Origin of the sequence: Streptomyces sp. HP-A2021, assembly GCF_022807935.1 — a bacterium.
Lineage (GTDB): Bacteria > Actinomycetota > Actinomycetes > Streptomycetales > Streptomycetaceae > Streptomyces > Streptomyces afghaniensis.
Window position 1 is genome coordinate 451767 of record NZ_CP094344.1, and the last position, 57671, is coordinate 509437.

Here is a 57671-nt window from a genome sequence, read left to right on the forward strand (position 1 = left end):
CGGACGGAGAGGCTGCGGCATCTGATCCGGGTGGGTGCACCTTCGCCGGGAGCCGCCGAGGTGCCCTGTGTGGAGTTCGCCCATGTGGACACCGCGGGGTCGCCCGAGCGCGGCTTCCCGGCCCGCTCGCCCGATGACCAGTTCATCATCTACACCGGCGGTACGACCGGCATGCCCAAGGGGGTGATGTGGCGGCAGGAGGATCTGTTCTTCGCGGGGCTCGGCGGGGGCGCTCCGACCGGTGAACCGGTGAAGAAGCCGGAGGAGCTCGCCGAGCGGGTCGCGGCCGGCGGCGCGGGGATCACCTTCTTCCCCACGGCGCCGCTGATGCACGGCACCTCCACCCTCACGGCGTTCATCGGCTTCAACTTCGGGCAGCGGGTGGTGATCCACCGCAAGTTCGTGCCGGAGGAGGTGCTGCGGACCGTGGAGAAGGAGAAGGTCAGCAGCATCTCGCTGGTGGGGGACGCGATGCTGAGGCCGCTCATCGACGCGCTGAGGGGGCCGCTGCGGGACATCGACCGCTCGTCGCTGTTCAGTGTGTCGTCGTCCGGCGCGATCATGTCGGACACGGTGCGGCGGCAGTTCCGGGAACTGGTGCCGAACGCCATGCTGCTGAACAACTTCGGCTCGTCGGAGTCCGGTTTCAACGGGACGGCGACCGAGGACTCGGGGCCCGAGCGGGGCTTCCGGGTGCGGGTCAACGCCCGTACGCAGGTGGTGGACCCGGTCACGTACGAACCGGTGGCGCCCGGCGAGGTGGGCAGGGTCGCCCAGTGCGGACACGTACCGCTCGGCTACTACAACGACCCGGCCAAGACCGCCGCCACCTTCTTCGAGAAGGACGGCGAGCGCTGGGTCCTGCTCGGCGACATGGCCACCGTCGACGAGGAGGGCGTGGTCACCGTCCTCGGCCGCGGCTCGCAGTGCATCAACACCGGCGGCGAGAAGGTGTACCCGGAGGAGGTCGAGCAGGCCCTCAAGTCCCACCCGGACGTCTACGACGCGCTGGTGGCCGGGGTGCCTGACCCTCAGTGGGGCCACCATGTGGCAGCGGTGGTGCAGGTGCGGGAGGGCGCAGCGCGCCCGTCGCTGGAGGAGATCCAGAGCCACTGCCGGGACCGGCTGGCCGGATACAAGATCCCGCGGCAACTGGTGATAGCGCAGGCCATCCAGCGGTCGCCGAGCGGCAAGGCGGACTACCGGTGGGCGCGGGAGGTGGCGGTCGCCGCGGACCGCTGAACCATGGCGGCATGGGCCCCCTGCCCCGGGGAACATTGGCAGATCAAGTGCCTGACGGGCGACGCCCGATTCTGCGATGATTTCCCTCGGCGCTCAGCCATCGGGCGATCGGTACGCATCTCGGGGGAAATGTGTCGGATCCAGTGACACTGGCCATCGCGACCACTCTGGCGGCCAGAGGGGCCGAGGCACTGGCCGGCGGGATCCAGAGCGCGTGGGGCAGTCTGTCGCAGATGGTCCGCGCCCGCTTCCGGGGAGACACCGAGGCGCAGGCCGCTCTGCAGGAAGCGGAGGAATCGCCCGAGAACGCGGGCGCTCTCGAACGACTCGCCCGCGTGCTGGAGACGACTGCCGAGGACGACCCCGACTTCGGCATGCGGCTGCGCTCCACCTGGGTGGCGGCACATCATCAGGCCGTCGCCCGCGAGGACGGCGTGGTCGGTCAGTCTTCCGGGAACTCCGTCGGCGGACATCTGATCCAGGCCCGCGAAGTGCACCTGGCTCCCGTTCAGAATCCGCTGCCGTCCTATGTCCTGGCGACCTCACGGCTCCCTCCCGACGTGGCGGGATTCACGAACCAGACGGAGAAGATCGAGCAGCTGGACTCACTGCTGCTGCCCGGCGGCAACAGGGCGACCGGCCGGCCTCCCGTGATCATCTCCGCCATCGCCGGGACCGCGGGCGTCGGAAAGACGGCGCTCGCCGTCCACTGGGCACACCGGGTGTCGGAGTACTTTCCCGACGGGCAGTACTACATCAACCTGCGCGGGTACGCCCACGACGCCCCGCCGCTGTCCTCCTCCGAGGTGCTCGGCAAGTTGTTGCGCATCCTGGGCGTGCCGCCGGACCGCATTCCACGCGACGCGGACGAACAGGCGGACATGTTCCGCGGTCTGCTGGCCGGGCGGAAGGTGCTCATACTGCTCGACAACGCGCCGGCGGACGCCGAACAGCTCCGCCCCCTCATCCCCGGCCACACCGGCTCCTGCGTCCTCGTCACCAGCCGCAACGACCTGGCAGGCCTCACCGCGACGCACGGCGCGCGCAGAGTCGCGCTGGACGTGCTGAACCTCGGGCACGCGGTGGACCTGCTGGACGCCGCCGTAGGTGACGCGCGTATCTCCGACGAACCCGAAGCCGCCCGGGAACTGGCGCGGTTGTGCGGTCGCCTGCCCTTGGCGCTGCGGATCGCGGCCGCCTGGCTCGGCAGCCATCCGCAATGGAGCATCGCCGACTACGTCGACGAACTGCGTGAGGGCGACCGGCTGGCCGCGCTCGCCATCGCCGGTGACCATCAGGCCGCGGTGTCGATGGCCTTCGGGCTGTCCTACCGGGCGCTGCCGGACGCGGCGCGCCGGCTCTTCCGCCGGCTGGGCCTGCCGACCGGCACCGATGTGAGCACGCAGGCCGCCGCCCAGCTGTTCTCGGGCTCGGTCGCGCAGACCCGGCGCCTGCTGGACCTGCTGGTCGAGGCCCATCTCATGGAGTGTCCACGCCGAAATCGCTACGGTTTCCACGACCTGCTGCGGTTGTACGCCAAACAGCGCGCCGACGAGGAGGAGCCCCAGGTGGAACGGACCGCCGCACTGCGTCGCATGCTCGACTTCTACGTCTGCCGCACCCACGAAGCCGTCACCCTCGTCGCTCCCCGAGCGCTGCGGCTGGATCTTCCGGAACGCCTGGCGCAGGGCTCGGGCGGCACGGCTGTGCGGCTGACGGACCCAGGCTCCGCGGAGGCCTGGCTGGAGGACGAGCGAAGCAATCTCGTAGCGGCCGTACAGGACGCCGCGGCTCAAGGGGAGCCCGAATCGGCGTGGCTGCTGGCCGACGCCCTGCAGGGGTATTTCGCGGAGCACGGCACCGGTCCCGACTGGCTGGCCACGTCGGAGGCCGGTCTGCGTGCCGCGAAACAGCAGGAGGATCCGCGGGTTCTGGCCGCACTGCACATCGGCCTTTGCGCGGCGCACGTCAAGTTCGGCCGGACGGAGACAGCCGTCGAGCAAGGAGAACACGGCCTGGCGGCGGCCCGTGCCGCGGGCTGGAGCGAGGCCGAGGCCGAGGCACACACGCACCTCGCCTACGCGCATCGCCGTGCCGGACAACTGGGAGAGGCGTTCGAGCACCACCAGCAGGCTCTCGACCTGCTGCGCGGCGGCGGTTCCGCCGAGGACGAGGCCCGGTGCCTGAACGACATCGGCAACGTCCTGTGGGATCTCGGCAGGCTCGAGGAGTCGCTCGAGCACTTCCAGCAGTCGCTGGCGATCAACCGCCGTCTGGGGCAGCACCGCTACGAGTCCGTGAACCTCGACAACGTGGGCTCGGTCCTCTGGGCCCTCGGAGACTTGAGGGCGTCCGCGCAGCACCTGACCGCCGCGGTCGACCTGGCACGGCGCAGCGGCACCTCCCCGCACCACCGGGCCGACGCCATCGCGGCCCTCGCGCGCACGCACCGCGATGCCGGACGCTTCGACCAGGCCCTGGAACTGGCCTCGGAGGCGTACGAACTGGTCGGCGGCAGCGGGCACCGCTGGCTGGAGTCGTACGTGCTGGCCATCCTCGGCGGTGTCCACGCCGACACGGGCAACCACGACATCGCGGACGAGTACCTGCACACCGCGCTCAGACTGGCCCGCGAGGCGGGCTTCCAGCGGGGTGAGATCATCGCGGCCAGGGAACTCGCGGCCCTGCACCGTGCCCGTGGCGATCTGGAGCGCGCTCTGGACCTGGCGTCCGAGGCCCGTGCGCTCACGGGCGACAGCGAGTACGCGGTGCTGCGGGGACAGGTGCTGACGGAGATCGCGTCCATCCACCGAGCCCGGGGCGACCAGCAGTCGGCGTCGACCTGGGCCGAGCAGGCCCTGGAGGTCCACCGGTCCACCGGCCACCGCGTCGGTGAGGCGAGGGCGCTCCGCGTTCTGGGCGACAGCCGGTTCATCCTCGAAGGGGCGGACAGCGCGCAGTCCACCTGGCGGCAGGCACTGCACCTGTTCGAGGAGTGCGGAGCCACGGCCGACGCGGAGGAACTGCGCCGCACCGCCGGAACGTTCTGACTGGTCCGGCTTGCGGCGTACTCTTTGCGCGCGGTTGACCTTCGTCGTTGAACAGGCGGTGACGGTCGGCCGTACGGAGCATGACGGACCCGGCCTTACGAACCTGGTCCGCCGCGCCAGCAGCAAGGCCATGTACGGAAGGAACCTCCGCGTGTCGCACCACACGCCGTCTCGTCACCTGCCCGACACCGAAAGGGAAGTCGACACCGCCGCGGCCGACCCGGCGGACGACGGCACCGAGCCCGCGGCCGTCACGGAAGAAGCCGCGTCAGCCGAGACGGAGCCCCGGGACAGCAGCGACACGGCTACGGATGTGGCCGCACCGGCCACCGCCCAGGAACACGACCGATGGCGCGGATGGCGGGCATGGCGTGGTTGGCGGGCAAGGCGTGGTTGGCGGGCAAGGCATCCAGGCGCGGCGCGTGCCTTGAGTGTCGGCGCGACCGTCCTGGCCGGCGCGCTCGTGGTCGTCGCGCTGCTGCTGCCGAACCGGATCGAGCGGATCGAGTTCGCCTCGTTCGTCCGTATCCCCGCCGAGGGTGTGCTGCTCGCGGGTCTGCTGCTCGCCCTGCCGCCGCGGCCCCGGCGGATCATGGCCGTCGTCTCGGGCCTGTTCCTCGGGCTGGTCACGGTGCTGAAGTTCGTCGACATGGGCTTCTACCAGGTGCTGGCCCGGCCCTTCGATCTGGTCCTGGACTGGATTCTGATCGAGAACGCCACGGACTTCCTGAGGGAGACGTTCGGCCGTACCGGACAGGTACTGGCGGTGATCGGCGTGATCGTGCTGTTCGTCGCGGTGCTGGTCCTCACGACCCTCGCCGTGGTGCGGCTGACGAACCTGATGGTCCGGCACCGTCCGGTCGCCGCCCGTACGACGCTGATCCTCGGCACGGCGTGGATCACCTGCATGACCCTGGGCGTGCAGATCGGCACCGTGCCGATCGCCACGAAGGGCAACGCGGAGTTCCTCGGCAACCGCGTGGAGCAGGTGCGCGCGGGTCTGAAGGACGCTCGGGTCTTCCAGAAGCAGGCCGCCGTGGACGCCTTCGCGAAGACGCCGCCGGACCAGTTGCTCACGGGCCTGCGCGGCAAGGACGTCCTGTTCACCTTCATCGAGAGCTACGGCCGCGTCGCGATCGACGACCCGGCGATGGCGAAGCAGACCGACGCCGTGCTGAAGGAGGGCACCGGCCGGTTGAAGGCGGCCGGGTTCGAGTCCCGCAGCGGCTGGTTGCAGTCGCCGGTGACGGGCGCGGGCAGCTGGCTGGCCCACTCGACCTTCCTGTCCGGTCTGTGGATCAAGAACCAGCAGCGGTACCGCAGCCTGACCACCAGCGACCGCATGACGCTGACCAACTACTTCGGCAAGACCGGTGCATGGCGGACCGTCGGCATCGTCCCCGGCGTGCGCCGCGCCTGGCCGGAGGGGAAGTACTTCGGCCTGGACCACATCTACGACTCGGAGCACCTCGGCTACCACGGCCCGTACTTCAGCTGGACGCCCGTGCCCGACCAGTTCAGCATGGAGGCCTTCCAGCGCCTGGAGCACGGCAAGAAGAACCGTGAGCCGATCATGGCGGAGATCATCCTGGCCTCCAGCCACAACCCCTGGTCCCCCATCGCCCACATGATCGACTGGGAGGACCTGGGCGACGGTTCGGTGTTCCACCGGATCAAGAAGGAGGGCACCGACCCCACGGAGGTCTGGAAGGACCCGGAGAAGGTGCGCACCGAGTACCGCAAGGCCATCGAGTACTCGATCCGCAGCCTGACCGAGTGGGTCGAGCGCTACGGCGACGAGGACACGGTGCTCGTCTTCCTCGGCGACCACCAGCCGGTGCCGACGGTCACCGCCGGGGACACCGGCAAGGACGTGCCGGTCACCATCGTCGCCCACGACAAGAAGGTCCTGGACCGGGTCGCCGACTGGGGCTGGAGCGACGGCCTCAAGCCGGCCCCGGACGCGCCCCGGTGGGGCATGGACAAGTTCCGCGACCGTTTCATGACGGCGTACGGTCCACAGGGCTGAGGAACTCCACCACCGCCGCGAGGAACTCCTCGGGCCGTGCCTCGTGCACGAGATGCCCGGCGTCGATGGTGACGCGCCGGGCATCGGGAAGCAGTTCTGCGAGGGCGTCGAGCTGCTCCTGGGGGATCAGGCTGGTCGGCCCGCCACCGATCAGCAGCGTGGGCATGGTGATCCGCCCCATGTGGTCCCACCACACGGGATCCGGGGCGTTGCGCTGTGCGTCGGTGGCGAGGATCATCGCCCAGTCGTACGGCAGGTCCCCGCCCGGAGGTTCGGCGGGTGGGCGCTGCGGGTCCAGCGGGATGGGTGCGGGTACGTCCTCCAGCACCAGCCGCCGTACGAGCCGCGGGCTGTGCTGGGCGAGCAGGCAGGCGACGGCGCCGCCGAGCGAGTGGCCCACGACGTCGGCGCGGGCGATGCCGAGCGCGCCGAGGAAGGCGAGCACGTCGTCGCGCATGGCCTCGTAGGCGTATCCGCCGGGCCAGTCGCTGCGGCCGTGCCCGCGCAGGTCGGGGGCGTACACCCGGCGGGGCCCGGCGGCCAGCGCGGGGGCGGTCTCCGCCCAGTCGGCACCGTCGGCCCCGCGGGCGTGCAGGAGGACGACGGGCGGCGCGTCCTGCGGCCCCCAGACGCGGTAGGCCTGGGTGATGCCGTTCGCCCGTACCGTGCGCGGTTCGAAGTCCATGCCGGGCACGGTAGCGGGGTGTGGGCCGCGGGCCGGACCCGCTCTGCGGACAGCAGAGGAGGTCCGTTACTCCCCCTCGGTGCCCCGTTCTTGGAAGAAGCGTGCGACGCGTCGCACGAACCACTCCGGGTCGTCCAGCCACGGGTAGTGGCCCGCCCCCGGCTGCACCGCGAACTCGGCCGCCGGGAATGCCTCGGCGGCGCGCCGGGCCAGTCCGGGACGCGGGCCGCCGTCGACCTCACCGGCGAGGACGAGCACCGGGGCGGTGACGCGGGCGAGCGCGGTCCGTGTCGCGTCCGGGTCGTAGGCGCCGTCCGCCCCGTAGCGGTCCGCCGCGTCGTCGTTGGTCTCCTGCTCCTCGCGGTCGGCGTGGGCCCGGGCGGCGTCGTCCCAACGGCCGTAGAAGAAAGGCAGGAACACGGGGTCGAAGTCACCGGTACCGGACAGCCAGGCCTCGAACGCCGGGAACGCATCGGCGAACCAGGGTTCCGGCACGCGCAGCCGGGCCGCCGCCAGCCGGTCCTCGGCCGTCGCCGGCATGCCCAGCGCCCACGGGGTGGCGGTGATGAGCGCCAGCCGTCCCAGCCGGTCCGGATACCGGGCCGCGTACAGCAGGGCGAGGCTGCCGCCCGCCGAGTGTGCGAGCACGTCCATCCGCTCCAGGCCCAGGTGGCGGCGCAGCGCCTCGACGTCGTCCACGAGCCGGTCGCAGCGGTAGGTCGCCGGATCCTCGGGCACCGCGGACTGTCCCGTGCCGCGCAGATCGAGGAACACCAGCCGCCGGTGGGCGTCGAGTCCGCCCAGGTTCCCGAGGTACGCGGAAGCGCGCATGGGCCCGCCGGGCAGCACGACCAGCGGCTCCCCCGCACCGCGCAGGTGACAGGCGAGCCGGGTCCCGTCCGGGGCTGTGAAGATCGGCATGGCGTCGATCCTCACGCTCTCCGGGTCTTCGGCACAACAGGTTTCGCCGAGAGGCGGCGAGGGGTCACCCGTCCGAGGCCGCTAGTCCCGGCCCGCCCCCGAGGCTCTTCCTGAGCTCCCGCTTGAGGATCTTCCCGCTGGCGTTGCGCGGGAGGCTCTCCACGAACACCACCCGCTTCGGGGCCTTGAAGTGGGTGAGCTTCTCGCGGGTGTGGGCGATGAGTTCCGCCTCGGTGACCTCGCCGCGCGGGACGACGACGGCCGTGACGGCCTCGATCCAGCGTTCGTCGGGCAGTCCCACGACCGCAACCTCGGCGACTTGGGGATGGGTGTAGAGGGCGTCCTCGACCTGGCGTGAAGCGACCAGTACGCCACCGGAGTTGATGACGTCCTTCACCCGGTCGACGATCGTGTAGTAGCCGTGCGCGTCCCGTACGGCGAGGTCGCCGGAGCGGAACCAGCCGTCGCGGAAGGCCTCGGCGGTCTCCTCGGGCTTGTCCCAGTAGCCCTCGCACAGTTGCGGAGAGCGGTAGACGATCTCGCCGGGGGTGCCGTCCGGTACGTCCTTGCCCTCCTCGTCGACGACCCGCGCGTCGACGAACAGCACCGGACGGCCGCAGGAGTCCATGCGCCCCTTGTGTTCGCCGGGGGCCAGGACGGTGGCCAGGGGGCCGATCTCGCTCTGTCCGAAGCAGTTGTAGAAGGCCAGTCCGGGCAGGCGTTCCTGCAGCCGTTCCAGTACGGGGACCGGCATGATCGACGCCCCGTAGTACGCCTTGCGCAGGCCGCTCAGGTCGCGGGTGGCGAAGTCGGGGCGGTTGGACAGGGCGATCCAGACGGTGGGCGGGGCGAACAGGCTGTCCACGCGGCCCGCTTCGACGAGGTCGAAGAGCCGGTCGCCGTCGGGCGCGTCGAGGATGATGTTCGTCGCGCCGACCGCGAGGTAGGGCAGCAGGAAGACGTGCATCTGCGCCGAGTGGTAGAGGGGCAGCGAGTGCGCGGGACGGTCGCCCGCACTGAGGTCGAGGGCGGTGATCGCGCTCAGGTACTCGTGCACCAGGGCTCGGTGCGTCATCATCGCGCCCTTGGGCAGGGCGGTCGTCCCCGACGTGTACAGCAGTTGCACGAGGTCCTCGGTGCGCGGCTCGGGGCCGTCGTACGGGGGCGCCTCGGCCAGCCGGGCGAGGAGGGAGTCGTCGGCGTCGCGCAGGGGCAACGACCGTACGCCGTCGGGGAGTCGTCCGGTGAGGTCCGGGTCGGCGAGGACCAGGGTGCTGCCGGACTGGCCGACGATGTAGGCGAGGTCGTCGCCGGTCAGGTTCTGGTTGACGGGTACGTGCACCAGGCCCGCGCGGGCGCAGGCCAGGAAGGCGATCAGGTAGGCGTCGGAGTTGTGACCGTAGGCGCCCACCCGGTCGCCCGGGGACAGCCCCTGGCCGAGGAGGACGCTCGCCGCGCGGGAGACGGCTGTGTCCAGTTCGTCGTACGTCCAGGTGCGGTCGCCGTACTCCACCGCGACGCGCGCCGGGGTGCGCCGGGCGCTGCGTCGCAGGACTCCGTCGACCGTGCTGCCGTGTCCAGGCGTCGTCATGACACCTGATCCTCGGTTCACCGCCGGGCCAGGTCAAGGACCGAGCGGCTCAACCCTGCCGCCGCGGGAGGCGTCCGAGGTCATGGGACGGATGTGCGCACGCGGCACGTCCGTTCCCTCAAGTCTCCTTTCCCTCACTGACGTTGGAGGGCACGATGCGCAGCCGCCTGAGACGACTCCTTCTCGGGGCCACGGCCCTGTTCACGGCCGCGTCCGCGTTACCCGCGGCCGCCGCCCCCGGCCCGGGACGGGCCGAGCAGCACTCGTCCCGCGACGGCCTGTCCGCCGTCATCCGCTACACCGAGTACGGCATCCCGCACATCCTCGCGAAGGACTACGCCGGCCTGGGCTTCGGTGCGGGCTGGGCGCAGGCGTCCGACGAGGTCTGCACGCTCGCCGACGGGTTCGTGACCCTGCGGGGCGAGCGCTCCCGGTACTTCGGCGCCGCCGCGGCCGCCGGCGGCGCCCTCTCCGGGGCCAGGACGAATCTCGCCAGTGACCTGTACTTCCGCGGGATCCGTGAGACCCGCACGGTGGAGAAGCTGCTCGCGAAGCCGGCGCCCGTGGGCCCGAGCCGTGAGGTCCGGGACATGATGCGCGGCTGGGCGGCCGGTTACAACGCATGGCTGAAGCAGAAGAAGATCACGGATCCCGCCTGCGCGGGCGCCTCCTGGATCCGTCCGGTCACCGAACTGGACGTGGCGGCCCGTGGTTTCGCCATCGCCTCGATCTCCGGCGAGGGGCGCTTCGTGGACACGATCACAGCCGCGCAGCCACCGAGCGGAGCCGGCACCGCCTCCGGCACCCCGTCCTCCCGGCCCGCCGCCCGCACGCCGGACGCGAAGGCCGTGGCGAAGGCGGCCGACGAGCTGTGGGGCGACCCCGGCATGGGCTCCAACGCGGTCGCCTTCCGCGGCGACACCACGGCGAACGGGAGCGGTCTGCTGCTGGGCAACCCGCATTATCCGTGGCAGGGCGGGCGCCGGTTCTGGCAGTCGCAGCAGACGATCCCCGGCGAGCTGAACGTCTCCGGTGGCTCTCTGCTCGGCACTCCGGCGATGTCCATCGGGTTCAACGCACATGTGGCGTGGAGCCACACCGTCTCGACCGGCATTCCGGCCAACTTCCACCAGCTGTCGCTGGATCCGGCCGATCCCACGGCATACCTCGTGGACGGCGAGCCGGAGCGTATGAGGAAGCGGACCGTGACGGTCGCGGTGAAGGACGGCGCGCCGGTGACCCGCACTCAGTGGTGGACCCGCTACGGCCCTGTCGTCACCTCCCTGAACTCACAGGTCCCCCTGCCGTGGACCGGTACGACGGCCTACGCCCTGCACGACCCGAACGCCGCGAACCTCCGCTTCGCCGACACCTCGCTCGGCCTCAGCAAGGCGCGCAGCACGGATGACGTCCTCGGGTCCCTCGCCCGGCACCAGGGCATCCCCTGGGGGAACACGATCGCCGCCGACCGCGCGGGGCATTCCCTCTTCACCCAGTCCCAGGTACTTCCGCGCATCACCGACGAGTTGGCGCAGCGCTGCTCGACGGCGCTGGGCAGGACCACGTATCCGGCGTCCGGTATCGCGATCCTCGACGGCTCGCGCGGCGAGTGCGCCCTCGGCAGCGATCCTGACGCGGCGGCGCCGGGAATCTTCGGGCCGGCGCGGATGCCGACGCTCAAGGACGCGCCGTACGTGGAGAACTCCAACGGCACCGCGTGGATGACCAACGCGGACCGGCCGATCAGCGGATACGAGCGGGTCTTCGGCACGGTGGGGACGCAGCTCGGCCTGCGCACGCGCGGCGCGCTCGAGGACGTTGCGGCGATGGCGGACCGGGGCCGGCTGACCGTACGGGACCTGCAACGGCAGCAGTTCGCCAACCGGGTGCCGGCGGGTGATCTCACCGCGACGGACGCGGCACGGGCGTGTGCCGCGCTGCCCGGCGGCACGGCGACGGGCGGTGACGGCAAGGCCGTCGACGTGTCGGAGGCCTGTGCCGTGCTGGCGGCGTGGGACCGCACCATGGACACCGGGAGCCGGGGAGCGCTGCTGTTCGACCGGTTCTGGCGGAAGCTGGAGCAAGGGGTGCCGGAGGCCGAGTTGTGGAAGGTGCCCTTCTCGGCGGCGGACCCGGTGCGTACGCCGAACACGCTGAACACGGACGCGCCCGGCTTCGCCGTCGCCCTCGCCGACGCGGTGGCGGAACTGCGCGCCGCGGGCATCGCGCTCGACGCGCCGCTCGGCGCCCACCAGTTCGTCGTCCGGGGCGGTGAGCGCCTTCCGATGCCCGGCGGCTCGGGCAGGCTCGGCGTGTGGAACGTGCTCGAACCGACGTGGAACGCGGCCCGGGGCGGATACACGGAGGTGCCGTTCGGCAGCAGTCACCTCCAGGCGGTGGGCTGGGACGGCGGCCGCTGCCCGGTGGCCCGCACCCTGCTGACGTACTCCCAGTCGTCGAACCCCGATTCGCCGCACTTCGCCGACCAGACCCGGCTGTTCGCCGGTGAGCGGTGGGTGACGTCACGCTTCTGCGAGAAGGACATCCTGTCCTCGCCGAAGCTGAAGGTCGTGCGGGTGCACGAGCGTCGCTGACCGCGGCTGAGGGGTGCCGCTCCCGGTGGGAGCGGCACCCCCGTTCGACGCGTCACGCCCGGCCGGCCCGGGGCCCGTACATCAGCCGTCGCAGCACCGCTTCGGCGGGGCCCCGGCGGCCGGCCCGTTCCAGGGCGTACGCTCCCGCCACCGTGACCAGCCAGACGGCGAACGCGAAGAGCGCCATGGTCGTGCTGCCCAGGTGCGCGCCGAGGCCGAGTCCCCAGGCGGCCAGCACCGGGGCGAAGAGCAGCGAGTGGGCGAGGTAGCAGGACAGGGACCGTTTGCCGACGGACGCCACCGCCGTCACCGCCGTGGCGCCGCGGCGGGGCCCGCGGGTGGTCCACCAGTGCGCGAAGAGGGCGACGGCCGCGACGTAGCCGAGGCCCGCGGCGTTGCCCGTGATGTCGCGGAGGGCAGTGAGCGCCCCGGATTCGCTCTGCATGTCGTCCGGCACGTCCAGGACGCCGAGGTGGGCGAGGGCGGCGGGCAGTGCGCCGAGCCAGCCGGCCGCGATGCCGATGACAGCCGTCCTGCGCAGCAGCCTGCGGTGGCGGCCCGGTTCCTCCAGGATGCGGCGGCGCGCGGCCCAGAAGCCGAGCAGGAAGATGATGTACCCGCCGGCGACGAGGGTCAGCGGGGCGGCGGCGAAGGTGATGAACAGGCCGGTCTGGAGCCGGGTGCCCGCCGCGGTCAGCCAGTTCTCCTCGTCGGATGCGTACGCCTTGAAGCCGGCCTCGGCGTCCGCATCGCCCAGCGTGCCCAGCTCGCCCTGGATCAGCGCGTTGATGACGGGCCCGGCCGTGACGAGGGCCATCAGGGCGACTCCGATCCAGATCCACCACGTCAGGGCGCGTTCGCTCCGCCGCAGGAAGGCCAAACCCAGGACGAGGCTCAGGACTCCGTAGAAGCCGAGGATGTCCCCGGCCATCAGCAGGGTTGCGTGGGCCAGGCCGATGACGATCAGCCAGAGACTGCGCCTGCGCAGGACCTTCGCGGCCTCGCGCCCGTCGGTGCCGGCCGCGGTCTGCCGGAGGTAGAGCTGCATCATGCCGTAGCCGAAGAGGAAGGCGAAGAGCGGGTAGATCCGCAGGTCGAGCACCATGATCATGGTGAACTGCACGGCGTGGTCCAGCCACGAGCCGTCCACGGGCTGCCATCCGGAGGGCCCGCGCCGGGCCGCCCACAGATGGAAGGCCGTGTTGGACAGCACGATGCACAACAGCATGATCCCGCGGGCGAGATCGGGGGCGAGTGCCCGTTCGCCCGGCCGTACGCCCCCACGCCGCAGCGGTCCTTCTTCGGTCGCGATCGTCATGGCTCCACGCTAGGAAGGCGGGGTGCCGCCGGACATCGGCCGGAGGGCGAGCGGGCGCCGACCAAAGGATGACGCCCGGGACCGTCGGCGCGACCAAAGCCGCAGCGCCTCCTCACACCGGCCGGGTCCGGCCCTCCCAGTACGGCTCCCGCAGGCGTCGCTTGTACAGCTTGCCGTTGGGGTCGCGGGGCATCTCGGTGATGAAGTCGACGCTCCTGGGCCGCTTGTAGCCGGCGAGCCGGTGTGCGCAGTGGTCGAGGAGGTCGGCGGCGAGGGCGGGTCCGGGCCGGTGTCCTGGGGCCGGTTCGACGACGGCCTTGACCTCCTCGCCCCAGTCGTCGTGCGGGATGCCGAAGACGGCGGCGTCCGCGACGGCGGGGTGGGCGAGCAGGGCCGACTCGATCTCGGCCGGGTAGATGTTGACGCCGCCGGAGATGATCAGGTCGATCTTGCGGTCGCGCAGGAAGAGGTAGCCGTCCTCGTCGAGGTGGCCGAGGTCGCCGACGGTGAAGAAGTCGCCGATGCGGTTCTTGCGGGTCTTGGCCTCGTCCTTGTGGTACGAGAAGCCGCCCGTGTTCATCTTCATGTAGACGGTGCCGAGTTCGCCGGGCGGCAGCCGGTTGCCGTCGTCGTCGAAGATCCCGAGTTCGCTGATGGGCCAGGCCTTGCCGACGGTGCCGGGTTTCTTCAGCCAGTCCTCGGCGGTGGCGAAGGCGCCGCCGCCCTCGCTGGCCGCGTAGTACTCCTCCACACAGGGGCCCCACCAGTCGAGCATGGCCCGTTTCACGTGGTCGGGGCAGGGGGCGGCGCCGTGGATGGCGTGCCGCATGGACGAGACGTCGTAGCGGTCCTTGACTTCGTCGGGCAGGGCCAGCAGCCGGTGGAACTGGGTGGGGACCATGTGGGTGTGGGTGCAGCGGTGGCGGTCGATGAGGCGGAGCATCTCCTCGGGCGTCCACTTGTCCATCAGGACCAGCCGGTGGCCGATGTGCAGGGACGCGCCCGCGAACTGCAGGACGGCCGTGTGGTAGAGCGGTGAGCACACCAGGTGGACGTTGTCGTCGAACGGCCGGATGCCGAAGACGCCGAGGAAGCCGCCGAGGTAGGCCTCCTCCGGCGGTTTGCCGGGGAGCGGGCGGCGGATGCCGCGGGGGCGGCCGGTGGTGCCCGAGGTGTAGTTCATGACCCAGCCGAGGGTGCGGCCGTCGGGCGCCGACTCGGGTTGGCCGTCGAGGAGTTCGGCGTAGGGGCGGAAGCCCTCGACCGGGCCGACGGCGTACCGGTGGGTGGCCGTCAGACCCGCCTCGTCGGCGGCGTGGCGTGCGGCACCGGCGTAGCGTTCGTGGGCGAGGAGGACCTTGGCGCCGGAGTCGGAGACGATCCAGGCGATCTCCGGTCCGACCAGGTGGTGGTTGACGGGGACGAGGTAGAACCCGGCCTGGCTGGCGGCGAGGTACGCGGTGAGGAACTCGACGCCGTTGGGCAGGACCACCGCGAAGGTGTCGCCCTGTTCCAGCCCGGCTGTGCGCAGTCCGTGGACGAGCCGGTTGGCGGCGGCGTGCAGGCGGCCGGCGGTCCACTCCTCGCCGTCGGGGGCGACCAGGACCGCGCGGTCGGGGTCGGCGGTGGCCTGGGCCCAGAAGCCCGCGGGAACGCTGGTGCTCACTGGCCGCTCCTTCCGGCGATGCGGTTGATGCGGTCCACGGCCTGTTCGAAGCCGCGGGTGAGGTCGTCGAAGACGGCCTGGACGCTGCGTTCGCTGTTCATCCGGCCGACGATCTGCCCGACCGGCGTGCCGAGCAGCGGGTCGACCTCGTACTTCTGGATGCGCGAGACGGCCTCGGCGACCAGCAGGCCCTGCAACGGCATGGGCAGCGGGCCGGGCCCGGCCGGGTCGTCCCAGGCGTCGGTCCACTCGGTGCGCAGCTGGCGTGCGGGCTTGCCGGTCAGCGCGCGGGAGCGGACGGTGTCCCCGGAGCCGGCCGCGAGCAGCTTGCGGGTGAGGGCGGGTGAGTGGAGGTCCGCTTCTGTGGTGGTCAGCCATATGGAGCCCAGCCACACACCTTGGGCGCCGAGGATGAGTGCGGCAGCTACCTGCTGTCCGCTGCCGATGCCGCCGGCGGCCAGCACGGGGAGCGGGGCGACGGCGTCGACGACCTCGGGGGTGAGCACCATGGAGGCGATCTCGCCGGTGTGGCCGCCTGCCTCGTAGCCCTGCGCCACGACGATGTCGATCCCGGCGTCCTGGTGTTTGAGCGCGTGCCGGGCGCTGCCCGCGAGGGCGGCGACGAGGACGTCCTGGTCGTGGGCGCGGGCGATGACGTCGGCGGGCGGGGAGCCGAGGGCGTTGGCGAGGAGCCGGATCGGGTAGTCGAAGGCGACGTCGAGCTGGTTGCGGGCGACCTGTTCCATCCAGCCGGTGATGCGCCAGCCGGACGCCTCGCCCTCGGCGAGCTCGGGAACGCCGTGTTTGGCGAGGGTGTCCCGGACGAACCGCCGGTGCCCCTCGGGGATCATCGCCTCGACATCCGCCTCGGTGACGCCCTCGACCTTCTTGGCCGGCATGACGACGTCCAGACCGTACGGCCGGCCGTCCACATGCGCCTCGATCCAGTCCAGGTCCCGTTTGAGCTCGTCGGGGGCGGTGTAGCGGACCGCGCCGAGCACCCCGAAGCCGCCGGCCCGGCTGATGGCCGCGGCGACGGCGGGGAACGGCGTGAAGCCGAAGACGGCGTGCTCGACTCCCAGTTTCTGGCTCAGCTCCGTCTGCATGGGCGCAGGATGCCGGAGTCCTCCGGAGGACGGAAGAGGTTTTCTGATGCTCCGTCAGATTCATTCGGCCGATTCACGGCGGCGCGCGGCGGACATACTTCCGTGGACATCCGAGGCGGCTGGGACGAAGGGGCGTGCTGTGACCGAGGGAGCGGCGGACAGAGCGGCGAGCGGTCGGCTGACCCGGCGTCAACTGAACCGGGGAGCGATGACACTGGGCGGTGCGCTCGCCCTGGCCTCCTTACCGGCGGCCCCGGCGCGGGCCGTTCCAGCGAGCGGCCCGCGCCCCACGCTGCGGCACGGCTCGGCCGCCCGCGCCGGGCTGCTCCCCTCCCATCTGCGTCAACTCGTCACCGACGCCGAGGCCTTCCTCGGCCCCTCCCCCAAGCACCCCTGGTACGCGGGCGCCGTCCTGCTCGCGGGACGGGGCGGCACCGTCGCCCTGCACCGGCCCATCGGCATGGCGGTGCGCTACCGGGGCTACGACGAGAAGACCGACACCGGCGTCGAGTTCCCGGCCGACGAGCAGATCCCCATGGCCGAGGACACCGTCTTCGACCTGGCGTCGGTGTCGAAGCTGTTCACCTCGATCCTGGCCGTGCAGCAGATGGAGCGGGGCGGGCTGGAGCTGGAGGCGACGGTCGCCTCCTACCTGCCGGACTTCGGACGCGCGGGCAAGCAGGACATCACGATCCGCCAGCTCCTCACGCACACCTCGGGCTTCCGCGCCTGGATCCCGCTGTACAGCGTGCCGACGTACGAGGAGAAGCTCCAGCTCATCTGGAACGAGGCGCCGGTCAGCGCGCCGGGCACGGCCTATCTGTACTCGGACCTGAACCTCATCTCGCTCCAGCTCGTGCTGGAGCGGATCACGGGCCGTTCCCTCGACGTCCTGCTGCGCGAGGAGATCACGGCGCCGCTGGGCCTGCGCCGCACCCGCTACAACCCGCCCGCCTCCTGGCGGCCGAGGATCGCGGCCACGGAGGACGCGCGTGCCCCGTGGTCCGGGCTCGACCGGGGCCTGGTGTGGGGCGAGGTGCACGACGAGAACGCCTTCAGCCTCGGCGGGGTCGCGGGCCACGCGGGCGTGTTCTCCGACGCGTGGGACCTCGCGGTCCTCGGCCGTACGCTGCTCAACGGCGGCGTGTACGGGCGGGCGCGGATCCTGACGCCCGAGTCGGTGGAGCTGATGTTCACCGACTTCAACACCGCGTTCCCCGGCGACGAGCACGGTCTCGGCTTCGAGCTCTACCAGCACTGGTACATGGGCGCGATGGCCACGCCGCGCAGTGCCGGGCACACCGGCTTCACGGGCACCTCGCTGGTGCTCGACCCGACGACCGACTCGTTCCTCGTCGTCCTGGGCAACTCGGTGCATCCGGTGCGGAGTTGGCGATCCGGGTCGGCTCCCCGGGTGGCGGCCGCGAACCAGCTGGCGCGGGCGGTCCCGGTCCGGCCGGTGCGAGGGCGCAGGGCCTGGTTCTCCGGGATGGCGGTCTCCGCCACGGCGACCCTCAGCCTCCCCACGCTCGACACGTCGTCCGGCCGGGCACGGCTGCGCTGCGCGCTGTGGTGGGACACCGAGCCCAAGGCCGACGTCCTGGTCCTGGAGGCCACGGCCGACGGCGGCACGTCCTGGCAGCCGGTGCCCTTCACGACGTCCCGCCGGGGCGAGGACCCCCGGCCGCACCCGTCGGGCTCGGTCACGGGCTGGTCCGGCCGCGTCTGGCACGGGCTCACCGCCGGCCTTCCCGCCGCGCGCCGGCTCGCCCTGCGGTGGCGGTACGCGACGGACCGGCTGTACGTCGGCCGCGGGGCCTACGTGGACGGGCTGCGCGTGGACGCGGCCGACGGCGTCCTCTTCGACGAGGCGCGCCCGGCGGACGCGTCGCGCATCGAAGCGGTGGGGTGGACACCGTCGGCCGACTGAGACGGTCGGGTCACTGGTTGAAGACGGCCTTCTGCACCTCGTTGGGGCCGTCGAAGCGGTCCTCCTTCAGGCCGTCGAGAGTGCTGACGACCTTCTCGTCCGCGTGATTGCTGCGGGCACGCTCCGCCAGGTGCCGCTTGTCCGTGGGGTAGTCCATGCCCTTGAGGGCCTTCTGGAGGTCGGTCGGGCTGAGCTCGGCCATGAAAGCCTCCCGTGGGAGGTGCGACCGTCCGCGCTGGGCGGCCGGCTGGTACGGACACCTTCGTCCTGTCGGAGTGCCCCCTCGATGGAGCAGTGATTCAGTCGCTCCGGCCTTCCAGCACCGCCATCGCCGCATTGTGGCCGGGCACCCCGCTCACCCCGCCCCCGCGCACCGCGCCGGCCCCGCACAGCAGCACGTTCGCGTGCCGGGTCTCCACACCCCAGCGGCCGGTGCCGTCCTGGGTGTGCGGCCAGCTCAGCTCGCGGTGGAAGATGTTGCCGCCGGGCAGCCCCAGGTCCCGCTCCAGGTCGAGCGGGGTCCGGGCCTCGATGCAGGGCCGTCCGTCCGCGTCGGTCGCCAGGCAGTCGGCGAGGGGTTCGGCCAGGTGGGCGTCGAGCTGGGCGAGTGTCGACTTCAGCAGCTCCTCGCGTGCGGCGTCGTTGTCCCGCTCGAACAGGCGGGCCGGGGTGTGCAGGCCGAAGAGGGTGAGCGTCTGGTAGCCCTGGTCGGCCAGGTCCGGGCCGAGGATGGTCGGGTCGGTGAGCGAGTGGCAGTAGATCTCGGAGGGCGGCGCGGCCGGGAGGTCACCGGCGGCGGCCTGGGCGTGGGCGGTGGCCAGCTGCTCGTAGCCCTCGGAGATGTGGAAGGTGCCGGCGAACGCCTCGCGCGGGTCGACGGAGCTGTCGCGCAGCCGCGGCAGCCGCTGGAGCAGCATGTTCACCTTGAGCTGGGCGCCCTCGGCGGGAGCCGGGGGTGTGTCGCCGGTGAGTGCCGCCAGGGCCTGTGGGGAGGCGTTCACCAGGACGTGCCGGGCGGCCGCGGTGCCCTCGCCGTCGGCGGTGCGGTAGGTGACCTCGGCCGTGCGGCCGTCCGTGGCGATGCGCAGCGCCTCGTGGCCGGTGGCGAGGACCGCGCCCGCGGCGCGTGCCGTGTCGGCCAGGGCGTCGGTCAGGGCGCCCATGCCGCCGACCGGCACGTCCCAGTCGCCGGTGCCGCCGCCGATCACGTGGTAGAGGAAGCAGCGGTTCTGCTTCAGCGACGGGTCGTGGGCGTCGGCGAAGGTGCCGATGAGCGCGTCGGTGAGGACCACACCGCGCACCAGGTCGTCCGTGAAGCGCTCTTCGACGGCGACCCCGATCGGCTCCTCGAACAGTGTCCGCCAGGCTTCCTCGTCGTCGAGGCGGCGGCGCAGTTCCTCACGGGTGGGCAGCGGCTCGGTGAGGGTCGGGAAGACCCGCTGGGCGACGCGGCCGGTCATGCCGTAGAACTCCTGCCAGGCCCGGTACTCGCGGTCGGAGCCGGTGAGCCGGGCGAACGCCTCCCTGGTCCGCCGTTCACCACCGCCGACGAGGAGGCCGGTGGGGCGGCCGTCGCGTTCGGCGGGCGTGTAGGAGGAGATGGTCCGGGTGCGAACCCGGAAGTCCAGGCCGAGGTCCCGCACGATCTTCTTCGGCAGCAGGCTGACCAGGTACGAATAGCGCGACAGCCGGGCGTCGACCCCGGCGAAGGGCCGGGTGGACACCGCCGCGCCGCCGGTGTGGTCCAGCCGCTCCAGCACCAGCACGGAACGGCCGGCCCGGGCCAGGTAGGCGGCGGCGACCAGGCCGTTGTGGCCGCCGCCGACGATGACGGCGTCGTACGTCCGGTGTGCGCGTGGTCCCTGGGGTGCGGTCATGGTTCTTCGTAACACGGGGTGATCCGGGTCGGCCAGACGAACGGCGACAGGGCGCATTCTGCTCCTCGTACAACCCCGCCCCCGTCACCCCCCGGCCGACGCCCGCTGCCCCCGCAGCGCCGCCACCCTCCGATACAGCGCCGCGGCCTCGTCGCTCCGGCCCAACTGCTGGAGGCAGTGCGCCTCGTCGTTGCGGCTGGCGAGGGTGTCGGGGTGGTCCGCGCCGAGGACGCGTTCGCGAGCGGCGGCCACCCGGCGGTACTCGGTGAGCGCGTCGGCCCAGCGGCCCAGCCAGCCCAGGCCGACGGCGACCTCGCGGCGGCTGACCAGGGTGTCCGGGTGGTCGGGGCCGAGGACCCGTTCCCGGACGGCGCTCACGTCGCGGGACTCGGCGAGGGCCTCCGCCCAGCGGCCGAGTCGGCCGAGGTTGACGCAGCGGCCGTGGCGGGCGCGCAGGGTCTCGGGATGGGTGGGGCCCTGGGCCCGGGTGCGGTCGTCGGCCAGGGCGCTGTAGAGGTCCAGGGCCTCCGCGCTGCGGCCGAGGCGGCCCAGGCTGATGCCGATCTCGTGCCGGGCGGCGAGTGTGTCGGAGTGGTCGGGGCCGAGGGCACGGCCGCGGGCCTCGGCGACCTCGCGGTACGTCTCCAGTGCCTCGGCCCAGCGGCCCAGCTGGCCGAGCGCGTAGGCGACTTCGTAGCGGGTGACCAGGGTGTCGGGGTGGTCGGGGCCGAGCACCCGGGCGCGGGCGGCGGCCACCTCGCGGGCCATGCGGTAGGAGTCCTCCAGGCGGCCGAGGCGGCTGAGGTTGAAGGCGAGGTTGTGCCGGCAGCGCAGCGTGTCCGGGTGGTCGGGACCCATGGTGCGCTCCCGGGCGGTGAGCACCGCCGTGTACACCCGGTGGGCGTCGAAGGGGCGGCCGAGCTGGCCGAGCACGTAGGCCATCTCCTGGCGGGCCGCGAGCGTGTCGGGGTGGTCGGCGCCGAGGGTGCGGATCCTGGCCTCGGTGACGTGCTTGTACGCGCGCAGGGCGTCCTGGGCGCGGCCGGTGCGGCTGAGGGTGAAGGCGACCTCGTAGCGGCTGGCGAGGGTGTCCGGGTGGTCGGGGCCGAGGAGGTGCTCGCGTTCGGCGGCGACCGCCCGGTGCACCTCGCCGGCCTCCGCCCAGCGGCCGAGCCTGCCGAGGCTCAGGCCCGCGTTGTGCCGGCCGGCCAGGGCGGTCAGGACCTCCGGGGGCGGGGCGGGCCGCTCCTCGGGGGCGAGTTCCTCGACGGGGCCGGCGGCGGGCCGAGCGATCCACTCGCCGGACAGTCCGGCCGCCGGGTCCGGCGGCGTGGTGCGCAGTCCTGCGCCGGCCGCCTTGTGGCCGGTGGTCATGCCGTGCGTCCAGGACGGCAGCCGGCCCGCTTGCGCCATCGCGTCGGGAGCGGGCCGGGCCGCCACGACGGTCGGCACATAGGCGGGCGCGGCCCGGTGGGCGCTGATCCGGCGGGCCAGCTCACGGGCGTCGCCGGGGCGTTCGTCGGGCTCCTTGGCGAGCAGGTCCAGGATGACCCGCTCGAGGTACCCGGGCAGTTCGGGGCGGTGCTCGCGCGGCGGGCGGGGCGGGGTGTCGCGGTGGCCGACGAGGATCGCCCAGGCGTCGTCGAGGTCGAACGGCGGGACACCGGTGGCGATCTCGTACAGCACGCAGCCGAACGAGTACAGGTCGCTGCGCTGGTCGACCTCGGTGCCGCCGATCTGCTCCGGGGACATGTAGTGCGGGGTGCCCATGGCTATACCGGTGCCGGTCAGCCGGGAGGTGAAGCCGATGTCGTGGCCGAGCCGGGCGATGCCGAAGTCGCAGATCTTCACCGTGCCGTCGCCGATCCGCACGATGTTGGCGGGCTTCAGATCACGGTGCACGATGCCCTGTTCGTGACAGTAGGCGAGGGCGGCGGCGACCTGTTCGGCGATCTCCACGACGTCCGCGACCGGCAGCGGGTGCTGTTTGTTGTCCTCCAGGAGCTGGCTGAGGTTGCGGCCGTCCAGCAGCTCCATGACGAGGTAGAGGACGCCGTCGGACTCGCCGAAGTCGTGCACGACGGTGATGCCGCGGTGCTGGAGCGCGGCGGCCACCCGGGCCTCACGGCGGAACCGCTCCCGCAGCACGCGGGTGAACGCGTGGTCGTGGTTCGGGCCCAGCGGTTTGAGGCACTTGACCGCGACGTGCCGGCCCAGGGACTCGTCCCGTGCCCGCCACACCTCGCCCATGCCGCCGCGCCCGATCCGGTCGAGCAGCCGGTACCGGCCGTGAATGAGCCTGGTCTCCCCCATTTCGCGCGACGCTCCCCCCGGTAGCTGTTCGCCCGCCCCTCCCCTGGCCCACCCAGTATGGCGGCCTATCGTCCAAGTTTGTACGGCGCCGGGCGCGCGTCCGGGCCGAGCCTCGCCATGGCGCGCAGGATGTGTTTGGGCGGGAGTTGCCACCGCACACGTGCGGGAACGCGGCGCAGCAGGAGGCCGGTGAGACGCAGTTGCCGGGTGACGGTGGCGGGTGCGGGGGCCGGTCTGCCGTACAACTCGTGGGCGTACGGAGGCAGAGAGGCGTACGCCAGTTGTGCCACGCGCCGCCACAGCACCTCGCGCAACGGTACGAGAAGGGGATGCGTCGGCGGGTGGAGCAGGAAGTCGTCCACGTCGCGCGCCTCCGGCCCGGCGGCCAGCTCGGGGCGCACCTTCTCGAAGTACGCCGCCAGTTCGGCCCGGTCGGCGGGCACGGCGGCGGGGTCGAGACCCACCAGGCGTGCGCTTTCCCGGTGTTCGGCGACGTAGCGGTCGGACTCGGCGTCGGTGAGCCGGAATCCGGACCTGCGCAGGACGTCCAGGTAGGAGTCGATCTCGGCGCAGTGCACCCAGAGGAGCAGACCGTTTTCGTCGACGCCGTAGCGCTCGCCGGTGTCCGGGTCGGTCGCGGTCAGCATGCTGTGGATCTTCCGGACCCGGGCGCCCGCCCGCTCGGCGGCCTCGGTGGTGCCGTAGGTCGTCGTGCCGACGAAGTTCGCGGTGCGCATCAGGCGGCCCCAGGCGTCACGCCGGAAGTCCGAGTTCTGCATGACGCCGCGTACCGCGCGGGGGTGCAGGGCCTGCAGGTAGAGCGCCCGGATGCCGGCGATCCACATCATGGGGTCGCCGTGCAGCTGCCAGGTCACCGAACCGGGTCCGAACAGTCCGGGGTCCGCGCCGGTCATGCGACTCACCTCCGCCGGCGCCCACGATGGCACAGCTCGAATTGCAGGTCGACACCACAAACCGTCCAGTTGTTGAGATTTCACCTTCCCGGTACTGGTTCGGTAAGGCTGCCCTTATATTGTTCACTTGTCGATCAAGGCCCGTACCGGGCCGCAGCGGCATGCCCGGCCTCGCACACGACAGGACCCCTCATGCGCACCACCTCCCGCGGCCTCATAGCAGCCCTCGCCCTCACCCCGTTGCTGGCCGGCTGTTTCGCGCCCGGCGATGACGCCGCGGGCGGCGGAGGCGGACCGAGCGGGCGGCTGCGAATCGCAATGGCCATTCCCCCCGTGCAGGCCCTGTCCCCCTACAGCAACGACGCCACGGTGCTGAGCAAGCTGTCCGTCGCCGAGGGCCTCACCGCCCTCGACAAGAACGGCACGGCCAAGCCCGCGCTGGCGAAGTCCTGGAAGCAGGACGACGACACCACCTGGACCTTCGAGCTGCGCAAGGCCGAGTTCCAGGACGGCACCGAGTTCACCGCCCAGTCCGTCGTCAACGCGCTCGACCACGCGGGCGCGGCCAAGCCCAAGCCCCGCGTGCTGAGCGACGTGACCCTCACCGCCAAGGCCGAGGACGCCGACACCGTCACCCTCACCACCAAGTCGCCCGACCCGGTGCTGCCGCTGCGACTGGCCAGCCCCGCACTGGCGATCCTGTCGGCCAAGGCGTACGCGAAGGACGACAAGGTCAGCCCGGTCGGCACCGGCACCGGCCCCTTCGAGATCACGAAGCTGACCGGCAAGACCGGGGCGGCACTCGACCGGTTCGACGGCTACTGGGGCGGCAAGGCGAAGGCACCGGGCCTCGACGTGACGTGGATCCCGGACGGCACCGCGCGCGCCAACGCCCTGCGCGGCGGCGAGGCCGACATCGCCGAGTGGATCCCGACCTCGCAGGCGAAGCTCCTCAAGCCCGATACCCGGCACGTGGTCTCCTCGGTGCGCACCGACAGCCTGATCCTCAACACCGGCAAGGGCGTGTTCACCGACCCCGGCCTGCGGGCGGCCGCACGTGAGGCGGTCGACGGCACCGACCTCGTCGACTCCGTCTTCGGCGGCTACGCCGACCCCGCTCAGGGCCTCTTCGGACCCGCCGTCCCCTGGGCCGCCGAACGGCGCGTCCCGGCGACCGGGCGGGCCCGGGCCGCGAGCGTCGACCAGGTCAGGTCCGAGACCAAGGGCACAACGCTGCGTCTGGCCGCCATCACGAACCGCGCGGAACTGCCCGAGGCGGCGACCGTCCTCCAGCAGCGGCTGGAGAAGGTTGGGTTCACGGTCAAGCTGGACGTCCGCGAGTACACACAAATGGAGGGCGACCTCCTCGCGGGCCGGTACGACGCCCTGGTCTTCTCCCGCGTGACACTCCTCGACACCGGTGACGCGGTCGCCTATCTGGCGAGCGACTTCACGAGCGACGGCGTCTACAACATCGCCCGGCTGAAGGACGCCGAGGTGGACAAGGCGATCCAGGCCGCAGCCGCGGAGAGCGACATGAAGCGGCGCCAGGAGAAGATCATGAAGGCGGAGTCGGAGATCCTCCGCACGGACGCCGTCGTGCCGCTGGTCCACGAGAGGGTCGTCCAGGGCATCGCCACCGACGTCGAGGGCGTCGTACTCGACCCGCGCGAGCGGGCCTTGGTCGACCTCGACACGCACTTGAAGTAGCGGTATGGCCGTCGCTCACCTCCCCGCTGCCCGCCCGTACATCGGGCGGCTGGCGGCCGGCCGGGCCCTCGCCGGGGCCGCCCTGCTGGCTGCGGTGGCCGCGCTGCCATGGTTGTCCGGCAGTGACCCCGCACGCACCGTGCTGCGGGCCCGCTCCGCCGACCAGGACCCGACACCCGCTCAGCTGGCCGTCGTACGCGAGCAGTTGGGACTGGACCAAGGCCCTTGGGTCCATCTCGCACACTGGCTGGGCGGCCTGCCCCGCGGAGACGCGGGCGTCTCGTGGGTCTCCGGCGCACCGGTCATGCCGCAGGTGGGGACCGCCCTGTCGGTCTCCCTGACGTTGATGCTGGGTGCGCTCGTGGTGACCGCCCTGGTCGCCGCGCTGGTGTGTGCCCGCACCGTCTTCCTCGGCTCCCGGCGCAGGCTGCGACAGGACCGGACGGGCACCACGGCCGCCGTGCTGGCCGCGCTGCCCAAGTTCCTGCTCGCCTCGGTGCTGGCCACGGTGTGCGGGGTCTGGTGGGGGTGGTTCCCGTCCAGCGGCTGGGCGGGGCCGCAGTCGATGGTGCTGCCCTCGCTCGCCCTCGGCATCCCGTCGGGCGCGATGCTCGGCGGGCTGCTCGACCAGGCGCTGCCCGCCGCCTTCCACGAACCGTGGGCGCGCACGGCGTACGCCGTCGGGCTCCCGCCCGGCAACATCGCCCGCAACGCGCTGCGCCGCACCCTGCCCGGCATGCTGCCGCAGTTGCTGCCGACCGTGGTGGCCCTGGTCGGCGGTGCGGTCGCGGTGGAGAAGATCTTCAACATCCCGGGGCTCGGCCGGCTCGCCCTGGAGTCCGCCGTCGCGCAGGACCTCCCGGTGCTCCAGACCGCGACCCTGGCGCTGGTCCTGCTCGGCGTGAGCGCCGGCATCCTGATCCGGGCCCTGCGCCACGCCCTCCTCGGCCGCCCCCTGCGCGACGGTGCCCTGCCTGCCCTGCACCGGCCCCCGCTCGTCCCGCCGCGCTCCCTGCGCTGGATCACCGCGGCATGTGCAGTAGCCCTGCTCGCCCTCGTCACGGCGGGCCTCCTGCGCGACCCCTTGCAGGTAGACACGGCGGCGCGGCTGGTGTCCCCGTCCCTCGAACACCCGCTGGGCACGGACGCGCTGGGCCGGGATCTGCTGGCCCGGCTGGGCCACGGGGCACTGCGCACGGCCGGTGTCGCCCTCGCCGTGACGGTGGTCAGCGCGGTCACCGGACTCCTGCTGGGCATGGCACCACGGGCGAGCGCCGGTCCGACGGAGGTCGCGTCGACCCTGCCCGCGGTCCTCACCGGACTGCTGATCGCGGGCGTGACCGGGCCCTCGGTGTGGGGCGCGGCGATCGCGGTCTGCGTGGTCGGCTGGAGCCCGTACGCCGCCCAGACCGCCGCCCTGCTCGAACAGGAACGCGCGAGCGGTCACATCGCCGCCTCCGTCGCGCTCGGTGCGGGACGGCTGCACCTGCTGCGCCGTCACCTGCTCCCCGCGGTCCTGCCGGCCCTCCTGCGCAACGCCCTGCTGCGGCTGCCCACCGCCGTCCTGGTCCTGGCCTCGCTCGGCTTCCTCGGCCTGGGCGAACAGCCGCCCACCCCCGAGTGGGGCCGGCTCCTGTCGGAGAACCAGCCGTACGCCGAACTCGCCCCCTGGACGGTGCTCGGCCCGGCCGCCGCGCTGGTCGTGCTCTCCGTGCTGGCCGTGACGGGCAGCGCGCTGGGACACAAGAAAGGCGAGTAGCAGGCGCCCAGGCCGGTGGACTCCACGGGCCTGGGCACCTGCTGCTCGCCTTTCAGACGGGGCCTTCAGACAGGGCGCGTCTCGTCGACCACGTAGCCCCGCCGCTTGTCCACGACGTTGCGCAGAGGGCGGCCCTCGATGTGCCGGGTGAGGTTGTCGAGGAACACCTCGACGAGCGCCTCCCGCTCGCCGGTGGTCTCCCCCGCCGTGTGCGGGGAGATCATCACGCCGGGCATGTCCCACAGGGGTGATTCGGCCGGCAGCGGCTCCTGGCCGAAGACGTCCAGGGCGGCGCCGGCGAGCCGGCCGGCGGCGAGGTGGTCGATGAGCGCCTCCTCGTCGACGAGTCCGCCCCGGCCGACGTTGATCAGCCGTGCCCCCGGCTTCATGGCCGCCAGCACGGAGGCGTCGACCATGCCCCGGGTGCCGTTGGTGAGGGGCGCGGCCAGGACGACGTAATCCGCCTTCTTCAGGGCCGGAGTCAAGGTCGTCGGGCCGTGGACCGTGCCGAAGTCGGGATCGTCCGTGCGGGCCTTGCGGCCGGCGCCGCAGACCCGCATCCCGACGGCGTCCAGCAGCCGGGCGATGGCCCGGCCGATCGGCCCCGTCCCCCAGACCAGCACCGTGCGTCCGGTGATGCCGTCGCTGAGGCGCGGACGCCACTCGCGACGCCGCTGGTGCTCCCAGGTGCCGGGGAAGTCCTTGGCGAGGGCGAGGACCAGACCGAGGACGTACTCGGCGGTCGGCTCGTCGTACACCCCGCGGGCATTGGTGAGGACGACGCCCGGATCGTCCACCAGGGCGGGGAAGAGGAACGAGTCCACGCCCGCGGAGGACGCGTGCACCCAGCGGGGTGCCTTCTCGGGGTTGTCGGGCCAGGCCTCGCGGATGGCCGGGGTGATGGTGACCCAGGCCAGGAGGGCGTCGGCGCCGGGGAGAAGGTAGGGCAGTTCCTCCTCGGTGGCGTAGACGGTGTCCGCGAGGCGTTCGATGAGCCCGGTGGCGGGTGGCCGGTTGCCCCGGTAGAGGACGACGAGTCGGTCAGGCATGTCATGCTCCGACAGGAACGGCTATGTACTTGTACTCGAGGAACTCGCTGATGCCGACGCGTCCGCCTTCGCGGCCGAGGCCGGACTGCTTGACGCCGCCGAAGGGGGCGGCGGGGTTGGAGACGAGGCCGGTGTTGAGGCCGATCATGCCGCTTTCGAGGCGTTCGGCGACGCGCAGGGCGCGGTCGAGGTTCTGGGTGAACAGGTAGGCGGCCAGGCCGAATTCGGTGTTGTTGGCGGCGGCGACGGCCTCGTCCTCGGTCTCGAAGGTGAGGAGGGCGGCGACGGGGCCGAAGACCTCGGTGTCGTTGATGGCGGCGTCGGGGGTGATGCCGGTGAGGACGGTGGGCGGGTAGAAGCAGCCGGGGCCTTCGGGCAGTTCGCCGCCGGTGAGGACGGTGGCGCCGCGCTTGACGGCGTCGCGGACCACGTCGTGGGCCTTGCTGCGGCCGGCCTGGTCGATGAGGGGTCCGACGTCGGTGCCGGGTTCGGTGCCGTCGCCGACGGTCAGGGCGGCCATGCGGGCGGTGAGGCGGGTGGCGAACTCCTCGGCGACGGAGGTGTGGACGTAGATGCGGTTGGCGGCGCAGCAGGACTCGCCCATGTTGCGCATCTTGGCGACCATGGTGCCTTCGACGGCGACGTCGAGGTCGGCGTCGTCGAAGACGATGAGGGGGGCGTTGCCGCCCAGTTCCATGGAGGTGCGGATGACCGTGTCGGCGCACTGGGCCAGCAGGATCCGGCCGACCTGGGTGGAGCCGGTGAAGGAGAGCTTGCGGATCTGCCCGCCGCGCAGCAGCGGCTCGACGACGCCGGCGGCGTCGGTGGTGACGACGACGTTGAGGACGCCGTCGGGCAGGCCGGCTTCCTTCAGGATCGCGGCGAGGGCGAGGCTGGTCAGGGGGGTCTGGGGGGCGGGTTTGAGGACGATGGTGCAGCCGGCGGCGATGGCGGGGCCGATCTTGCGGGTGCCCATGGCCAGGGGGAAGTTCCACGGGGTGATCAGCAGGCAGGGGCCGACCGGCTGGCGGGTGACCAGGAGGCGGTTCTTGCCGTCGGGCGCTGTCATCATGCCGCCGTCGATACGGACGGCTTCCTCGGAGAACCAGCGGAAGAACTCAGCGCCGTAGGCGACTTCGGCACGCGCCTCGGCCAGGGGCTTGCCCATCTCCAGCGTCATCAGCAGCGCGAGGTCCTCGGTGCGCGCGATGATGAGGTCGTAGGCGCGGCGCAGGATCTCGCTGCGCACGCGGGGCGGGGTGGCGGCCCAGTCCGCCTGCGCGGCGACCGCCGCCTCGACGGCACGCCGGCCGTCGGCCGGGGAGGCGTCGGCGACCCGGCACAGCTCCTCACCGGTGGCCGGATTGTCGACGGACAGCGTCCGGCCGGACTCCGCGTCCTGCCAACCACCGCCGATGAACAGCTGCTTGGGAACATCACGGACAACAGTCATCTCGAGGTCTCCTTGTATGCGTAGAGGTGCGCTGCCGCACGGTCAGCGGATGCGGTCCAGCGTCTTGTAGTAGGCACCCGCGAAGGGCAGGAACCAGGCGGTGCCGTTGTAGAGGGGGATGCGGGGCGGGGCCAGGTCGCGCACCGGGCTGACCTCGGGGTGGCCGTCCATCACTTCGGCCATGACCTGCCCCATGTGCGTCGCCATCTGCACGCCGTGGCCCGCGTATCCCATGGAGTAGTAGACGCCGTCCTCGGTCTGCCCGGCGTGCACGATGCGGTCCATGGCGAAGCCGACGGAGCCGCCCCACACGTACTCGACCTTCGTCCGGGCGAGCTGGGGGAAGATCTCGCACATCTCACGGAAGAGCACGGCCCCGCTCTTCTTGTCCGAGGTGGGGTCGGACGGTGCGAAGCGGGCGCGGCCGCCGAACAGCAGGCGGTTGTCCGGGGTGAGCCGGAAGTAGTGGCAGACCTGGTTGGAGTCGACGATGAGGCGGGCCTTGGGGATGATGTCCCGGGCGAGCTGCTCGCCTAGGGGCTCGGTCACGATGATGAAGCTGCCCAGGCAGACCTGCTGGCGGCGCAGCCACGGGAAGTTCTTGTCGGTGTAGGCGTCGGTGGCCATCATGACCTGCCCGGCGCGGATCACACCGCGCTCGGTACTGACCTCGAAACGGCCGGAGGCGGTGCGCCGGACGCCGATGGCCGCGTTGCGCTCGTGGATCTCGACACCGGTGCGCTCGCAGGCCTCGGCCATGCCGCGCACGAAGCGGCCGACGTGCAGCGCGGCGCTGAACGGGTCGAGCAGGCCGCCGTGGTAGGCGTCGGATCCGATCTCGGAACGCAGCTCGGACTTGCTGACCAGTGTGGTCTCGTGGCCGAAGTACTTGGCCAGGTCGCGCTGTTGGGCCTTCTTGCTCTCGAAGTGCGCGGGGCGGGAGGCCACGCCCAGGCGTCCGACGCGGTTGAACTGGCAGTCGATGGACTCCTCGTTCACGAGCCGCTCGACCGTGTCCACGGCCTCGCCGTAGGAGTTGTAGATCTCGCGGGCCCGCTCGAGTCCGTACCGGCGGATGGCCTGGTTCACGCCGATCGTGAAGCCCAGGTTCGCCATGCCGCCGTTGCGTGCCGAGGCGCCGGAGCCGATCTGGCCCTTCTCGACGAGGGTGACACGGGCGCCCTTGCGGGCGGAGTGCAGGGCGGTGGACAGACCCGTCAGGCCCGCACCGACGACCACCAGGTCGGTGTCCTCGGTCAAAGGCTTGCCGGACCGGTCCGGGAACGCCCCGGCGGTTTCTACCCAGTAGGGAATCGTCTTCATTGCGGGTCTCCTGCGAGGAAGTTTTCGGGGGGATGCCGGCCGGGCACCCGCTCGGGGGCCCGGCCGACGGCGCTGTCAGCGGTAGCGCGGCCCGTGCCGGCGCGCGGCTCGGGTGAGGAGCACCAGCGGGTGCGGCTGAGTGGTGGCGGCGGTCATACGGCCTCGCCTCCGGGGGTGGCGAGGCCTGCCGTGTTCTCGACCGACAGCAGGGAGTTCTGCCGTCCGGAGCCGAGCCAGCGCACCAGGGCCACCAGGGCGAGGGCGAGGACCGCGAAGGCGATGAGGATGGCGCTGACCGCGGTGACGCTGGGGTCGATGTCGAAGGTCAGGGAGTTGTAGACCTGCACCGGCAGGGTGACGGTGTCGACCGAGGACAGGAACTGGGAGATGTAGAACTCGTCGAAGCTGGTGATGAAGGAGAAGATCGCGGCGGCGATCATGCCGGGCGCGGCCAGGGGGAAGGTGATCCGCCGGGCGATCGTCAGCCGGCCCGCGCCCATGCTGGCGGCGGCGTCCTCGAGGCGTTCGTCGATGCCGCGCAGGGTCGCGATCAGGATCAGCACCGCGATCGGCGAGGCCAGCACGGTGTGGCCGAGGGCGATGGCGATCGGGCTGCCCAGCATCGCGGCGGGCTCGAAGAGCAGGAACAGGCCCAGGGCGGTGACGATCTGGGGGATGACCAGCGGCCCCAGCACGAGGGCGTAGACCGCGGAGCGCAGCGGCAGTTCACTGCGGGTCAGGGCGGTCGCCGCGGTCACACCGATGATCAGTGAGAACACGGTGCTCAGACAGGCGACCAGCGCGCTCAGCGACAGCGCGGCGGGCCATTTGCTGCCGTCGGCGAACAGCGCCTTGTACCAGTTCAGCGTCCAGGCGTCGGGTGGGAAGGAGGCGAAGGCGTTGTTGCTGAAGGAGGTGACGAGGATGACGACGATCGGCAGGGCCAGGAACAGCAGGATGACGGTGGCGACGGCGGTCAGGGCAATCCGACCGGCGAGGGTCTTGCGCAGCTCCATCATGACGCACTCCTCTTCCTGCGGCTGGCGCCCAGGGAGGTGACGAGTTTGACCAGGAGCAGTCCGGCGAAGGTGAGCAGCAGCAGGATGACGCCCTGAGCGGCGGCCCCGTTCCACTGGTTTTCCTTGGTCACCTGCTGGTTGATGAGGGTGGCGATCATTGTCTGGTTGGGGCCGCCCATCAGGGCGGGGGTGATGTAGTAGCCCAGCGAGAGGATGAAACTGAGCAGTCCGGCACTGGCCAGGCCGGGGGCGACCAGGGGCAGGTAGATCCGGCGGAAGATCGTCACACGCCCGGCGCCCATGCTGGACGCCGCCGCCAGGAGCCTGCGGTCCACGCCGCGCATCACGCCGTACAGCAGCAGCACGGTGTAGGGCAGCATCATGGAGGTGGTGCCGATGACCACGCCCAGCTCGTTGTAGAGCAGTTGGAACGGCGCCCCCGGTACCGACATGGCGGCCAGGGTCTCGTTCACCAGGCCCTTGTCACCCAGCAGGATGATCCAGCCGTAGGTGCGCACCAGGGCGCTGATGAAGTGCGGGACAACGACGATCAGCATGGCCAGTGCCGCCCACACGGGCTTCAGCCGCGAGATCGCGTTGGCCAGGAGGAAACCGAAGACCAGACTCAGCAGCGCCGTTTCGGCGGAGATCCGCAGCGTGGTGAACAGGACCGAGAGGTTGACCCCGGTCAGGGCGTCGGCGTACCAGTGCAGGGTGAGCGATCCGTCGGCGTTCTTCAGGCTGAGGAACAGCGTGGTGAGGATCGGGTAGACGAACAGCACCAGCAGATAGACCACGACCGGCAACGCGTACAGGATGCCGACCCGGGTCTTGCGCGAGGCCAGGAGCTTGCGCGGACGGGCAGGAGCCCCCGCGAGGGTGGCGGCCATGGCTCACCCTCCCTGTTCGGTGGGGAAGAGGTTGACGTCGTCGGCGTCGACGGTGATGCCGACCCGTTCGCCGGTGACGGGCCCACGGCCGGCCGGTACCTCCAGCCGCAGCAGCGGCGCGTCACCGTCGATCCGCACACCGGCACGGACCAGGGTGCCCACGTACGTGGCTGTCTCGACCGTGCCGGTACAGAACCCGTCATCGGCAGCGCAGGCCCGCAGCCGGCCGGGTTGCACGGCGACCTTGACCTGGGTGCCGGAGACGAGGTCGTGCCGACGCGCCTTGATCAGGCCGCCACTGCTGTCGAGGCGGACCAGGGTGTGCTCGTCGGTGTGCTGCTCGATGCGGCCGGGCAGGAAGTTCGCCGCACCGAGGAAGTCCGCCACGAACGGGGTCCTGGGCCGTTCGAACAGCTCCCGGGGCGTGTCGAACTGCTCGATCAGGCCGTTGCGCATCACCGCGATGCGATCCGACATGACCAGCGCTTCCTCCTGATCGTGCGTCACATAGATGACGGTCAGGCCGAGTTCCTGCTGGATGGCCTTGATCTCGACCTGGAGCTGGTCACGGAGCTTCTTGTCCAGCGCGCCCAGCGGCTCGTCCATCAAGATCACCGGCGGACGGTAGACCAGCGCCCGGCACAGCGCGACACGCTGCTGCTGACCACCGGACAGCTCACGCGGCTTGCGGCCGCCGAACCCGGACAGGCCCGCGATCTCCAGCGTCTCCCCCACGCGCCTGCGGATCTCGTCCTTCGGCACCCCGCGCAGCGTGAGAGGGAAGGCGACGTTCTCACTGACCGTCATGTGCGGGAACAGCAGGTACTGCTGGAAGACGAAGCCGAGGTTGCGTTTCTGCGGGGCGAGCCGGGTGACGTCGCGGTCCCCGACGGTGATGGTGCCGGAGTCCGGTTCGCAGAAACCGGCGATCATCATCAGGGTCGTGGTCTTGCCCGACCCCGAGGCGCCGAGGAAGGTGACGAACTCCCCGGCCGCGATCTCCATGGACGCCTCGTCGACGGCGACGACGTCCCCGTAGGTCTTGCGCAGGGCCACCACCGACAGCGCTTTGCCCGTCGCGGTGGGCACCTTGCCGGCCACCTTCAGGGACGGTGCGGCGATACCGAATTCAGCCACGAGCCCACTCCAGCCAGCGCTTGGTGACGGCCGATTCGTTCTTCAGCCACCAGTCGATGTCGGTGTCAAAACCCTCGTCGTAGTACTTCGGCGCACCCGCGAGGGCATTGCGCTCGTCCTCGGTGAGCTTGGCGTAGGCCACCGGAGAAGACGGGTTCGACGGGAAGGCCTTGGCCAGGGCGGCCTGGCTCTCGGCACGCAACGCGAAGTCCATGAGCCGGTAGGCGCCGTCCACGTTGGCCGCCCCCTTGGCGATGGCATAGCCCGAGAACTGGCGGCGCATGCCGTTCAGCTGCCGCTCCACCGGCACGCCCTGCTTCTGCAGATCGGCGATCCGCCCGTCCCACACCGTGGACATCGTCACCTCCTGGCGGCTCAGGAGCACACCCGGCAGCGGGCCGCTGTCCCAGAACTTCTTGATGTCGGACCGCAGACGCGTCAGCACCTTAAAAGCACGGTCCACATCCAGCGGATACAGCTTGTCCATCGGCACACCGTCGGCCAGCAGCGCGAACTCCAGCTCCGGCAGATCACCGTCCGGACTGACCATCGCGCGGCCACCCTTGAACGCCTTGGTGTCCCAGAAGTCCGCCCACGACTCCGGCTTGCGGCCATCGAAAGCATCAGTGCGATACGCGATGCACTGGCCGTAGAAACTGTGGCCGACGGCGTGGTCGGTGATCTGGGCCTCGGGGACCTTCGCGCTCTTCAGACTCTTGAGCCGGCCGGGATCCAGCGTCTCCAGAGCACCCTGCTTCACATACTTCAGGTGAGCCATCATCGAGTTGTTGATGAGGTCGCACTGCGGGCGACCCTGCTTGATCTGCGCCAGCAGCGGAGCGTCGTCCAGGTTGAGCACCTTGACACCGATCCCCGTCTCCTGGGTGAACGGCGTGTAGATCGCCTTCTGCAAGGCCGCGCCGTAGGAACCACCGCTGTCGCGGACGACCACCGTCTTGCCGCCGCCCTTGGCGCTGCCGGACGGGGTGCGGCTGGTGCCGGTACCGCAGGCGCTGAGGGCGGTCGCGGCGGCGAGACCCGCCGTGGCTCCGCCGACGCCGCGCAGGAAGAGCCTGCGATCTATACGGGCGTCTCTCATGGAATGCCTCCTGGGGGTGATGCTCAAGTGGAAAGAGGGACGGCTGGGATGAGCTCTGAGGGTGGGGGTCGGCCTCGTCGGATCCGAGGCCCGCGCCGGGACGACGGCGAGGCCGTTCATGCCGTAGAAGATCCGCCCGTCGGGCGGGGCGTGGACCGTGTGCTCCCCGCCGTCGGCCGGGTCGATGATGCGGCCGAGGACGTCGCCCTCTCGGCCCAGTACTTCGAGTTCGGCGCGGGCGTCGCCGACAAGCTCGGTGGCGGTTCTTCGGAACTGTCCGTGCGGGACGGTGTGCGTCGCGCGTCAGATGCCGAGCATGGTGTTGAGCTCGTCCAGGGACTTCGCCGTCACGTAGTCGTAGCCGTGGGTCACGGGGTCGTAGCCGCGGTCGAGGAGGATGAGGTTGCGGAAGCCCATGTCGTGCATCGGCATCAGGTCGTAGCGGGTGTGCGAAGAGACGTGCACGAAGTCCTCGGGCGAGGCGTCGAGCTGGTCGAGCATGTACTCGAACGCGGCGTAGCGGGGCTTGTAGAAGCCGGCCTGCTCCGCGGTGAAGACCGCGTGGAAGTCCGCGCCGAGCCGGGGGACGCTCTCCTTCAGGAAGGAGTCGTCGGCGTTGGAGAGGATCACGAGCTTGTAGTTCTCGCCCATCTTCTTCAGCGGCTCGGGCACGTCGGCGTGCGGGCCCCAGCTCCGGACGCCGTCGGCGAACCGCTTGCCCGCGTCCGGGGCCGCCTTCAGACCCCACTTGCGGCAGACCCGCTCGAAGGAGTCCTGCAGGACCTGCTCGTAGGGGTAGTACTCGCCGCGGACCTGGTCGTAGCGGTAGCCGCGGAACTCCCGGACGAACTGGTCCCAGTGCTCGGCGGGGATCTGGTCGCCGACGAGCTCCCGCGTGATGGGGGTGATCGGGTACTCGATCAACGTGCCGTAGCAGTCGAACGAGACGTACTTCGGGCGGAACTGAAGCGAGGGAATGGGCACGGGGATGCTCCTGTCTTTGCCGCGGGGAACTGGTTATGGCTGGTGCGTGCCTTTTCGGGCATGCCAATGACAGAGGTGGCGGGGCGGAGGCGGTGCCGTCGGCATCGCCGGGGGTCAGGCGGCGGCGACTCCTGCCGGAGCGAGGAAGTCGATGGGGTGTTCCGTGGTGCCGTCGAGTGCCAGGTCGGCGGCGATCTCGCCCATGGCCGGCGAGAGTTTGAAGCCGCTGCCGGAGAATCCGGCCATGACGATGATGTCGTCCTCGCCGGGGAGATGACCCACGAGCGGGTTCCCGGACTCCGTGTAGCCCTCCATGTAGACCGACAGCCTGATGGGGTCGGGGTTCAGGTCGGGCATCAGCTCGGCGATGAGCTCGCGGAAGGTGGCGAGTTCCTCCGGGCGGACCGTGCGGTCGACCCGTTCGGGGTCGGGTACCGGCAGATAACGGGCGAAGGAGAGGCCCAGCTTGACGGAGATGCCGTCCGGCGACGGGAGCCCGTAGCAGTCATGCGGTGCGCTGCGCACGAAGGCGGGGGCGCCGCCCGCGAACCAGTCGTGGCGGGTGGGGATGTGCCAGGAGCTGATCAGCCGGCGGACGTCCACGGACCGTGGGAGGTCCGGGAGCAGGGTGTTGATCCAGGGGCCCACGGTCACCACGGCGGTGTCGACGTGGTCCGTTCCCTGGTCGGTGACGACGTGCACCCCGCCGCCCGCCGCGGGGACGATCTCCCGCACCGGGGTGTAGCGGTGCAGCCGGGCGCCCAGCTGTTCGGCTCGGGCGGCCGCGGCCTGGACCGACGCCTCGGGCCTGATGATGGCGCCCTCGCGGTCGAGGACGGCGGTGTGTCCGTCCGGGAGGCGGTGCTGCGGGTAGCGGCGGGCGAGTTCCTCGCGGTCCAGTACCTCGTGATCCAGCCGGTGGGTGGAGCTGGCGGAGAGGAGAAGACGCATCGACGGCGAGGCGGTTTCGCCCATCACCAGACAGCCGCTGCGGCGTCGCAGCGAGAGGCCGGTTTCGCGCTGGAGCCGGTCCCACATCCGGTCGGCGAGCCCCAGCAGCGGAATGTACCCGGGGTCACCGAGGTGTACGGCGCGGAAGATGCGGCTCTCGCCCCCGGCCGCGCCGCGGTCGTGCCCCGGGGCGTACCGGTCGTAGCCGATGACCTCGGCTCCGCGGGCGGCCAGTCGCCACATGACCTGGCTGCCCATGCTGCCGGCACCGATCACGGCGACGCGCTTCGGGATACGCATGAGGTCGCTCCTTTCGCCTGGTGCGGCCTGGGTGTCAGTGGTGCCCCGGCACGGTGGGGACACCGTGCGGACCCCTTCGATTCGGGCCCTTTGGGGATGGCGTTCACTCTCGACCCCGGCTAACACGCAGGTCAAGCCACACTCTGTTCCGCCTCGGCACCTTCTCGAGACGATGTGTCACGGCGAGCCGCCGACCACGGAAAGTAACCTTGCCCCTCTTGCCACGGTGATGTGCCGGTGCGAAGGTGACCCCCGATACCTCGGACGAAAGCACTCCCTATGCCGCCCAAACGTCCCGCAACCGGGCACTTGCCGACCATCACGGAGGTTCTGAGCCTCCCCGTGCTGGCCGAAGGGATGCCGCGCGTGCTGGCCGGTGAGTCGCAGCTGGACCGTGCGGTGCGCTGGGTGCACGTCACCGAACTACTCAACCCCGCCGATTTCCTCGAGGGCGGCGAGCTGGTCCTGACGACCGGCATGCCCTATCCCGAGGACGCCTCCGAGCTGCGTGGCTACGTCGACCAGCTCGCCGACGTCGGCGCGGCCGGTCTGATCGTGGAGCTCGGTTACCGGTATCAGAAGGTGCCCGACGAGCTGGTGGCGGCCTGCCGTGCCCGTGAAGTGCCGCTGATCGAGCTGGCCCGCGGCGTCCGCTTCATCGACGTCACGCAGGCAGTGCACGCGCTCATCCTCGACGCCCATGGGGCGTTGCTGCGCCGCGGCAGGGACATCCAGGACATCTTCACTGCCCTGACGCTGCGGGGCGCGGACCCCGAGGAACTGGTGCACACCACCGCCGAGCTCACCGGAGCCCCCGTGGTGCTGGAGGACCTCACCCACCGGGTCCTGATGTGCGAACTGCTCGGCCGGCCGTACGAGCCGGTGGTGTCGGCCTGGTCCCGGCGTTCCCGGGCCACCCCGACCCCGGAGAAGATCACGCCGAGCGGCCCGGAGGGGTGGCTGATCGCGCCCGTGCAGGACCACCAGGGGCCTTGGGGGCGGCTGGTCCTGCTGGAGGGCCGGCTGAACCCCGAGCCCGACCCGGAGCACGTCCTGGTCCTGGAGCGCGCGGCGGTGGCCCTGAGCATGGCGCGTCTGGCCGGGCCGGCCTGGTGGGAGCGCCGGGCCCACCGCTCGGTGCTGCGGGACCTGTACGAACGGCGTTTCCGCTCCCCCGCGGACGCCCGCGCACGGGCCGAGGCACTGGGGCTGCCGACCCTCGGGCACCGCCTCTTCGCCGTGGTCATCCGGCATCCGCACACCGGTACCGGGGAGCACCTCGACGAGCGGATCGCGAAGGCGATGGCGCAGACCGGCATCCGCGCCCTGGTCGGCGAGACGGCTCCGGGCCGGATCGGCGTCCTTCTCACCCTGGCGCAGGCCAGCGCCTGGCAGCCGGTCGCCGAGCGGATCGGCCGTCTCTGCCGCGAGGAGCTCGGCCCGGAAGCCGTCGTCGCCGTCGGCCCCGGCGTGACCGACCTCTCCGGGATCGCCCGGTCGTGGCAGGAGGCCGAGCAGACGGCCGAGGCCATCACGCCCGCCTCACCCGACCGCTGGTTCTACGTCCCCGCCGACGTCCGGCTGCCGGAGCTCCTGGGCGTGCTGCGGGAGGACATCCGCCTCCAGCGGTACGCGGAACGCCAGCTCACCCGTCTCATCGAGCACGACGATCGCAACGGCGGCGACCTGCTCCCGGCACTGCGCGCGTATCTGACGGCGGCCGGGAACAAGTCGGTCGCGGCGAAACAGGCCGGCATGTCCCGGCAGGCGTACTACCAGCGCCTCCACACCATCGAACGGCTCCTCGGCTGCGATCTGGAGTCGGGCCTGCAGTGCACGTCCCTGCACGTCGCGGTGCTGGTGCTGGACGTGCGGGCAGCGACGGAGCCCGGCGCGTGACGAGGTCAGGTGTCGCGCAGAGCCTTGTCGATCGCGCCGAGTGAGCCGGTCAGCCGTCCGTAGTCGTCGGGGTGCAGCGGCGCGACGAAGTACCGCTCGACGACCCGCGCATGGACGGCGGCGGCCCGCAGGAAGACCGTCCTGCCGTGATCGGTCGACTCGACCAGGACGCTCCTGCGGTCCCCCGGAGCCGGCACGCGTCGCACCAGCCCGGCTCCCTCCATGCGGTCGACCAGGCGGGTGACGCCGCTGCTCGTGAGCGTGAGGTCGTCGGCGAGCTCGCGCTGTGAGACCGCCTCCTCCGGCTTCCTGCAGAGCCGGATGAGGACCTCGAACATCGTGTGGCTGACCTCGCACTCCTTGCGCAGGGCGGTGTCGATCCGCTGTTCCAGGCGGGTGGCGGCCTTGATCAGCAGCCCGAAGTCATGAACGAGCGGGCTGCCGGCGGCGCGGACGGCTTCGTCGTTGTCTCGGTTCGCGGGATTCACCCGGCCGACTTTACTGCCTCTTCACCTACTGCTGCCTCAATTACTGAGCAATCAATTGCTGAGCAGTCAACAAAACACTATGGTGAGCGCACCACTCTCACCACCGGGAAAGGAAGAGGGAGATCAATGGACCTGCAGCACTGGCTCGGCCGGGCCGACGACGCGATACAGCAGTGGGCCGACACCTTCGGGCCCTACGAGCGGCACCCGTCCCTCCTCGTCGAGGACGACCGCTTCGCCGCCGCCTTCGAGGAGTTCACGGGGCGGCTGAAGGACAACTACCCCTTCTTCCACCCGCACTACGCGGGACAGATGCTCAAGCCTCCGCACCCGGCGGCCGTGGTCGGCTACCTCACCGCCATGCTGATCAACCCCAACAACCACGCCCTGGACGGCGGCCCCGCCACCGCCCGCATGGAACGCGAGGCCGTCGCGCAGCTCGCCGCGATGTTCGGCTACGACACCCATCTCGGCCACCTCACCACCAGCGGCACGATCGCCAACCTCGAAGCCCTTTTCGTCGCCCGCGAGCTCCACCCCGGCCTCGGCATCGCCTACAGCGCCGACGCCCACTACACCCACGGCCGCATGTGCCGTGTGCTGGGCATGGACGGACACGCGGTCCCCACGGACGACCTGGGTCGCATGGACCTCGACGCGCTGGAGGACCTGCTGCGCGGCGGCCGGGTGGGCACGGTCGTGCTGACCACCGGAACCACCGGCCTGGGGGCCGTGGACCCGGTCCACGAGGCCCTGCGCCTCAAAGAGCGCTACGGCGTCCGACTCCACGTCGACGCCGCCTACGGCGGTTTCTTCACCCTGCTGGCCGGCGGCGAAGGACCCGAAAGCCTCGCTCCCGAGCCCTGGCGGGCGATCGCCCGGTGCGACTCGGTCGTCGTCGACCCGCACAAGCACGGGCTCCAGCCCTACGGCTGCGGCGCCGTCCTCTTCCGCGATCCCGAGGTGGGCCGCTTCTACCTCCACGACTCGCCGTACACCTACTTCACCTCCACCGAGCTCCACCTGGGCGAGATCAGCCTGGAGTGCTCCCGCGCCGGCGCCTCGGCCGCCGCCCTGTGGCTCACCTTCCAGCTCCTCGCGCCCACACCCGACGGTCTCGGCCGCGTCCTGGCGGCAGGCCGCCGGGCCGCCCTGCGCTGGGCCGAGCTGATCGGCGCATCCGACGCCCTTGAGCTGTACCAGCAGCCCGAGCTGGACATCGTCACCTACTTCCCCGCCGTCGACCCGGCCCGCCTCACCGCCGTGGACGCGGCGTCGGCCCGCGTCCTGGCCGACGGCATGTCCGGCCCCGATCCGGTGTTCCTCAGCACCCTCAAGGCCGACCGCGAGGCCTTCACCGCCCGCCACCCGAAGGTCACCGCGGACGCCGAGGGCGCGCGCATTCTCCGCAGCGTCCTGATGAAGCCGGAGTCCGAGCATTACGTGGAGCGCCTCCACGACCGAATCGAAAGGCTCACCCAGGCCCTGGCACAGGAATGACATTGCCTGCATACTTGCACAACCTTCACCGAGGAAGATCTCTTCCGAAATGATGATCCCGTGGTGAATGGTCAGGACACTGAGCAGGGAAGCGCCTTGCGCGTGAATCCGCCCTCCCCACACTGCCCCCACCTAGATCCACAGGAGGAAGAGGGTGAGAGAAAACGGGATCGACCGCAGAGCATTCCTGAGGGGAGGAGCCGCGGCAGGCGTCGCCGCCGTTTCGCTCACCGCATGCAGCCCCCGCTCCGACCGGGGCACCACCAGGACCAAGAGCAGCGGACCACTCGTCGTCCGCGACATCGGCGGCACGTACGGAGCGGCGAACCGAAGGGCCGTCTACGACCCGTTCTCCAGGGAGACCGGTATCCAGATCAAGGTGGTGAACATCCTGCACGAGCAGATGATCGCCCAGATCAAGGAAGGCCGCCCCCGGTTCGATGTCATGGACATCAACATGACCCACTTGGCGCTCTTCAAGCATGAGGGAGTTTCAGAGGAACTCGACTACGACCGGCTGAAGAACGCCAGGAACGCCGGCATCGCCGAGTCCCTGTTGACCTCTCATGGCGTGGGAAAGAACTATTGGGCCAGCGTCCTGGCATACCGTACCGACGCCTTCGGCGGGAAAAGGCCCGAGTCCTGGGCGGACTTCTGGAGCACCGGGCAATTCCCGGGCAGGCGCGCGTTGCAGGGCGCGCTGGACTGGCCGGAACTGGAGTTCGCCCTCCTTGCCGACGGCGTGCCACTCGACAAGCTGTATCCCCTCGACGTGGACCGCGCCTTCGCGGCCCTCGACGACATCAAGGGTTCCGAGCTGACGTTCTGGGAGAGCGGCGGCGTACCGGGTGAGCTGCTGGGCCGTAGGAAGGTCGTGGCCTCCAGCGTCTGGAACGGCCGCGTCCAGAGTCCGGTCAAGGACGGTTCCCCGCTCGCGTACGCGTGGAACGGGGCCCGCAGGCAGAGCAACGGCTACGGCATCCCCAAAGGCGCAGCGAATCCGGAGGCCGCCTATCGGCTGATCGACTTCGCCCTGCGGCCCGAAGTGCAGGCCCACTTCGCACGGATCCACCCCGAGGGCCCCGTGGTGCCTGCCGCCTACGCACACCTCACCGAGACCGCCGCCGCGCCCCTGGCCAGCTCTCCCGGACACCTGCAATCCGGTTTCGACCTGGACGTCGAGTGGTGGGTCGAGAACGGAGATGCCGTGACCAGGCGCTGGCAGGCATGGGCACGCACCTGAGCTCGAGGCACATGGAGCGGTGAAAGATAGGAAAAGTCATATGGCCACTCGTTCCGGTCGGCTCTCGGTGTCTCGGTTCCGCCCGTACAGCAGGCCGAGCTCGACCGCCCTGCCCCGGGTACGCAGCGTCGCGGGCCAGGTGTTCCTGCTGCAGCTGGCGATCATGGTTCTGTTCGCCGCGGCCGCGGGTGCGGCCCTCGTGTTCCAGGCCCGGAGCGCGAGCATGCAGGAGGCCCGGCAGCTGGCCTTCGGCGTCGCCCAGGCCTTCGCGCACGCCCCGGGGACGCTGGAGGCCATGAAGTCCGACGACCCCCGTGCGCTGATGCAACCGCGTGCGGAGCAAGCCCGCAAGGAGTCCGGGGTCGACTACGTCGTCGCGTTCGATCCGAACGGCTTCCGCTGGACCCACCCGGACCCGGCACTGATCGGGAAGCACATCTACGCGCTTCGCGAGGGCGCTGCGGCCGACAGACCCTTCACCCAGACCTTCGAGGGCAGTCTCGGCCTCTCCGTGGACTCGACGGTCCCCGTCCACGACACCGGCGGGAAGGCCATCGTCGGTTTTGTGTCGGCCGGCATCACGGTCGACAGCGTGGACGAGGTGGTGCAGGGCCAACTGCCGCAGCTGCTCGGTTTCGCCGGCGGCGCGCTGGTGGTCTCGGCGAGTGGGACGGCGTTGGTCTCCCGGCGCCTGCGGCGGCAGACCCACGGCCTGGACCCGTCCGAGATGACCCGCATGTACGAGCATCACGACGCGGTGCTGCACGCGGTGCGGGAAGGGGTGCTGATCGTCGGGGGTGACGGACGGCTCCTGCTGGCCAACGACGAGGCGCGGCGGTTGCTGGCGCTGCCCCCGGATGCCGAGGAACGCCGTGTCGCCGACCTGGGCCTTGAGGCGGGCACCGCCCGGTTGCTGGGATCGGGCCGGGTGGCCACCGACGAGGTGCACCTGGCCGGCGACCGGCTGCTGGCGGTCAACATGCGGCCGGTCGACCCCGACGGCGGGCCGGCGGGCAGCGTGGTCACGCTGCGCGACACGACGGAGCTGCGGGCCTTGGCGGGCCGGGCGGAGGTGGCCCGGGAGCGGCTTCGGCTGCTGTACGAGGCGGGGGTGCGGATCGGCACCACGCTGGATGTGACGAGCACGGCGCAGGAGCTGACCGAGGTGGCGGTCCCCCGGTTCGCCGACGCCGCCACCGTCGACCTGCTGGACCCGGTCCTTCGGGGTGAGGAGCCGGCCGGGCCCGGCTCCGAGATGCGTCGCGCGGCGGTGCACGGCGTCGAGGGTGCCCGGACGCTTCACGCCCTCGGTGAGCTGATCCGCTTTGTCCCCACCTCGCCCACGGCCGTCGGTGTCGAGCGCGGCCACGCCGTCCTGGAGGCCGACCTGGCCGCCTCCGGAGACTGGATGGCCGCCCAGGACCCTGACCGCGCACGGCGTGTGCTGGACCACGGCTTCCACTCCCTGATCACCGTGCCGCTCCGGGCCCGCGGCGGCGTCCTGGGCATGGCGAGCTTCTGGCGCTCCGAGGCCCCTCCCTTCGAGGAGGAGGATCTGGCCTTCGCCGAGGAACTGGTCGCCCGGGCCGCGGTGGCCATCGACAACGCCCGCCGCTACACCCGCGAGCACGCCCTGGCCGAGACGCTCCAACGCAGTCTGCTGCCGGGGTCCCTGCCCGACCACCCGGCCGTGGAGGTCGCCCACCGTTACCTGCCCGCTCTGGACGGAGTCGGCGGCGACTGGTTCGACGTCATCCCGCTGCCCGGCGCCCGGGTCGCGCTGGTGGTCGGCGACGTGGTCGGACACGGCCTCCACGCCGCGGCCACCATGGGCCAGTTGCGCGCGGCGGTGCACACCTTCTCCGCCCTGGACCTGTCACCGGACGAGCTTCTCGGTCACCTGGACGAGCTGGTCGCCCGGATCGACGGCGACGAGAGCGCTGAGCGGGACGACAAGGGCGTCACGGGAGCCACCTGCCTCTACGCGGTCTACGACCCGTCCTCCGGGCAGTGCTCGCTGGCCCGCTCCGGGCATCCGGAGCCGGCTCTGGTGCACCCCGACGGCACGGTGGAGTACCTGCGGGTGCCGGGCTCCCCGCCGCTCGGGCTGGGCGGCGGGGAGCCCTTCGAAACCGCCGAAGTCACCTTGCCCGAGGGGTCCAGGCTGGTCCTGTACACAGATGGGCTGGTCGAGGACCGGGATCGGGGCGTCGACATCGGCCTGGAAGCGCTGCGTGATGCCCTGGCGCGCCCGGGCCGGAGTCCGGAGGAGATCTGCCGGGACGTCTTCGACACCCTGCTTCCGGCAAGCCCCGGCGACGACATCGCGCTGCTCGTCGCCCGTACCCACCTGCTCGATCCCTCCCGGGTCGCCGAATGGAACGTCCCGGGCGATCCCGCGGCCGTCGCCGGGATCCGGGCGGACGTCACCCGCCGGCTCGGAGCCTGGGGGCTGGACGAGATGGCCTTCACCACCGAGTTGGTGATCAGCGAGTTGGTCACCAACGCCATCCGCTACGGCACCGGGCCGATCCGGCTGCGGATGCTGCACGACCGCGACAGCCTGATCTGCGAGGTCGCCGACGGCAGCAGCACCTCACCCCATCTGCGTCGGGCCGCCACCACCGACGAGGGCGGACGAGGGCTGTTCCTCGTCGCCCAGTTCTCCCGGCGGTGGGGCACCCGCTACACGGCCCGCGGCAAGGTGATCTGGACGGAGCAGTCGCTCCACGGCCCGGCATCCGACGCCGACGGAGCAACGGCCGACGTCCTGCTGGACCAGTGGGACGAGGCCTGGTCGACGTGAGGGCGAGGTTCAGTGACCGGTGACGACACCGGACAGTTCGTTCGTGCTCTTCGGCAGGGTGTGTACGGCTGGAGTTCCAGGCCGACTCCGGACAGCTGGTGCAGCGCCGTCCCGGACTCCAAGCGGCCTCGTCGAAAGGAGGTGGCGCAGCCGCCGGAGACGTTGTGGCGCTCCGCCAGGAGGGTGCGCAGTCCCAGCGTTGGAGGGTGGCGGCGGCCAGTCCGGCGTTGCCCCGCGCCGATGACCACCGCGTCGAAGTCCGTCGTCGTGGTTACTGTTCGGCGGCCTCTCGGGCGATCTGCTCGAACTGGGCGCCCATGGCCTCGCCGAGCGCCTGGGCGGCGGAGAGCGGGCGCACCATCACCGTGAACTCGTCGATCTTCCCGTCGTCGTCGAAGTGCAGGAAGTCGCATCCCTGGAGCTGCTTGCCGGCGACAGTGGCGGTGAAGACGAAGGCGTGATCGCGGCCGTCGGAATTGGCGATCTCACGGATGTAGGTGAAGTCCTCGAAGACCCGGAGCACGCCGCGCAGGATCGCCGCGGTGATCGCCTTGCCCGGGTACGGCTTGAAGGTGACGGGGCTGGTGAAGACGACGTCGTCGGCCAGCAGAGCGGCCACAGCGTCCAGGTCGCCGCTCTCGACGGCCTTGCGGAAGGGATGCATGAGCCCACCTCTGATACTCAGAAATGTGAATAGGTGCGTTGTAGAGTAGAAGCCACGTTAGAGCTTGTCCATAGGGAAGGCGTGACTCTTAGTCACTTTGTTGATTAATCTGCTACCGTGCATTCATGGCTTTGCGGAACGCGGTGATGGCCGCGCTGCTGGAGGGCGAGGCGTCCGGGTACGACCTCGCGAAGGCGTTCGACGCGACGGTCGCCAACTTCTGGATGTCGACGCCTCAGCAGCTCTACCGGGAGCTGGATCGCATGGAGGCCGAAGGACTGGTCACGGCCCGCGTCGTCGAGCAGGAGCGCCGCCCCAACAAGCGACTGTTCTCCTTGACGGAGGCCGGGCGGAAGGCCGTCCACGCCTACACCACCGAGCCCTTGGGTAAACCGGCGGTGATCCGGGACGAGTTGCTTGTCAAGGTGCAGTGCCTGGACGCGGGCGACATGGAAGCGGTCCGGACCGCAATCGCCGAGCGCATGGAGTGGGCCACCGCCAAGCTGGCCCGCTACGAGCGGCTCCGGCAGCGTCTGCTCGACGGGCGCTCTGAGGAGGCGTACTTCGCCGAGGCCGAGCGCATCGGCCCGTATCTCACCCTGCTGCGCGGGATGTCGTTCGAGCGGGAGAACCTCCAGTGGGGAGACATGGCGCTGCGCAGGCTCGAACAGCGCACGGCCGCGCTCCGGGCCGACGGCTGACTACGGCGGCCCCACCCACACAGTTAGTCAACTGGGGAGCTGGAAGGTCGTGAGAGCCCGGCCTCTCAGGGGTCGTCGGTCTGTGTCCGAGCGAGGACCGGCTGCGGTTCCTTGTCGGCGGGATTGCGATGCAGTCCCTCGCGGTCGCAGAACCGGGTCACGCCGAAGGGTGGAGGTGACTGGCGGGGTCGATGTTGGACTGACGTAGAACACGGTGAACAGCAGTGCCACGACGCCTACGACCACGTCGCTGACGATCCGCAGACGCTCCGCGCGCAGTACGCGAAGGGATGGATGTCACTCATTTCCAGCTCCCGTCCGGTGAAGAACAGTTCAGCACGAGGAGCCGCCGGCGTCGTCGCAGGCCAGAGCATCACACCGATGGGGAGGTGTCCCCAGCGGACGCGGCCACCGGAAGCAGCGCCGGCCGCTTGGCCTGGCGGCCGTCACCGGAGGAGCGGCCACGCAGGCGGCGGCCGACCCAAGGGCCGAGGAAGGTGCCGGCCCAGCGCAGTTCGGCACCCACGGCCCTCCAGACAGAGATGTCTGTCCCCTCGGCCGGAAGGGGAAGGGTCCACTTGTCGTCGCTGCCCGGCAGACCGAGCGCCTGGGCCACGGCAGCCGCGATGCGCATGTGTCCCAGCGGACCGGCGTGCAGCCGGTCAGCACTCCACAACCGCGGATCGGTCGCCGCCGCGTGCGCGGCCGTCTCCGCCACCACCACGCCGTGGCGGTCGGCGGCCTCCCGGATGCGCGCGTTGAGTGCGAGAACACGGTGACCGATCGGGCGGGCCAACGGCGTGATACGCCCGACATCGGGAAACATGAGGGTCGCGACGGTGGCGCCCTGCGCCGTGAGGGCGGCGAACATCGCCTCGACATGGCCGGCCACCTCGTCGAGGTCGCAGCCCGGGCGCAACACGTCATTGACCCCAGCCACCACGGTGGCGAGGTCGGGCCGCATCGCGAGAGCCGGAGCCAGCTGCTCGGCGCGCACCTGACCGGCCTTACGGCCGCGCACCGCGAGGTTGGCGTAGAGCAGGCCGGGGCTGTGGCGGGCTACCTGCTCGGCGAGCCGGTCCGCCCAGCCCCGAAGACCACGGACGTCGTCGCCGTCCCCGAGCCCCTCGGTATGACTGTCGCCCAGGGCGACATAGCGCAGATACACACTGCTCGACACGGGGCCGACCGCCTCTCGTCAACGCTGCTGATGGAAGTGGCACACGGCCATCGCTAAACAACTAGGCACCTAGTCGCATTGTTGAATATGAGGATAGCTGCGGGCTCGCCTTCCTGCAAAGTGACGCCGCTCAGGCAGGAGCTGAGGCCGTCGAGGGCGATCCACCGCCGCAGGCCACCGCCTTGGTCCCGTGCCGACCTCACCGCCCATTCCCTCTTCAGGCCTGAGCACCGACCACGGTCTGAGCCGGCACCTGAGCGCCGGGGTCGTCAGCGGCATGCACAACGAGCACGCGGTCGGCTTCGCCACCGCCCGCCGTTTCGCGCCGAAGCGCCCGTACCAGGTCACCTTCAACGGTGGCGTCCACGGACCGGGCGACAACTCCTACTGCCAGGCCGCCATGCCCCCGGCTCACCTCCGGCTCTCAAGAGCCGGGGACGGAGTTCACCCGGCCGATCCGGCCGGGAGGGCCCGCCGGCGGCGGCCGGGCGCTCGGAGCCGGCCCTGTCGAAGGGTCAGACGAGGGAAATAACGACCGACTTGGTCCTCGTGTACGCCTGCAGCGCCTCCGGCCCGGATTCGCGTCCGTAGCCGGACTGCTTGACGCCCCCGAAGGGCACGGCGGGATCGAGCATGGCCCAGTCGTTGACCCAGACGATGCCGGCGTCCAGTCGCGCGGCGACCCGATGGGCGCGCGCCAGGTCGGAGGTCTGCAGACCGGCGGCGAGTCCGTACGGCGTGCCGTTCGCCAGCGCGATCGCCTCTTCCTCGGTGCCGAAGGGCTGAACCGTCAGCACCGGGCCGAAGATCTCCTCCTGGACGGTGCGGGCGTCGTTGTCCAGGCCGGCGATGACGGTGGGCTTGAAGTAGTAACCGCCGTTGAGTTCCAAGCGCTCACCGCCGACGACGATGCGGCCGCCGTCCTCGACGGCCGCTTTCACGAAGCGCTCGACGTTCTCCACGTGCCGCTCGCCGGCCATCGGCCCGACGACTGTGACCGGGTCGAAGGGGTCGCCGACGGGGACCGCCGGAACCGCGTCGGCGAGGATGCCCAGCGTGGTGTCGTACAGGGACCGGTGGACCAGCAGCCGGGGTCCGCCCATGCAGAACTGTCCGGTGTTGAAGACGAAGGCCTTGATGATCGCGCCGATCGCCTTCCCGACGTCGGCGTCCTCGAAGACGATGTGCGGCGCGTTGCCACCCAACTCCATGGTGACCGGTTTGAGTTGCTCGCCTGCCGTGCTCGCCGCCAGGCGGCCGACCCTCGTCGACCCGGTAAAGGCGATCTTGTCGACGCCCGGATGACGCAGCAGTGCCTCACCCAGGACGGGGCCGCTGCCGGTGACGACGTTCACCACTCCCGCGGGAACGCCGGCGTCGGCGAGGATCTCCGCCATCAGCAGCGCGCTGAGGGGGGTCTCGTCGGCCGGTTTGTGGACGATGGTGTTGCCGGCCGCCAGGGCGGGGGCGAACTTCGACGTGCTCAGGATCAACGGGAAGTTGAACGGGGTGATCGCTCCCACCACGCCGATGGGCTCCCTGCGGGTGTAGGCGTGGGAGGGGAGGGGGATCTCTCGCGTGGCCCCGTCGACCGACTGCGCCAGCGCCGAGTAGTACTCGTACGTCTCGGCCACGGTCTCCACGTCCACCCCCCGGCTGAACGAGACGGGCTTGCCGACGTCGAGGCTCTCCACGGCGGCGAGCTCGTCCGCCCGTTCGCGCACCAGATCGGCCACCCGGTGCAACACGCGGGCCCGCTCGCGGGCCGGCGTCCGGGGCCACGGCCCCGCGTCGAAGGCCTCGCGGGCGGCGGCCACCGCGACGGCGAGATCGGTCCCGTCGGCCTCCGCGACCGAGGTGACGACTTTGCCGGTGGACGGGTCGATGACGTCGCGCCGCTGCTTGGACTCCGCGTCCCGCCACTCTCCGCCGATGAACAGCCTGCCCGGTTCGATGTGCGGTCGCTGCACGCTCATGGCCCGCTCGCCCTCCCGGTGCGGCGCTCAGCCGTCACCGTGCTCACGCCGGTCGCGCCACTGCGGCCGACAGGTTTTCGGATGATGGCCCAGCGGTGCCCGCCTGGACAGAGACCCGGGAGACGAGCGCCGGAAGTGAGGACGAATGACGTATCCCGAGCACGACGTTCAGCCTTGTCAGGTCGGCCTGCTGCCGAGTGGCGCGCCTTCGCGGTCCGTGCTCCCACCGGCCCGGCAGCTTTCCGTCCGATGGACCGAGGAGAGTCAGGACATTCGTCGCTGTGCACAGATACTTGAATTCTCAAGAATTGGCCCAGGAGCCCAGCCGGACCGGCACGGCCCGTCTTGTTTTCCGTGGAAGGACGATCGATGACAAGTTCTCTCGCACGCAGGCAGCTTCTCGGCGCGGGCATCGCCCTGGGAGCGACGGCCCTGATCGGTGGTACGGCACAGGCCGCCCCGGGCACCGCCAGATCCTGGCCCGGGGAGTTCTCGCTGCCCAACGGCTGGGGGCCGGAGGGAGTCGCGATCGGCTCCGCGCCGTACGCCTACTTCGGATCGATCGCCACCGGCGGCGTGTACCGGGTGAACCTCGCGAACGGCAAGGGCAAGGTCGTCCACCGCGGCCTGGGGCGCATGACGGTCGGCCTGAAGGTCGACTCCTGGGGCCGGCTGTTCCTGGCCGGCGGCAGCAGTGGCGAACTGCGGGTCGTGGACGCGCACAGTGGTGCGCTGCTCGCCAACCACGTGGTCGCCGGAGAGAACAGTTTCGTCAACGACGTCCTGCTCACCCGCGACGCCGCCTGGTTCACCGAGTCGTTCAGCGCGCGGCTGTTCAAGCTGCCCCTGGGCAGGCAGGGCCGCATCGGCGCCCCGGAGAGCCTCACGCTGAGCGGTGACTGGGTGCAGTCCGGTTTCACGTCCAACGGCATCTCACTCACCCCCGACGGCAGCGCCCTGCTCGTCACCAACGCGGCCGTGGAGGGCGGTTCGCTGATGCGCGTCAACCCCCGCACCGGCGTGGCCCGCAAGGTGGACCTGGGTGACACGGCGCTGCCCAGCGGCGACGGGCTGGTGCTCATCGGCCGCACTCTCTACGTGGTCCAGCCCAACCCCAACCAGGTGGACGTGATCCGGCTCAACCGGTCGGGCACAAGGGGCACCGCGATCGGGGTGATCAGGGACGACCGCTTCGACCTGCCCACCACGGCCGCCGCGTACAAGGGTCGGCTTTACCTGCCCAACTCCCGCTTCACCACCCCGGGCCGGGACGAGAACACCCCTTACAACGCGGTGTCCGTGCCGTTGGTGTGACGTACGGCCGGAGCACGGCTTGCCCCTGTCCGCTCGAAGCGGGCCGGGTCCAGCCGTGCTCCCGGTTTCTATCCGTGCGTCGTGATGGTGTGCGCTTCGGTGAAGGAGAGCAGACCCTCGGGGCCCATCTCGCATCCGATACCGCTCTGCCGGAAGCCGCCGAACGGAGCCCGGTCGTCGCACGCGACAGCGTTGGCGTGATTGATCCAGGTGGTACCGGTACGCAGTCGTTCCGCGAGGGCGGCCGCACGGGCGGGATCGCCGCTCCACACCGAGGAGCACAGCCCCGACCAGTCGTTGTTGACCCGGTCCACCACGGAATCGATGTCGTCGAAGGGCAGGATCGGCAGGGCGGGGCCGAATTGTTCCTCGGTGACGATCCGCAGGCCGGTGTCCGGGTCGAGGACGAGGGTGGGGCGCAGATAGTGGCCCTTGGAGGTGGCCACGCCGGGGGCCAGGGTGCCCAGTTCCCGCACCTCGGCTCCGGCTCCGGCCGCCTGGGCGAGCATGGCCGCCACCTTGTCGCGCTGGGCGGCGCTGTTGAGGGGGCCCATGGTCGAGGCAGGATCGTCTCCGGGCCCCACACGCTGGGTGTCGAGGGCGGAGGAGAGCGCGTCGACGAGTTCGTCGTAGCGGGAGCGGTGGACGTACACCCGCTTGACGGCCATGCAGACCTGGCCGCTCGTCAGGAAGGCGCCCTGGACTGCGGGCTCGTGGGTGGGCGCTGACGGACCAACAGCTGGCGCCCGGCATTCGGTCGGTCGCGCCCCGTTGCGTGACGGCTCCGGCCAGGTCATCGCGGCACTCAACGTCAACTGCCACGCGGCCGAGACATCGGTCGAGCGGCTTGTCGAGGAGCATCTACCGCTGCTGTTGCAGACCGCGGGAGACATCAGCGCGGATTTCGCCCGCGTCGCGGCCGTCCCGCAGACCTGAGCAGCCACTTGCCCCTGGCACGGACCTGAGGGCCGTAGGAGGGGCCGCGTGCGCGTCACGCCTCCTCAACGGCTTCCAGATCGAGGGGTGTGGGCCTGAAGTCCTGGAGTCGGTCCGCATAGGCGCCTGAGAAGAGTTCCGCGACCGATCCGGCGGTCCAGCCGCCCCGCCCGAACCGCTCCTCGACCTCACCGGGGTGCGTCCACAGGGCGATCCGGTCGCCTCCCGCCGCGATGGCCTGTCCGGTGACGTGGGCCGACTCCTTGGACGCGAGGTACACGATCACCGGTGCCACGTCTTCCGGCGATCCCAGCCCCTGCCGCCGGATGGCGTCGGGAACGGGCTCCCCGGCATCGACCTTCGCCACGAGGTCACCGACCCGGGGCATGGTCGCCACCATGCGGGTCAGCGCGGTCGGCACGATGGCGTTGACGGTGACATCGATCTTCGCGAGCTCGAGCGCCCAGGTGCGCGTCATCGCGACGATCGCGCCCTTGGACGCCGAGTACGCGGTCTGGCCGAAGCTGGCGCGCTGCCCAGCCGGTGATCCCACCAGGATGAGACGACCGCCCTCGCCCTGTTCGCGGAAGCGGGCAGCCGCCGCGCGACCGCAGGTGAACGTACCGCGCAGATGGCTGTCGACGACGAGGTCGAAGTCGTCGTCGGTGGTGTTGCGCAGGGTCCGGTCGCGCAGCGCACCGGCGTTGGTGACCATCACGTCCAGTCGGCCGAACTCGTCGACCGCGCGCCGCACCAGCGCGTCGGCGAACTCGGAACCTCCGACCGCACCGACATGGGCGACGGCCGTTCCGCCCGCGTCCGTGATCAGGTCGGCCGTCTCCGTGGCCACATCGGCGTCCAGGTCGTTCACGACGACGGCGGCACCCGCCGCGGCCATCGCGCGAGCATAGGAACGTCCCAGGCCTCGACCCGAACCTGTGACAATGGCGACTTTGCCGTCGAGCATGCTGTCCTCCTGGACGGGGGCGATAGGGCGACTCCCCTGAGCGTAGGAACGCCTGGGCCCGTGAGGATCCCGCTGATGACGGCACCTGCGGCCGACCTGTGTCCCGGCCGGTCCGGGACATCCGTCGCGGTCGGCAGGGCGGTCAGCCCTTCGGGGGCACCAGTCCTTGCCGCACCGCGAGCAACGCGGCCTGGGTGCGGGAGGTGAGCCGGAGTTTGCGCAGTACGTTGCTCACGTGGGTGCGGGCGGTGCGCTCGCTGATCACCAGCTCGTCGGCGATCTGCTGGTTCGAGCGGCCCTCGGCGACGAGCACGAGGACGTCGCGTTCCCGGCTGGTGAGCGAGGCGAGCCCGGTCGGCGGCGAAACGATCTCCTGGGTGAGTCCTCTGGCCACCTCGGGGTCGAGGAAGACCTCGCCCCGGGCGGCCGCGCGGATCGCGGCGACCACCTCGCTTGCGTCGGCGTCCTTGAGCAGGTAGCCGGCGGCCCCCTGCGCGAGCGCCGCATGAACGCGTTCCATCTCGCCGAAGCTGGTGAGCACCACAAGTCGGAGACCAGGGTGGCGCTGCTTGATCGCTCCGATCGCCGTCGCCCCGTCCATCTTGGGCATGAGCAGGTCGATCAGGACCACGTCCGGCAGTTCCTGGTGAGCGGCCATCGCGTCGAGCCTGGTGAGTGCCTCCTGGCCGTCGGCGGCCTCCGCGGCCACTTCCATGTCGTCCAGGACTTCGAGGTAGGCGCGGATTCCGCGGCGTACGACGGCGTGGTCGTCGACGATCAGGACCCGGACCGGGCGGGGTTCTCGGTTCCCCGGAGCGGAACCGCCGATGGGATGCTCCCTGATCCCTCCGAGCCCGGGGGCGACTCCGGCACTCGTACGGGAAGGGGTATGACGACCCGTACGGTCGTGCCGCTCCTGGCGCCGGATCTGATCCTCATGGTGCCGCCCCATCGCTCTGTCCTTTCCCGCATGGTCCTCAGTCCGTAGCCGTGGTGTCCGGTGACAGTGGCCGCCTCGCCGTCCTCGTTCTCCTGTGCGGCCCGTCGCCCGCCGGATTCCGTGACCCCGCGGCCGTCGTCGCGGATGGCGGCGGTCAGGGTGTGGTCGTGTACGGCGAGGCGGATGGTGACGGTGGTGGCCTCCGCGTGCTTGACCACGTTGTGGATGGCCTCCCCGACGATCCGGTACATGTCCTCGGCCAGTTCCGGTTCGACCGTGTCCACTTGCTGTCCGCACTCCAGCCGGATGCTGAGGCCCGTCCGGTTCTCGGTGCTTTTGACGAGCGTGGTCACCGCGTCCTCGAGGCCGAGCCGGAGGGAGGAGGCGGGACGTAGTTCGTGCACCATGGCCCTCAGGTCGGCGAGGACGGTTCGCGAGAGGGTCCCGACCTCGTCCGCGAAGGCGCGGACCGCTTCCGCCGGCACCGCTTCGTCCCGCGCGCCCAGCACTCCCACGGCGTTGGCCTGCATGCCGATGGAGAACACCTGCTGCACGATCGAGTCGTGCAGGTCGCGGGCGAGGCGCTGACGCTCGTTGCGGCGGGCGCCCTCGCGCTCACGCTGAAGCAGCGTGGCGTAGTCGACGGCGAGGGCGGCCTGTTCCGCCATGGCGGCGAGGAACTCCAGGGTTCGGCTCCCGATCTCCTGCCCGGGGGCGAAGTAGGCGTTCAGCACCCCTTCGGGACGACCGCGCGCCATCAACGGCACACTGACGAAGGAGTCCCAGTTCAGCTCCCCGAGGTAAGCGTGCAGCGGTTCCCAGGCCGGGTCCTCGAGGATCTGGGCCCACCGGTGCGGGACGACGATCGGCCTGCGCTCCTTCAGGGTGTCCAGCATGCACAGCCGGGCGCCCCGGTCACGGCACTCCAGCAGACGGTCGAGGAACGCGTCCCAGTGGCGCAGTCCCGCGGAGCCCATCAGCCGCAGTTCCCGGCCTGTGCTGTCGAGGGTGAGGATCTGCACGCCCGCCAGGCCGTCCGCCTGGACGATCTGCTGGGCCACAGCGTCCAGTGTGGAGCCGAGCGAGCCCTCCGAGGCCAGTGCGATCGACGTCCGGGCGATCGCCGCGATCCTGCGCTGCCGGTGCCATTCGTCGGTGACGTCGCGGAACGACACCACCGTCAACTTCGGGTCGGCCGGCAGACTGCGGGCGCGGTACGCGAACTCGCGTCGGGGTCCGCGGGCGGGCTCCCAGTGGGCCACCTGCTCGTCCGACCGGACCTCCAGCAGCCCCGCGCGGCACTCGGCGGCTCCCTCCACCAGGGTGAACGGGGACGGCGCACCGATGAGGTCGCCCTCTGTGTCCGCCCGAAGCAGCGCGGCCGCCGCCGGGTTCAGCCGTACGAACCGGCCCACGCAGTCCAGAACGGCGAGGCCGTCCGGCGCGACGGCGGCGATGTCGTCCCACCCCACGAGCGGCGACGCGGACATGACCGATCTCCCTCAACATCGACGAAGAACCCGCCCCGCAGACCTGCTGTGCGACAGGGACGCGTTCGAAAACCGCGGGCCTGCGTCGTACGCGTCGGCCGGTGCGGAGACGAAGGCGACGGGCGCCCGGCCACAGCATCGTAGCCCGGCGTATTCGAGGTGGTCCTACGTCATTCGACCTGTTCGTCGGCAGGTCGAAGCGCCGAGCCGCTTCAGTCATTGCTCGCGTTCCCCGCGGGGAGGGCGCCTGCCTAGGTTGAGAGGACGCCCCGCGGATCGTTACTCCCCCGAAAGGATCCGCGGGGCCCTACGAGCGGCCTGCTCAGCCGTGCGCTCCGCGTAAGCCATCGAGGACGAGGAGGTCCGAGACGTGAACGTGTCCATCGGCACGATCTGGGAGGCGGTCTGCCGCGCGCTGCCCGATGCCGTCGCCATCACGGAACCCGGTCGTGGGACCACGTACCGGGAGTTCGACGAGCGCGCGTCACGGCTGGCCGCCGCACTGGAAGCCGTCGGGGTGGGCGAGGGCCACACCGTGGCCTGCTATCTGTACAACGGCGCCGCCTACCTGGAGACGGTCTTCGCCGCCGTCAAGCTCGGTGCCATACCGGTGAACGCCAACTACCGCTACACCGGCGAGGAACTTTCCGAACTCCTGACCGACGCCGACGCCGCCGCGGTCGTCTTCAGCGGCGCCCTGGCCGACCGCGTCACGCATGCCGCGAAGCATGTGCGCACACTGAAGCTGCTGGTGAGGGTGGGCGAGCCGCCCGCCGACGGTCCGGGCGGGCCCGCGGTGCCCGAACTGGAGGAGCTGCTGACCGCGCACCCGCCGCGCGAGCCTCAGCGACGGCCCGGAACGGACCAGCTGTTCATGTACACCGGCGGGACCACGGGCAAGCCGAAGGGCGTCATATGGCAGCTGAGCGACCTGCTGCGCGCCCACGTGGTCCCGTTCTACCACCCGCTCGGAGTCACCGAACTTCCCGCAAGCCTCGACGAGGCCGTGGCCGTCGCCGTCAAGGCACGCCACGAAGGCCGCGCGCCGACCACGATGCCCGTCGTACCCCTGATGCACGCCACCGGGCTGTTCAACACCATGGGCGCCCTGATGACAGGAGGCCGGGCGGTCACCCCACGAGCGGGCGGCCTCGACCCGGAACATGTCTGGCACATGATCGCCGAGCAGCGGGTCGATACGGCCATCATCGCGGGCAACGCCGTGTGCCGCCCGCTCGTCGACGAACTCCTGCGGGCTGAGAAAGCCGGGACGCCGCACGACCTGCGCTCGTTGCGCAGGATGATCAGCTCCGGCACCGCGCTCAGCGATCCGCTCAAGAGGGCACTGCACGAACGTGCCGACATCACCATCACCGAAGCCATCGCATCGAGCGAAGGGGGCCCTTTCGCCTTCGCGATCACCTCCTCGGTAGAGGATCTGCCCTCGCGTTTCCGCCCCGTTCCGGCGACGCGGGTGATCGGCTCCGATGACCGCTTTCTCGAACCAGGCAGCGACGAGACGGGCGTCCTCGCCTATTGCGGGCCCATGCCGCTCGGCTACTACAAGGACACCGAGAAGAGCGCGAAGGCGTACCGCACCATCGAGGGGGTCCGGTACGCGATCCCCGGCGATTTGGCTCGACTTGAGGCCGACGGCGCGATCCGGTTCCTCGGGCGCGGCTCGGGCGTGATCAACACGGGCGGGGAGAAGGTGCACCCGCAGGAGGTGGAGAACGTACTGCTGGGGCATCCGGAGGTGACGGACTGTGCCGTCGTCGGCGTCCCCGACGAGACCTGGGGCGAGCGTGTGGCGGCCGTCGTGGCGGTCCGGCCGGGCAGTACCGTCACCGGCGACGAACTGCGCGACCTGGTCCGGCAGAGTCTCGCCGGGTACAAGGTGCCGCGTTCCATCGTCCTGACGGACAGACTGCCGCGGACCCCGACCGGCAAGCTCGAGACCGCCTGGGCCAGGAAGACGGCCCAGGAAGCCGGCTCGGGCGACGGAATGTGACCGTGGCGTCTGCCTCAGCTCGCGCGGTGCCTACCTGCTTCGAGCATCCGGAGGGCCTCCACCGCGGTGGCGCCATGGTCCCGCATGGCCGCTTCGGCCGCCGTCGGGTCCTTGGCGATGATCGCCTCGATGATCCGCTGGTGCTGGGGCAGCGACACACGGGCCCGTCCCGGCATCAGGGAGAGCACGGATTGGTGCCGCACCACCTGGGCCCGCAGCCGTTCGAGAACCTGGTCGGCCGTCTCGTGGCCGGCGATGTCGCGCACACAGCGGTGCAGACGGGCGTTGAGGTCGCTGTACGTCATCAGTTCGCCGTCGGCGACCGCCCTAGCCATGCTCGCGCCGATGCCACGCAGTTGTTCGGCCTGCGCCCGGCCGACCCGCTCCGTCGTACGAGCGGCGATCAGCCCCTCCACCGCCAGCAGCCGGAGTGCCGACCTGACGTCGGCGGGGCCGGCGCCGAACCGTTCGCAGAGGTCCGCCTCGATCAGGTGCTGTCGCGGCAGGTACTCACCGCTCAGGAGCGCGCCCCGGACCGCACCGGTGACGTCGGTTTCCACAGGAAGGCTCACGGTGCTCAGTCGCCCTCCACAACACGTTCACGGCGGGGAATTCGGTCAGTCCTGATAGACCACGCCCAGGTCGG

General features: G+C 71.0%; 45 protein-coding genes (2 of these 45 cut by a window edge). 15 read left to right on the forward strand and 30 right to left on the reverse strand.

All coding sequences use genetic code 11. The annotated features are described in order from the left end of the window. The 3 genes from MQE23_RS02185 to MQE23_RS02195 all read left to right on the forward strand — a co-directional run. Positions 1–1242: the 3' portion of an acyl-CoA synthetase gene (locus MQE23_RS02185; protein ID WP_243378022.1), read on the forward strand. 378 nt of this gene lie to the left of the window's left edge; the window shows 1242 of its 1620 coding nt (coding positions 379–1620); its start codon lies beyond the left edge, outside the window; the stop codon is at positions 1240–1242. 143 nt (positions 1243–1385) lie between these two features. Beyond that, positions 1386–4292 carry a tetratricopeptide repeat protein gene (locus MQE23_RS02190; protein ID WP_243378024.1) on the forward strand — a complete coding sequence of 969 codons (2907 nt, stop codon included), beginning with the start codon at positions 1386–1388 and terminating at the stop codon, positions 4290–4292. Positions 4293–4443: 151 nt separating this feature from the next. Further along, complete coding sequence (locus tag MQE23_RS02195; protein ID WP_243378025.1) at positions 4444–6321, forward strand: sulfatase; 1878 nt, start codon at positions 4444–4446, stop codon at positions 6319–6321. On the opposite strand, the gene MQE23_RS02200 is transcribed toward MQE23_RS02195, so the two are convergent. The 3 genes from MQE23_RS02200 to MQE23_RS02210 form a co-directional block, all read right to left on the reverse strand. Next, positions 6293–7006: an alpha/beta hydrolase gene (locus MQE23_RS02200; RefSeq protein ID WP_037666132.1), complete on the reverse strand. Its 714-nt coding sequence runs from the start codon at positions 7004–7006 to the stop codon at positions 6293–6295. The two genes, MQE23_RS02195 and MQE23_RS02200, sit on opposite strands and share 29 nt — an antisense overlap. Before the next feature lie 66 nt (positions 7007–7072). Continuing rightward, positions 7073–7927, reverse strand: a complete 855-nt coding sequence (locus tag MQE23_RS02205; protein WP_243378027.1) for an alpha/beta hydrolase — start codon at positions 7925–7927, stop codon at positions 7073–7075. 64 nt (positions 7928–7991) lie between these two features. After that, positions 7992–9518 (reverse strand): acyl-CoA synthetase, encoded by a 1527-nt coding sequence (locus tag MQE23_RS02210; protein ID WP_243378028.1) that lies wholly within the window; start codon positions 9516–9518, stop codon positions 7992–7994. A 155-nt stretch (positions 9519–9673) separates the two neighbouring features. On the opposite strand from MQE23_RS02210, the gene MQE23_RS02215 reads away from it, so the two are divergent. Then, positions 9674–12112, forward strand: a complete 2439-nt coding sequence (locus tag MQE23_RS02215; RefSeq protein ID WP_243378030.1) for a penicillin acylase family protein — start codon at positions 9674–9676, stop codon at positions 12110–12112. A 52-nt stretch (positions 12113–12164) separates the two neighbouring features. On the opposite strand, the gene MQE23_RS02220 is transcribed toward MQE23_RS02215, so the two are convergent. The 3 genes from MQE23_RS02220 to MQE23_RS02230 form a co-directional block, all read right to left on the reverse strand. Further along, positions 12165–13430 (reverse strand): DUF418 domain-containing protein, encoded by a 1266-nt coding sequence (locus MQE23_RS02220; RefSeq protein WP_243378031.1) that lies wholly within the window; start codon positions 13428–13430, stop codon positions 12165–12167. A 112-nt stretch (positions 13431–13542) separates the two neighbouring features. Beyond that, positions 13543–15096: an acyl-CoA synthetase gene (locus MQE23_RS02225; protein WP_243378032.1), complete on the reverse strand. Its 1554-nt coding sequence runs from the start codon at positions 15094–15096 to the stop codon at positions 13543–13545. Next, positions 15093–16202: a nitronate monooxygenase family protein gene (locus MQE23_RS02230; RefSeq protein WP_243378033.1), complete on the reverse strand. Its 1110-nt coding sequence runs from the start codon at positions 16200–16202 to the stop codon at positions 15093–15095. Before MQE23_RS02230 ends, MQE23_RS02225 begins: the two co-directional genes overlap by 4 nt. Before the next feature lie 208 nt (positions 16203–16410). Between MQE23_RS02230 and MQE23_RS02235 the strand changes: the two genes are divergently transcribed. After that, complete coding sequence (locus tag MQE23_RS02235) at positions 16411–18132, forward strand: serine hydrolase domain-containing protein (RefSeq protein WP_243378035.1); 1722 nt, start codon at positions 16411–16413, stop codon at positions 18130–18132. Positions 18133–18142: 10 nt separating this feature from the next. On the opposite strand, the gene MQE23_RS02240 is transcribed toward MQE23_RS02235, so the two are convergent. The 4 genes from MQE23_RS02240 to MQE23_RS02265 all read right to left on the reverse strand — a co-directional run bounded on the left by MQE23_RS02240 (position 18143) and on the right by MQE23_RS02265 (position 23236). Beyond that, a complete protein-coding gene (locus tag MQE23_RS02240; RefSeq protein WP_243378036.1) occupies positions 18143–18334 on the reverse strand; it encodes a DUF2795 domain-containing protein in 192 nt (63 codons plus the stop codon). Between the two features lie 97 nt (positions 18335–18431). Further along, on the reverse strand, positions 18432–20009 hold the full coding sequence (locus tag MQE23_RS02245) for an NAD(P)/FAD-dependent oxidoreductase (RefSeq protein ID WP_243378038.1): 1578 nt from the start codon (positions 20007–20009) through the stop codon (positions 18432–18434). Positions 20010–20093: 84 nt separating this feature from the next. Then, entirely contained in the window at positions 20094–22322 is a 2229-nt protein-coding gene (locus tag MQE23_RS02260; RefSeq protein WP_279345117.1) for a serine/threonine-protein kinase, read from the reverse strand. Between the two features lie 65 nt (positions 22323–22387). Continuing rightward, a complete protein-coding gene (locus tag MQE23_RS02265; protein WP_243378039.1) occupies positions 22388–23236 on the reverse strand; it encodes an oxygenase MpaB family protein in 849 nt (282 codons plus the stop codon). Positions 23237–23428: 192 nt separating this feature from the next. On the opposite strand from MQE23_RS02265, the gene MQE23_RS02270 reads away from it, so the two are divergent. Further along, positions 23429–24946: an ABC transporter substrate-binding protein gene (locus MQE23_RS02270; RefSeq protein ID WP_243378040.1), complete on the forward strand. Its 1518-nt coding sequence runs from the start codon at positions 23429–23431 to the stop codon at positions 24944–24946. 4 nt (positions 24947–24950) lie between these two features. Next, entirely contained in the window at positions 24951–26705 is a 1755-nt protein-coding gene (locus tag MQE23_RS02275; RefSeq protein ID WP_020270003.1) for an ABC transporter permease subunit, read from the forward strand. Positions 26706–26770: 65 nt separating this feature from the next. Here MQE23_RS02275 and MQE23_RS02280 read toward each other — a convergent pair whose 3' ends face one another. The 9 genes from MQE23_RS02280 to solA all read right to left on the reverse strand — a co-directional run bounded on the left by MQE23_RS02280 (position 26771) and on the right by solA (position 36910). Next, a complete protein-coding gene (locus MQE23_RS02280) occupies positions 26771–27754 on the reverse strand; it encodes a D-2-hydroxyacid dehydrogenase (protein ID WP_243378042.1) in 984 nt (327 codons plus the stop codon). A gap of 1 nt (position 27755) precedes the next feature. Then, positions 27756–29207 (reverse strand): NAD-dependent succinate-semialdehyde dehydrogenase, encoded by a 1452-nt coding sequence (locus tag MQE23_RS02285; RefSeq protein WP_243378043.1) that lies wholly within the window; start codon positions 29205–29207, stop codon positions 27756–27758. 42 nt (positions 29208–29249) lie between these two features. After that, a complete protein-coding gene (locus MQE23_RS02290; RefSeq protein WP_243378045.1) occupies positions 29250–30530 on the reverse strand; it encodes an FAD-binding oxidoreductase in 1281 nt (426 codons plus the stop codon). A gap of 152 nt (positions 30531–30682) precedes the next feature. Next, a complete protein-coding gene (locus MQE23_RS02295; RefSeq protein WP_243378047.1) occupies positions 30683–31549 on the reverse strand; it encodes an ABC transporter permease in 867 nt (288 codons plus the stop codon). Further along, positions 31546–32439: an ABC transporter permease gene (locus MQE23_RS02300; protein ID WP_243378048.1), complete on the reverse strand. Its 894-nt coding sequence runs from the start codon at positions 32437–32439 to the stop codon at positions 31546–31548. Before MQE23_RS02300 ends, MQE23_RS02295 begins: the two co-directional genes overlap by 4 nt. Positions 32440–32442: 3 nt before the next feature. Then, positions 32443–33576 (reverse strand): ABC transporter ATP-binding protein, encoded by a 1134-nt coding sequence (locus MQE23_RS02305; protein ID WP_243378050.1) that lies wholly within the window; start codon positions 33574–33576, stop codon positions 32443–32445. Further along, positions 33569–34675: an ABC transporter substrate-binding protein gene (locus tag MQE23_RS02310; protein ID WP_243378052.1), complete on the reverse strand. Its 1107-nt coding sequence runs from the start codon at positions 34673–34675 to the stop codon at positions 33569–33571. Before MQE23_RS02310 ends, MQE23_RS02305 begins: the two co-directional genes overlap by 8 nt. A 303-nt stretch (positions 34676–34978) precedes the next feature. Beyond that, the gene (locus tag MQE23_RS02315) at positions 34979–35659 is read right to left on the reverse strand and encodes a haloacid dehalogenase type II (RefSeq protein ID WP_243378053.1); all 681 of its coding nucleotides are present in this window, start codon (positions 35657–35659) and stop codon (positions 34979–34981) included. 114 nt (positions 35660–35773) lie between these two features. Further along, positions 35774–36910 (reverse strand): N-methyl-L-tryptophan oxidase, encoded by a 1137-nt coding sequence (gene solA / locus MQE23_RS02320; RefSeq protein WP_243378055.1) that lies wholly within the window; start codon positions 36908–36910, stop codon positions 35774–35776. A gap of 309 nt (positions 36911–37219) precedes the next feature. On the opposite strand from solA, the gene MQE23_RS02325 reads away from it, so the two are divergent. Further along, a complete protein-coding gene (locus MQE23_RS02325; RefSeq protein WP_342364967.1) occupies positions 37220–38809 on the forward strand; it encodes a PucR family transcriptional regulator ligand-binding domain-containing protein in 1590 nt (529 codons plus the stop codon). 5 nt (positions 38810–38814) lie between these two features. Here the strand turns inward: MQE23_RS02325 and MQE23_RS02330 are convergent, their stop codons facing one another. Continuing rightward, positions 38815–39297 (reverse strand): MarR family winged helix-turn-helix transcriptional regulator, encoded by a 483-nt coding sequence (locus MQE23_RS02330; protein WP_243378057.1) that lies wholly within the window; start codon positions 39295–39297, stop codon positions 38815–38817. A 126-nt stretch (positions 39298–39423) separates the two neighbouring features. On the opposite strand from MQE23_RS02330, the gene MQE23_RS02335 reads away from it, so the two are divergent. From MQE23_RS02335 to MQE23_RS02345, 3 genes are all read left to right on the forward strand, one after another. Beyond that, the gene (locus MQE23_RS02335; protein ID WP_020269989.1) at positions 39424–40797 is read left to right on the forward strand and encodes an aminotransferase class I/II-fold pyridoxal phosphate-dependent enzyme; all 1374 of its coding nucleotides are present in this window, start codon (positions 39424–39426) and stop codon (positions 40795–40797) included. Between the two features lie 154 nt (positions 40798–40951). Continuing rightward, positions 40952–42040 (forward strand): ABC transporter substrate-binding protein, encoded by a 1089-nt coding sequence (locus MQE23_RS02340; protein WP_243378058.1) that lies wholly within the window; start codon positions 40952–40954, stop codon positions 42038–42040. A 163-nt stretch (positions 42041–42203) separates the two neighbouring features. Further along, complete coding sequence (locus tag MQE23_RS02345; RefSeq protein WP_243382451.1) at positions 42204–44846, forward strand: SpoIIE family protein phosphatase; 2643 nt, start codon at positions 42204–42206, stop codon at positions 44844–44846. 271 nt (positions 44847–45117) lie between these two features. On the opposite strand, the gene MQE23_RS02350 is transcribed toward MQE23_RS02345, so the two are convergent. Further along, positions 45118–45510 (reverse strand): nuclear transport factor 2 family protein, encoded by a 393-nt coding sequence (locus MQE23_RS02350; RefSeq protein WP_020269986.1) that lies wholly within the window; start codon positions 45508–45510, stop codon positions 45118–45120. Between the two features lie 125 nt (positions 45511–45635). Between MQE23_RS02350 and MQE23_RS02355 the strand changes: the two genes are divergently transcribed. Further along, on the forward strand, positions 45636–46211 hold the full coding sequence (locus MQE23_RS02355; RefSeq protein ID WP_020269985.1) for a PadR family transcriptional regulator: 576 nt from the start codon (positions 45636–45638) through the stop codon (positions 46209–46211). 373 nt (positions 46212–46584) lie between these two features. Here MQE23_RS02355 and MQE23_RS02360 read toward each other — a convergent pair whose 3' ends face one another. The 3 genes from MQE23_RS02360 to MQE23_RS02370 form a co-directional block, all read right to left on the reverse strand. Then, positions 46585–47391 (reverse strand): SGNH/GDSL hydrolase family protein, encoded by an 807-nt coding sequence (locus MQE23_RS02360; protein WP_243378060.1) that lies wholly within the window; start codon positions 47389–47391, stop codon positions 46585–46587. 217 nt (positions 47392–47608) lie between these two features. Then, positions 47609–47758, reverse strand: coding sequence for a hypothetical protein (locus MQE23_RS02365; protein ID WP_154693880.1), 150 nt, complete (start codon positions 47756–47758; stop codon positions 47609–47611). A gap of 148 nt (positions 47759–47906) precedes the next feature. After that, entirely contained in the window at positions 47907–49367 is a 1461-nt protein-coding gene (locus tag MQE23_RS02370; protein ID WP_243378062.1) for an aldehyde dehydrogenase family protein, read from the reverse strand. Positions 49368–49736: 369 nt separating this feature from the next. Between MQE23_RS02370 and MQE23_RS02375 the strand changes: the two genes are divergently transcribed. Then, positions 49737–50681: a hypothetical protein gene (locus MQE23_RS02375; RefSeq protein ID WP_020272016.1), complete on the forward strand. Its 945-nt coding sequence runs from the start codon at positions 49737–49739 to the stop codon at positions 50679–50681. Between the two features lie 68 nt (positions 50682–50749). Here MQE23_RS02375 and MQE23_RS02380 read toward each other — a convergent pair whose 3' ends face one another. Then, positions 50750–51349 carry an aldehyde dehydrogenase family protein gene (locus MQE23_RS02380; protein ID WP_243378064.1) on the reverse strand — a complete coding sequence of 200 codons (600 nt, stop codon included), beginning with the start codon at positions 51347–51349 and terminating at the stop codon, positions 50750–50752. 103 nt (positions 51350–51452) lie between these two features. Between MQE23_RS02380 and MQE23_RS02385 the strand changes: the two genes are divergently transcribed. After that, the gene (locus MQE23_RS02385) at positions 51453–51617 is read left to right on the forward strand and encodes a hypothetical protein (RefSeq protein WP_020272018.1); all 165 of its coding nucleotides are present in this window, start codon (positions 51453–51455) and stop codon (positions 51615–51617) included. Positions 51618–51672: 55 nt separating this feature from the next. Here MQE23_RS02385 and MQE23_RS02390 read toward each other — a convergent pair whose 3' ends face one another. The 3 genes from MQE23_RS02390 to MQE23_RS02400 all read right to left on the reverse strand — a co-directional run bounded on the left by MQE23_RS02390 (position 51673) and on the right by MQE23_RS02400 (position 55014). After that, the gene (locus MQE23_RS02390; protein WP_037668630.1) at positions 51673–52584 is read right to left on the reverse strand and encodes an SDR family oxidoreductase; all 912 of its coding nucleotides are present in this window, start codon (positions 52582–52584) and stop codon (positions 51673–51675) included. A gap of 142 nt (positions 52585–52726) precedes the next feature. Then, positions 52727–53413, reverse strand: coding sequence for a response regulator transcription factor (locus tag MQE23_RS02395; protein ID WP_051185547.1), 687 nt, complete (start codon positions 53411–53413; stop codon positions 52727–52729). Next, entirely contained in the window at positions 53362–55014 is a 1653-nt protein-coding gene (locus tag MQE23_RS02400) for an ATP-binding protein (protein WP_020272021.1), read from the reverse strand. Before MQE23_RS02400 ends, MQE23_RS02395 begins: the two co-directional genes overlap by 52 nt. Before the next feature lie 370 nt (positions 55015–55384). On the opposite strand from MQE23_RS02400, the gene MQE23_RS02405 reads away from it, so the two are divergent. After that, complete coding sequence (locus MQE23_RS02405) at positions 55385–57025, forward strand: AMP-binding protein (protein ID WP_243378066.1); 1641 nt, start codon at positions 55385–55387, stop codon at positions 57023–57025. Positions 57026–57039: 14 nt separating this feature from the next. Here MQE23_RS02405 and MQE23_RS02410 read toward each other — a convergent pair whose 3' ends face one another. Together MQE23_RS02410 and MQE23_RS02415 are read right to left on the reverse strand one after the other, a co-directional pair. Further along, entirely contained in the window at positions 57040–57597 is a 558-nt protein-coding gene (locus MQE23_RS02410; protein WP_243378068.1) for an FCD domain-containing protein, read from the reverse strand. 45 nt (positions 57598–57642) lie between these two features. Next, positions 57643–57671: the 3' portion of a 4-carboxy-4-hydroxy-2-oxoadipate aldolase/oxaloacetate decarboxylase gene (locus MQE23_RS02415; protein ID WP_020272024.1), read on the reverse strand. 655 nt of this gene lie beyond the right edge of the window; 29 of the gene's 684 nt are visible here — the last part of the coding sequence; its start codon lies off the right edge, out of view; its stop codon occupies positions 57643–57645.

Excerpts from the sequence above, each read along its gene's own strand:
- MQE23_RS02200 (WP_037666132.1), bottom strand. The coding sequence starts at position 7,006 with ATGGACTTCGAACCGCGCACGGTACGGGCGAACGGCATCACCCAGGCC.
- MQE23_RS02205 (WP_243378027.1), bottom strand. The coding sequence starts at position 7,927 with ATGCCGATCTTCACAGCCCCGGACGGGACCCGGCTCGCCTGTCACCTG.
- MQE23_RS02210 (WP_243378028.1), bottom strand. The coding sequence starts at position 9,518 with ATGACGACGCCTGGACACGGCAGCACGGTCGACGGAGTCCTGCGACGC.
- MQE23_RS02215 (WP_243378030.1), top strand. The coding sequence starts at position 9,674 with ATGCGCAGCCGCCTGAGACGACTCCTTCTCGGGGCCACGGCCCTGTTC.
- MQE23_RS02220 (WP_243378031.1), bottom strand. The coding sequence starts at position 13,430 with ATGACGATCGCGACCGAAGAAGGACCGCTGCGGCGTGGGGGCGTACGG.
- MQE23_RS02230 (WP_243378033.1), bottom strand. The coding sequence starts at position 16,202 with ATGCAGACGGAGCTGAGCCAGAAACTGGGAGTCGAGCACGCCGTCTTC.
- MQE23_RS02235 (WP_243378035.1), top strand. The coding sequence starts at position 16,411 with ATGACACTGGGCGGTGCGCTCGCCCTGGCCTCCTTACCGGCGGCCCCG.
- MQE23_RS02240 (WP_243378036.1), bottom strand. The coding sequence starts at position 18,334 with ATGGCCGAGCTCAGCCCGACCGACCTCCAGAAGGCCCTCAAGGGCATG.
- MQE23_RS02245 (WP_243378038.1), bottom strand. The coding sequence starts at position 20,009 with ATGACCGCACCCCAGGGACCACGCGCACACCGGACGTACGACGCCGTC.
- MQE23_RS02260 (WP_279345117.1), bottom strand. The coding sequence starts at position 22,322 with ATGGGGGAGACCAGGCTCATTCACGGCCGGTACCGGCTGCTCGACCGG.
- MQE23_RS02265 (WP_243378039.1), bottom strand. The coding sequence starts at position 23,236 with ATGACCGGCGCGGACCCCGGACTGTTCGGACCCGGTTCGGTGACCTGG.
- MQE23_RS02270 (WP_243378040.1), top strand. The coding sequence starts at position 23,429 with ATGCGCACCACCTCCCGCGGCCTCATAGCAGCCCTCGCCCTCACCCCG.
- MQE23_RS02275 (WP_020270003.1), top strand. The coding sequence starts at position 24,951 with ATGGCCGTCGCTCACCTCCCCGCTGCCCGCCCGTACATCGGGCGGCTG.
- MQE23_RS02280 (WP_243378042.1), bottom strand. The coding sequence starts at position 27,754 with ATGCCTGACCGACTCGTCGTCCTCTACCGGGGCAACCGGCCACCCGCC.
- MQE23_RS02285 (WP_243378043.1), bottom strand. The coding sequence starts at position 29,207 with ATGACTGTTGTCCGTGATGTTCCCAAGCAGCTGTTCATCGGCGGTGGT.
- MQE23_RS02290 (WP_243378045.1), bottom strand. The coding sequence starts at position 30,530 with ATGAAGACGATTCCCTACTGGGTAGAAACCGCCGGGGCGTTCCCGGAC.
- MQE23_RS02295 (WP_243378047.1), bottom strand. The coding sequence starts at position 31,549 with ATGATGGAGCTGCGCAAGACCCTCGCCGGTCGGATTGCCCTGACCGCC.
- MQE23_RS02300 (WP_243378048.1), bottom strand. The coding sequence starts at position 32,439 with ATGGCCGCCACCCTCGCGGGGGCTCCTGCCCGTCCGCGCAAGCTCCTG.
- MQE23_RS02310 (WP_243378052.1), bottom strand. The coding sequence starts at position 34,675 with ATGAGAGACGCCCGTATAGATCGCAGGCTCTTCCTGCGCGGCGTCGGC.
- solA (WP_243378055.1), bottom strand. The coding sequence starts at position 36,910 with ATGCGTATCCCGAAGCGCGTCGCCGTGATCGGTGCCGGCAGCATGGGC.
- MQE23_RS02335 (WP_020269989.1), top strand. The coding sequence starts at position 39,424 with ATGGACCTGCAGCACTGGCTCGGCCGGGCCGACGACGCGATACAGCAG.
- MQE23_RS02345 (WP_243382451.1), top strand. The coding sequence starts at position 42,204 with ATGGTTCTGTTCGCCGCGGCCGCGGGTGCGGCCCTCGTGTTCCAGGCC.
- MQE23_RS02350 (WP_020269986.1), bottom strand. The coding sequence starts at position 45,510 with ATGCATCCCTTCCGCAAGGCCGTCGAGAGCGGCGACCTGGACGCTGTG.
- MQE23_RS02355 (WP_020269985.1), top strand. The coding sequence starts at position 45,636 with ATGGCTTTGCGGAACGCGGTGATGGCCGCGCTGCTGGAGGGCGAGGCG.
- MQE23_RS02370 (WP_243378062.1), bottom strand. The coding sequence starts at position 49,367 with ATGAGCGTGCAGCGACCGCACATCGAACCGGGCAGGCTGTTCATCGGC.
- MQE23_RS02375 (WP_020272016.1), top strand. The coding sequence starts at position 49,737 with ATGACAAGTTCTCTCGCACGCAGGCAGCTTCTCGGCGCGGGCATCGCC.
- MQE23_RS02380 (WP_243378064.1), bottom strand. The coding sequence starts at position 51,349 with ATGGCCGTCAAGCGGGTGTACGTCCACCGCTCCCGCTACGACGAACTC.
- MQE23_RS02390 (WP_037668630.1), bottom strand. The coding sequence starts at position 52,584 with ATGCTCGACGGCAAAGTCGCCATTGTCACAGGTTCGGGTCGAGGCCTG.
- MQE23_RS02400 (WP_020272021.1), bottom strand. The coding sequence starts at position 55,014 with ATGTCCGCGTCGCCGCTCGTGGGGTGGGACGACATCGCCGCCGTCGCG.